35 protein-coding genes and 1 pseudogene (2 of these 36 running past the window's edge) are annotated in these 57,671 nt (G+C 72.4%); 21 read left to right on the forward strand and 15 right to left on the reverse strand.

The window, feature by feature from the left end; translation table 11 throughout:
• Window positions 1-313, forward strand: partial view of a helix-turn-helix transcriptional regulator gene (locus JGS22_RS25260; protein ID WP_211040405.1) — the 3' portion only. It extends 2,669 nt beyond the left edge of the window; only the last 313 of its 2,982 coding nucleotides appear in the window; the start codon falls outside the window, past its left edge; the stop codon is at window positions 311-313.
• Here the strand turns inward: JGS22_RS25260 and rfbB are convergent.
• The 4 genes from rfbB to JGS22_RS25280 all read right to left on the reverse strand — a co-directional run bounded on the left by rfbB (window position 270) and on the right by JGS22_RS25280 (window position 5,155).
• Window positions 270-1,238, reverse strand: a complete 969-nt coding sequence (rfbB, locus tag JGS22_RS25265) for a dTDP-glucose 4,6-dehydratase (protein WP_211040404.1) — start codon at window positions 1,236-1,238, stop codon at window positions 270-272. The genes JGS22_RS25260 and rfbB overlap by 44 nt on opposite strands.
• Window positions 1,235-2,299, reverse strand: a complete 1,065-nt coding sequence (locus JGS22_RS25270) for a glucose-1-phosphate thymidylyltransferase (RefSeq protein WP_211040403.1) — start codon at window positions 2,297-2,299, stop codon at window positions 1,235-1,237. The genes rfbB and JGS22_RS25270 overlap by 4 nt, the downstream gene beginning before the upstream one ends.
• A 286-nt stretch (window positions 2,300-2,585) precedes the next feature.
• Window positions 2,586-3,857 carry a cytochrome P450 gene (locus JGS22_RS25275; RefSeq protein ID WP_236074342.1) on the reverse strand — a complete coding sequence of 424 codons (1,272 nt, stop codon included), beginning with the start codon at window positions 3,855-3,857 and terminating at the stop codon, window positions 2,586-2,588.
• Window positions 3,854-5,155, reverse strand: coding sequence for a glycosyltransferase (locus JGS22_RS25280; protein ID WP_211040424.1), 1,302 nt, complete (start codon window positions 5,153-5,155; stop codon window positions 3,854-3,856). Before JGS22_RS25280 ends, JGS22_RS25275 begins: the two co-directional genes overlap by 4 nt.
• A gap of 373 nt (window positions 5,156-5,528) precedes the next feature.
• Here JGS22_RS25280 and JGS22_RS25285 point away from each other — a divergent pair, with 373 nt between their 5' ends.
• The 10 genes from JGS22_RS25285 to JGS22_RS25330 all read left to right on the forward strand — a co-directional run bounded on the left by JGS22_RS25285 (window position 5,529) and on the right by JGS22_RS25330 (window position 20,033).
• Entirely contained in the window at window positions 5,529-7,040 is a 1,512-nt protein-coding gene (locus JGS22_RS25285) for a flavin monoamine oxidase family protein (protein ID WP_211040402.1), read from the forward strand.
• Window positions 7,037-10,402 (forward strand): ferritin-like domain-containing protein, encoded by a 3,366-nt coding sequence (locus JGS22_RS25290; RefSeq protein ID WP_216815165.1) that lies wholly within the window; start codon window positions 7,037-7,039, stop codon window positions 10,400-10,402. The genes JGS22_RS25285 and JGS22_RS25290 overlap by 4 nt, the downstream gene beginning before the upstream one ends.
• Window positions 10,403-10,485: 83 nt before the next feature.
• Window positions 10,486-11,754: a cytochrome P450 gene (locus JGS22_RS25295; protein ID WP_216815166.1), complete on the forward strand. Its 1,269-nt coding sequence runs from the start codon at window positions 10,486-10,488 to the stop codon at window positions 11,752-11,754.
• Between the two features lie 91 nt (window positions 11,755-11,845).
• A complete protein-coding gene (locus tag JGS22_RS25300) occupies window positions 11,846-12,679 on the forward strand; it encodes a class I SAM-dependent methyltransferase (RefSeq protein WP_211042949.1) in 834 nt (277 codons plus the stop codon).
• Window positions 12,680-12,812: 133 nt separating this feature from the next.
• The gene (locus tag JGS22_RS25305; protein ID WP_211042947.1) at window positions 12,813-14,297 is read left to right on the forward strand and encodes an NDP-hexose 2,3-dehydratase family protein; all 1,485 of its coding nucleotides are present in this window, start codon (window positions 12,813-12,815) and stop codon (window positions 14,295-14,297) included.
• Window position 14,298: 1 nt separating this feature from the next.
• The gene (locus JGS22_RS25310; protein ID WP_211042945.1) at window positions 14,299-15,288 is read left to right on the forward strand and encodes an NAD-dependent epimerase/dehydratase family protein; all 990 of its coding nucleotides are present in this window, start codon (window positions 14,299-14,301) and stop codon (window positions 15,286-15,288) included.
• A gap of 97 nt (window positions 15,289-15,385) precedes the next feature.
• Entirely contained in the window at window positions 15,386-16,495 is a 1,110-nt protein-coding gene (locus JGS22_RS25315) for a DegT/DnrJ/EryC1/StrS family aminotransferase (RefSeq protein ID WP_211042943.1), read from the forward strand.
• A gap of 101 nt (window positions 16,496-16,596) precedes the next feature.
• Window positions 16,597-17,205, forward strand: a complete 609-nt coding sequence (locus JGS22_RS25320) for a dTDP-4-dehydrorhamnose 3,5-epimerase family protein (protein WP_211042942.1) — start codon at window positions 16,597-16,599, stop codon at window positions 17,203-17,205.
• A gap of 104 nt (window positions 17,206-17,309) precedes the next feature.
• Complete coding sequence (locus JGS22_RS25325) at window positions 17,310-18,158, forward strand: SAM-dependent methyltransferase (protein ID WP_211042939.1); 849 nt, start codon at window positions 17,310-17,312, stop codon at window positions 18,156-18,158.
• A gap of 171 nt (window positions 18,159-18,329) precedes the next feature.
• Window positions 18,330-20,033 (forward strand): FAD-dependent monooxygenase, encoded by a 1,704-nt coding sequence (locus JGS22_RS25330; protein ID WP_211042937.1) that lies wholly within the window; start codon window positions 18,330-18,332, stop codon window positions 20,031-20,033.
• 398 nt (window positions 20,034-20,431) lie between these two features.
• Here JGS22_RS25330 and JGS22_RS25335 read toward each other — a convergent pair whose 3' ends face one another.
• Complete coding sequence (locus JGS22_RS25335) at window positions 20,432-21,577, reverse strand: PQQ-dependent sugar dehydrogenase (protein ID WP_308405888.1); 1,146 nt, start codon at window positions 21,575-21,577, stop codon at window positions 20,432-20,434.
• A gap of 429 nt (window positions 21,578-22,006) precedes the next feature.
• On the opposite strand from JGS22_RS25335, the gene JGS22_RS25340 reads away from it, so the two are divergent.
• Window positions 22,007-22,534 carry a hypothetical protein gene (locus JGS22_RS25340; protein ID WP_211042933.1) on the forward strand — a complete coding sequence of 176 codons (528 nt, stop codon included), beginning with the start codon at window positions 22,007-22,009 and terminating at the stop codon, window positions 22,532-22,534.
• Window positions 22,535-22,975: 441 nt separating this feature from the next.
• Window positions 22,976-23,182: a DUF6011 domain-containing protein gene (locus JGS22_RS25345; RefSeq protein WP_211042931.1), complete on the forward strand. Its 207-nt coding sequence runs from the start codon at window positions 22,976-22,978 to the stop codon at window positions 23,180-23,182.
• A gap of 191 nt (window positions 23,183-23,373) precedes the next feature.
• Here the strand turns inward: JGS22_RS25345 and JGS22_RS25350 are convergent, their stop codons facing one another.
• From JGS22_RS25350 to JGS22_RS25390, 7 genes and pseudogenes are all read right to left on the reverse strand, one after another.
• Entirely contained in the window at window positions 23,374-24,966 is a 1,593-nt protein-coding gene (locus JGS22_RS25350) for a serine hydrolase domain-containing protein (RefSeq protein ID WP_216815167.1), read from the reverse strand.
• 292 nt (window positions 24,967-25,258) lie between these two features.
• On the reverse strand, window positions 25,259-26,545 hold the full coding sequence (locus JGS22_RS25355; protein WP_211043426.1) for an exo-beta-N-acetylmuramidase NamZ family protein: 1,287 nt from the start codon (window positions 26,543-26,545) through the stop codon (window positions 25,259-25,261).
• Window positions 26,546-26,603: 58 nt separating this feature from the next.
• Window positions 26,604-28,430, reverse strand: coding sequence for a glycoside hydrolase family 3 protein (locus JGS22_RS25360; RefSeq protein WP_308405889.1), 1,827 nt, complete (start codon window positions 28,428-28,430; stop codon window positions 26,604-26,606).
• Window positions 28,431-28,956: 526 nt separating this feature from the next.
• Window positions 28,957-38,727: a non-ribosomal peptide synthetase/type I polyketide synthase gene (locus JGS22_RS26675; RefSeq protein ID WP_236074345.1), complete on the reverse strand. Its 9,771-nt coding sequence runs from the start codon at window positions 38,725-38,727 to the stop codon at window positions 28,957-28,959.
• Window positions 38,658-41,006 carry a non-ribosomal peptide synthetase gene (locus JGS22_RS25380; protein ID WP_236074346.1) on the reverse strand — a complete coding sequence of 783 codons (2,349 nt, stop codon included), beginning with the start codon at window positions 41,004-41,006 and terminating at the stop codon, window positions 38,658-38,660. The genes JGS22_RS26675 and JGS22_RS25380 overlap by 70 nt, the downstream gene beginning before the upstream one ends.
• Window positions 40,942-42,276: an MFS transporter gene (locus JGS22_RS25385; protein WP_211039588.1), complete on the reverse strand. Its 1,335-nt coding sequence runs from the start codon at window positions 42,274-42,276 to the stop codon at window positions 40,942-40,944. Before JGS22_RS25385 ends, JGS22_RS25380 begins: the two co-directional genes overlap by 65 nt.
• 261 nt (window positions 42,277-42,537) lie before the next feature.
• Window positions 42,538-43,602, reverse strand: a pseudogene (locus JGS22_RS25390) (chitinase); the annotation flags it as partial.
• 449 nt (window positions 43,603-44,051) lie between these two features.
• Between JGS22_RS25390 and JGS22_RS25395 the strand changes: the two are divergent.
• The 3 genes from JGS22_RS25395 to JGS22_RS25405 all read left to right on the forward strand — a co-directional run bounded on the left by JGS22_RS25395 (window position 44,052) and on the right by JGS22_RS25405 (window position 48,184).
• The gene (locus tag JGS22_RS25395; RefSeq protein WP_211039587.1) at window positions 44,052-45,773 is read left to right on the forward strand and encodes an acyl-CoA dehydrogenase family protein; all 1,722 of its coding nucleotides are present in this window, start codon (window positions 44,052-44,054) and stop codon (window positions 45,771-45,773) included.
• A gap of 211 nt (window positions 45,774-45,984) precedes the next feature.
• Entirely contained in the window at window positions 45,985-46,674 is a 690-nt protein-coding gene (locus JGS22_RS25400; protein ID WP_211039586.1) for a response regulator transcription factor, read from the forward strand.
• Window positions 46,675-46,681: 7 nt separating this feature from the next.
• A complete protein-coding gene (locus JGS22_RS25405; RefSeq protein WP_211039585.1) occupies window positions 46,682-48,184 on the forward strand; it encodes a HAMP domain-containing sensor histidine kinase in 1,503 nt (500 codons plus the stop codon).
• Window positions 48,185-48,190: 6 nt separating this feature from the next.
• On the opposite strand, the gene JGS22_RS25410 is transcribed toward JGS22_RS25405, so the two are convergent.
• A complete protein-coding gene (locus JGS22_RS25410) occupies window positions 48,191-49,117 on the reverse strand; it encodes a TAXI family TRAP transporter solute-binding subunit (protein WP_211039584.1) in 927 nt (308 codons plus the stop codon).
• A gap of 104 nt (window positions 49,118-49,221) precedes the next feature.
• Between JGS22_RS25410 and dctA the strand changes: the two genes are divergently transcribed.
• From dctA to JGS22_RS25430, 4 genes are all read left to right on the forward strand, one after another.
• Window positions 49,222-50,709: a C4-dicarboxylate transporter DctA gene (gene dctA, locus JGS22_RS25415; protein ID WP_211039583.1), complete on the forward strand. Its 1,488-nt coding sequence runs from the start codon at window positions 49,222-49,224 to the stop codon at window positions 50,707-50,709.
• Window positions 50,710-51,051: 342 nt separating this feature from the next.
• Complete coding sequence (locus tag JGS22_RS25420) at window positions 51,052-52,059, forward strand: DUF5954 family protein (RefSeq protein WP_211039582.1); 1,008 nt, start codon at window positions 51,052-51,054, stop codon at window positions 52,057-52,059.
• 121 nt (window positions 52,060-52,180) lie between these two features.
• A complete protein-coding gene (locus JGS22_RS25425) occupies window positions 52,181-53,818 on the forward strand; it encodes an AMP-binding protein (protein WP_308405890.1) in 1,638 nt (545 codons plus the stop codon).
• 174 nt (window positions 53,819-53,992) lie between these two features.
• Window positions 53,993-54,907 carry an RNA polymerase sigma-70 factor gene (locus tag JGS22_RS25430; RefSeq protein WP_211039580.1) on the forward strand — a complete coding sequence of 305 codons (915 nt, stop codon included), beginning with the start codon at window positions 53,993-53,995 and terminating at the stop codon, window positions 54,905-54,907.
• Between the two features lie 18 nt (window positions 54,908-54,925).
• Here the strand turns inward: JGS22_RS25430 and JGS22_RS25435 are convergent, their stop codons facing one another.
• Complete coding sequence (locus JGS22_RS25435; protein WP_211039579.1) at window positions 54,926-55,675, reverse strand: SDR family oxidoreductase; 750 nt, start codon at window positions 55,673-55,675, stop codon at window positions 54,926-54,928.
• 201 nt (window positions 55,676-55,876) lie between these two features.
• Here JGS22_RS25435 and JGS22_RS25440 point away from each other — a divergent pair, with 201 nt between their 5' ends.
• The gene (locus tag JGS22_RS25440) at window positions 55,877-56,593 is read left to right on the forward strand and encodes a GntR family transcriptional regulator (protein ID WP_211039578.1); all 717 of its coding nucleotides are present in this window, start codon (window positions 55,877-55,879) and stop codon (window positions 56,591-56,593) included.
• A 114-nt stretch (window positions 56,594-56,707) separates the two neighbouring features.
• Here the strand turns inward: JGS22_RS25440 and JGS22_RS25445 are convergent, their stop codons facing one another.
• On the reverse strand, window positions 56,708-57,671 hold the 3' portion of the coding sequence (locus JGS22_RS25445) for an ROK family transcriptional regulator (RefSeq protein WP_211039577.1). 182 nt of this gene lie beyond the right edge of the window; the window shows 964 of its 1,146 coding nt (coding positions 183-1,146); its start codon lies beyond the right edge, outside the window; it ends in the stop codon at window positions 56,708-56,710.

A 57,671-nucleotide genomic window follows, 5' to 3' on the forward strand; every position in this document is an offset into this window, starting at 1 on the left:
CCTGGGAGTGCGCCGCCGCCACTGGACCCATGTCAAACGCCCGGTGTCCGGCTGGGAGAGCCTGACCAAGACCGAGCGCAAGGTGGCGGAGCTGGTGGCCGAGGGCCTCACCAACCGTCAGGCGGCGCGCCGTCTGTTCGTCTCGCCGCACACGGTCGGCTTCCACCTGCGGCAGATCTACCGCAAGCTCGGCATCCAGTCCCGTACGGCGCTGGTCCGGTCCAGGGCGGAGCTGGAGCCCCGGACCGAAGCAGCACCGCCGAGGAAGGTCATTGCGAGCGCTTCAGCAGCGGTTCCCACCAGTCGCGGTTAGCGGTGTACCACGCGACCGTCTCGGCCAGGCCCTCGGCGAAACCGACCCGAGGGCGGTAGCCGAGCGCGCGCAGCCTGCTGTCGTCCAGGGAGTAGCGGCGGTCGTGGCCCTTTCGGTCGGTGACGCGCTCCACCCGCTCCCAGGTCGATCCGGTCGCCGCAAGCAGGCGCTCGGTGAGCTCCAGATTGGTCAACTCGGCGGTTCCGGCGATGTGGTGGACCTCGCCGGGCTCACCGAGTTCGGCCGTCAGCCGGATGGCCCGGCAGTGGTCGTCGACGTGGATCCAGTCGCGCACATTGCCCCCGTCGCCGTAGAGCGGCACCTTCCGACCGTCGGTGAGCCGGGTGACGAAGAGCGGGATGACCTTCTCCGGGTACTGGTGCGGCCCGTAGTTGTTGCCGCAGCGGGTCAGCAGCACCGGCAGCCCGTGGGTGCGCGCGTAGGAGAGCGCCAACACGTCGCCGCCCGCCTTGGACGCCGCGTACGGCGAGTTGGGGCTGAGCGGAGCGCTCTCGTCCCAGGAACCGGTCTCGATGCTGCCGTACACCTCGTCGGTGGAGACGTGGACGATCCGCGGGGTGCCCGCGGCCAGGCACGCCTCCATCAGGGTCTGCACCCCCAGGACGTTGCTGTGCACGAAGTCCGCGGCGCCCTCGATGGAGCGGTCGACGTGCGACTCGGCGGCGAAGTTGACCACCAGATCGTGTCCGGGAACGACCGTGCGCAGCAGTTCGGCGTCGCACAGATCGCCGTGGACGAAGGTGTAACCCCCCTCCACGGACTGGAGGTTGGCGAGGTTGCCGGCATAGGTCAGCCTGTCCAGCACGGTGACCCGCGCGGCGGGGTCCCGGTCCGCGCCGGAGAGCAGTGAGCGCACGAAGTGTGAGCCGATGAACCCGGCGCCGCCGGTGACCAGGATCCTCACGAGGTCACCTGCATCGTGCTGTGGTCGCCCAGTACGAGCCGGTGCGCGCGCAGCGCCCCGGCCGAGGCGGTGACGTCCACCTCGCGGCCGATCAGCGAGCGCTCCACCCGCCGTACGCCGGTCATCGACGCCCCGCGCAGCACGATCGAGTACTCCACCTCGCTGTCGACGATCGAGCAGTTGCGGTCGATGGAGGTGAACGGCCCGATGTAGGAGTCGCGGATGTGCGTGCCGGAGGCGATGACGGCCGGCCCGACGATGCGCGATCCGGTGACGGTGGCGCCCTCCTCGACGACCACGCGCCCGACCAGTTCACTGGAGTCGACCCGGCCCTCGCAGCGCCCGGGCACGCTGTCCAGCACCAGGCGGTTGACCTCCAGCATGTCCGCCACGTTCCCGGTGTCCTTCCAGTAGCCGGACACCTGGGTCGCCTCGACCCGGCAGCCCGAGTCGATCAGCTCCTGGATGGCGTCGGTGATCTCCAACTCGCCGCGCCAGGACGGCTTGAGCTCGGCGACCGCCTCGTGCACCCGGGAGGTGAAGAGATAGACGCCGACCAGGGCGAGGTCGCTCCTGGGGTGCTCGGGCTTCTCCTCCAGGCCGATCACCGCCCCCCGGTCGTCGAGCTCGACGACGCCGAAGGCGCGCGGGTCGGAGACCTGGGTGAGCATGATCTGCGCGTCGGGCCTGCGCTCGCGGAAGCGCTGCACGAGGTCGCTGACGCCGCCGACGATGAAGTTGTCGCCGAGGTACATCACGAAGTCGTCCTCGCCCAGGTAGTCGCGGGCGATGTGGACCGCGTGCGCGAGGCCCAGCGGCGCCTCCTGCGGGAGGTAGGTGACGTCGAGGCCGAACTGCGAGCCGTCGCCGACCGCGGCCTCGATCTCCGACGCCGTCTCACCGACGACGACGCCCACCTCCCGGATGCCCGCCTGCGCGATCGACTCCAACCCGTAGAAGAGCACGGGCTTGTTGGCGACGGGGACCAGCTGCTTCGCGGAGGTGTGGGTGATCGGCCGCAGCCTTGAGCCGGACCCGCCGGCGAGTACGAGAGCCTTCATCTGCGCCCCTGGAGGTCGAAGGAAGCTGCCCGTACGGAGTGTCCGGCCGGGAGCGAGGGGGATCCGCCGGTGATGACCGTGGAGCGTGGTGCGGCGGAGCTGTGTGCGTGCGGTGGGGAGGGCAACGAGCGAGGGGTGGCGCGGCCGGGGAACGGCGACGGCGCGGGGCTGCCGCTCACAGGTTCGGGAAGCGCCGTGCGCGAGGACCGAAGCGCCCCGGCGCCTCCCCGGAGCCGCCTGGGCGTCCGGGGAGGCGGGGGAGCGGCGGGGTGGTGCGGCCGGTGGATCAGCCGAGCGTCGCGGGCAGCACCGCCATGCGGCGGATCATCCACTCCGACTCCCACTGGACCGAACCCTCGTCCGTCAGACGGGCGTTGGGGAAGCGGCGCAGGAAGCCGCTCAGCGCGATCTGCGCCTCGAGCCGGGCCAGCGAGGCACCGATGCAGTAGTGCATGCCGAGGCCGAAGGTCAGATGGCCCTGGCCGCCGCGGGCCGGATCGAAGCAGTCCGCGCCCTCGTCCTCGTCCCGGTTGGCGGCGGCCAGATTGACCTGCACCGGCTCGCCCTTGGGAATGAGGTAGCCGCCCAGAACGACGTCCTCCAGCGGGAAGCGCCAGGTCGGGTGCGGGAACGGCGGGTGCACCCGCAGCGTCTCCTCCACCCAGGCGTTGATCTCGGCGTCGGTCTTCGGCCGCTCCTCGACGGGGCGGCGGATCGCCTCGTAGATCGAGGCCGAGATGAGGCTGCCGGTGGTCTCGTACCCGGTGATGATCATCGCCAGCGCCCAGACGACGACCTCGCCCTCGGTCACCTTGGCTTCCGGGCCGTCGGAGGCGGCCAACAGGCCGGTGATGACGCCCTCCTCCAGCGGCTCGGGGTTGTGCACCCAGCCCTCGACGGCCTCGTAGAGCGCGCGGACGGAGGCGGTGCGCGCCGGATAGTCCGAGGAGTAGAGGATGACGTCGGTGATGTCGCGCAGCTGCTTGCGCGCCTCGGGCGGCAGGCCGAGCATCTCGGAGATGAACGCCAGCGGGATGTGGTGGGTGTAGTCGGTCACCACGTTGACCTCGGCGGAATCCCCGGTGGCGGACGCCTCCAGGATGTCCAGGAAGCCGTCGACCTTCTCGCCGACCCGCTCGCCCCACCTCTCGGTGTTGCGGGGGCTCAGCACACCGGAGTGCAGGCGGCGGATACGGGCGTGGTGCTCGCCGTCGCTCATGATCATGGTGCGGGCGTACTCGGGGTCGGGCTGCGAACCGAGCATCAGCCCCGGCTTGCGCATCCACTCCGGTACGAGGGTGATGTCCTTGGCGAGCATGGGGTGGGTCAGCGCCTCACGGACGAGCTTCTCCTCGCAGACCACCCACGCCTGCTTGTCCAGGTAGGGGATCCTGATGACCGGTGCCACCTTGGCGGCGACCAGAAGCGCCGGCATGACGTCGAAGGGGCCCGGGTCCACCGGCATGTCGGTGATCGGAGGCTCCATCGGATCCGTCGCCCCCGAGTGGTCGACGGGGCAGCCCGAGGCCTGCTTCTCGGTCGGGGTCCTGGCGTTCAATGTGTGACACCTCCGGTGGGAATCTGGCCCTGTGAATCGGCCATTGACTCGATGAGATCGGCGGCCCTGCGCGGGGCGTCGCTGTTGCGGAACTCCTGCGCCAGCTCCTGGGCGCGGCGGCGGTAGCTTTCGTCGGTCAGCACGGTCCGTACGGCCTTGTTCAGGCTCTCCTCGGACACAGCGGCCTTCTTCACCACGACCCCGACGCCGGCCCACTGCGCGCGCGCCGCGACGTCGGGCTTCTCCTCGGAGCTGGGGGTCACCACGAGCGGAACGCCGTGGGCCAGTGCGGCGTTGACGCCGTTGTAGCCGCCGTTGGTGAGCAACACGTCCACGTGCGGCAGCAGGTGGTGGTAGGGGACGAAGCGCTCCAGGCGGACGTTGTCCGGCAGCGGGCTCAGCTTGTCCACGTCCAGATCGGTTCCGGTGGTGACGACGACCAGCGCGTCCTGGTCGGCGAGCGCCCGCACGGCCGAGGCCAGCAGCCACTCCACGTCGTTGGCGGTGGTGCCCTGGGTGATGAGGACGACCGGGCGGTCCTCCTCCAACTCCCCCCACCACGCGGGCGGTTCGAACTCCTCCGGCGGCAGGCCGATCAGCCCGCCCACGAAGTGGGTCCCGGGGTGCAGATCGCTGCGCGGGTACTCGAAGGAGGGGACGGTACCGACCAGATAGAGCGCCGGCGGACGTGCGATGTTCTCCATGGCGCTGGTGCCGAGTCTGGGCAGACCCACCGAATCACGGGTGAGATCGGCCTCCCTGCGCATGTCCCGCATCGCGATCCGGTCGCTGACGAAGGTCATCAGGGCGTTGCGCAGCCGGCCCAGCGGCGTCGAACTCGGCGGCACCCCGCGGCCGATGGGGGCGGTGTCCCGACTGCCCAGGATGTAGATGGAGTTGGCCAGCCAGCCCAGCGGCAAGCCGGAGCGCTCGCTGGCGAACGCGGCGCCGTAGCACATGTCGTCGCCCAGGATGCAGTCCGCGGGGAAGCGCTCCAGGATCGCCAACAGTTCCTCCATCTGGGCCGGAGCCGTGCGGTAGAAGATGTCCCGCACACCGATCTTGAAGTTCTTCAACCCGCTCAGGCCGGCGTGGCTGGGGAAGGCCTCCTCACGGCTCCTGCCGCCGAAGTCCAACTCCTCGCTCATCGGCTCGAAGCCGGCGCCGGTCTGCTCCACCTGCCGCCGGAAGGCCCGGCCGGTGTACCAGCGCACCTCGTGACCGCGACGGGTCAGCTCGTGCGCCACCTCCAGCATGCTGACGACGTGTCCCTGTGCCGGTGTGGTCGCGATCAACACTCGCGTCAACGTCGCCTCCGTCGGGTCCGTGGGTCACCTTCACCGTGCCGGTTCGGCAGCGGCGCCCTGCGGGGGCGCGTCCGTCCGGCCTCGGCCGCCAGCATCACCCCCGAACAGGTGCTACCGGCGCGTCCGCGGAAAATCCCGCACGATCGCGCAGGGTGGGGCCGTTCGATTGCCCGGTGTGCAGGTTCGAGGGGTCGGTCAAACCATGCGTCCGCGGGCCCGCTGGGGGATATGGGAGCGCTCTCCCCGCGAAACCATGACGACCAGGCATTCCCGGCAGCGCCCGAACCGTCGCAGGCCCAGATGGGCTCCGCCGGCACCCAGGACATGCTCCCGGCCTTAGGACACCGCGTACTGGAGGACACCTGTGACGGCATCCCTGCAGGAGATCGACGGGCTGAACAGCGCGTTCGACGGCCCGAAGCGGGTCACCGTCGTCGGCGCCGGTGTCGCCGGACTTGTCGCGGCCTACGAGCTGGAGCGCCTCGGCCACCAGGTGGAGGTGATCGAGGGCAGCCACGACATCGGTGGCAGGGTGCACACCCACCGCTTCTCCCACCGCGGACGCAGCGGTCCGGCCGCGGAACTCGGCGCGATGCGCATCCCCGCCGGCCACCGGCTGACCATGCACTACATCGCCGAGCTCGGCCTGCAGAACCAGGTGCGCGAGTTCCGCACCCTCTTCTCCGACGACGCGGCCTATCTGCCGAGTTCGGACGGGTACCTGCGCGTGCGGGACGCCCACAAGCCGCTGATCGAGGAGTTCGCGGCCGGGCTGCCCCGCCGCGACTACGGCGAGCGCACCCTGCTCTTCGGCGCGTGGCTGGACGCCAGCATCCGCGCCATCGCACCGCGCCAGTTCTACGCCGAACTCCGGCACGAGATCGGTGTGGAGCTGCTCAACCTGATCGACCACATCGACCTGGAGCCCTACCTCTCCGGCGGCGCCGGCAACCGGATCGATCTGCACGCCTTCTTCGCCGACCACCCGCAGGTGCGCTCGTTCTGCCCGCCGCGCCTGGAGCGCTTCCTGGACGACGTGCTGGACGAGTCCTCCTCCACGATCGTGCGGCTGGGCAACGGCATGGACGCGCTGCCCCGTCGCCTGGCCTCCCGCATCCGGGGAAATGTGATGACCGGCCAGGAGGTCGTCGGCATCGACGTCGGCGAGGACGGTGTCGACCTGCGCATCCGCCGGGGCATCAGGACCGTGGTGCGCAAATGCGACTACGTCGTGTGCACCGTGCCGTTCTCCGTGCTCAGGGGAATGCGGCTGACCGGCTTCGACCAGGAGAAGCTGGACATCGTCAACGAGACGAAGTACTGGCCGGGCACGAAGATCGCCTTCCACTGCCGCGAGCCGTTCTGGGAGAAGGACGGCATCACCGGCGGCGCCTCGTTCACCGGCGGCCACGTGCGGCAGACGTACTACCCGCCGGTGGAGAGCGAGCCGGAGCAGGGCGCCGTACTGCTGGCCAGCTACACCCTCGGCCCGGACGCCGACGCACTCAGCGAGCTCAGCGACACCGAGCGGGACGCGCTGATCGTCAAGGAACTGAGCGTCATGCACCCGGAGTTGCGCCGCCCCGGCATGGTGCTGGCGATCAGCGGCCGGGCCTGGGGCACGCACCGCTGGTCGCGCGGCGCGGCCACCGTGCGCTGGCGGCAGGAGGCGTCGCTGCGCGAAGCAGAGCAGCGCGAGGCCGCCCGGCCGCAGCGCGGGCTCTTCTTCGCCGGCGAGCACTGCTCCTCCAAGCCCGCCTGGATCGAGGGCGCCATCGAGTCGGCCATCGACGTGGCGCACCAGATCGAGTGGTACGAGCCGCGCACCAGCCGAGTGTTCGCCATGCGGGCGACGGGAACGGAGAAGCGCCCGTGAGCCTCTTCGACCTGCCGCGGCTGCACTTCCGCGGGACGGCGACGACGCATCTGCCCACCGGTCTCCGCAGCGGCCTCGTCGACCTCGCGACGAACACCGCTCTGACCGAGGACGGACAGCCCTTCCCCGCCGACCGGCCCCCGACCGAGTACCACGACCACCTCGACCGCATCGGAGCGCGCTACGACGCCACCGGACGCCCCGCTCCCGAGGGCGGGTTCAACGCGGCCAAGGGCGAGGACTTCGCCGGCAACGGCCACTTCGCCGTCGACGCCCGTATCGCGGCGGTCGAGGGCAGTGCGGGCGCGCTCGACACCGAGGACGCCGCCGTCGGCCGCGCGGTCGACATGTGGGGGCACTACAACGAGTACCTGGCCACCACCGTGAACCGGGCGCGGGTCTTCGACCTCGACCCCGCGTCCCCCTGGACCACCACGCTGATGGTCGGACAGTTCTCCTTCGGCCGCTCCGGCCGCTCGCACGACGTCGGCTACATGGCCGGCGGCGCCGTACGCGGCTTCCACCCGCCGCGCTGGCACCACACCGGACATGTGCGCACCGGTCCGCAGAGCGAGGGGCACTGGCTCGCCGACAGGCTGAACCGTTCGGTGGTCCACCAATTCGTGGTCGACCGCGAGGACGAACTGCGCTGGCTCCAGGAGGCCGACGCCTCCCCGGTGGTGGCCCGGCTGCGCGACCTCGTCGAGGGCGGCGAGGCGGACGGACTGGTCGTCCAGTTCGCCCTCAGCCACCTCGCCGCCCCGCGGGTGCCCGACACGCCGGGCCGCTGGCAGCTGCGCGGCACGATCGCGCCCTGGCACCGGAGCGAACCGCGCACCCACCCCGCGGGCCGGCTCCTGGTCCCGGGGCGCCGCGAGCAGCGGCCCGCCGGCGGACCGCACAACCTCACCGTCGAGGTGACCGACGACCTGGTCACCCTGAACATGGTCACCGCGCTGCCCACCGAGCCGCTGCCGGCGGCTGCCCCGCCCGCTCCCGGCGCGCAGCCCGCACCCGCTCCCGTACCCGCGCGGGTCGACCTCGGCGACCTCGAACTGCGCACCGCGGGCGGCGAGTTGGTCGCCCGCATCCCCCGGGCGGCGTACCTGGGGCAGGAGTACGACCGCGCGTCAGGCGTCGTGTCGGTGCCCGCCCTGCTTCCGGGCGCCGCCGTCGCCGACCAGGCTCTCTGCCTGGTCGGCGACGGCCCGCAGGGCCCGGTGACGCTGCTGCGCGAACGCGAGGTCAACCTCCAGGCCGACGAGGCCGCCCTCATCCTGGAACACCCCAGAGACCCCAGAGACCCCAGAGGCGTGGCCACCGACGCCGAGCACGACGTCGAGGTGGAGCTGCGGGCCTTCGTCCGCGGACGCCCCGCCCCGGTGAACGGGATCGCGGTGCGCCAGTTCTTCAACCCCCGCGCCCTGCCCCGCGATCCGGCCGCGCGCTCGGCCGCGGCGCGGAGCACCGATGTCGAGATCGTCCGGATGCGCGCCGGCGGCCGGGACACCGACGGCGACTGGGCCGACGGCTGCACCCTGGACACCGACCGGCAGGGTCGCGCTCTGTTCACCCTGCGCGGCGCGCGGGCCGGTACGTCGCGGCTGCTGTTCTCCGTCCGGGGCCAGCAGCTGCCGTGCGACCCGGCAGCGGAGGGATCGGCGCGACTGGCCTTCGACCACGACGACGCGCTCGGCTACTGGTCGGGCGCGGGCCACCTCTCGCTGCGGGTTCTGCCCGACGACTGGCACCTGGACGGAATCGGCCCCGAGCAGGCCGACTTCGGCCTGGTCTACCGCGAGGTCTTCGCGTACTACGAGCACCTCTACTCGTTCATGAAGGCCGAGGTCTTCAGCCTCGCGGACCGCTGCAAGGTGGAGACCTACGCCAAGCTCATCTGGCAGATGTGCGACCCGCGCAACAAGGCCACCACGTACTACATGCCGCCCACGCGCGACCTGTCGGCGCCCAAGTCCCGGTTGCTGCTCGCCTTCCTGCGGGCCCAGCAGGCGCCCGAGGAGCTGCTGACCACCGAGCCCGCGACCCAGCCGGCCGCCGAACGGATCACCACCCGCGAGCAGTTGGTGCGGGTGCTGCGCGAGGCCGCCGCCATCGAGCTGGCAGTGATGGTCCAGTACCTCTACGCCGCCTACTCGGTGCCCACCCACGGCGCGGGCGCGGAGTACGTCCGCAGGGGGATCTGGACGCCCGAACAGCTGCGGCTGGCCTGCGGCGACGGCGGCGAGACCCTCGACGAGGGCGTACGCAGCATGCTGATGGGCATCGCCCGGGAGGAGATGATCCACTTTCTCCTGGTCAACAACATCCTGACCGCCGTGGGGGAGCCCTTCCACATCCCCCGGATCGACTTCGGCACCGTCAACGGGGAGATTCCGGTCCCGCTGGACTTCTGCCTGGAGCGCCTGGGGCCGGGGAGCGTCGAGCGGTTCCTCCAGATCGAGCGCCCCGAGGAGCTGGTCGGGGACGTACGCCGCGGCGGGCCGGACGAGGGGCGTACCTCCGCCGCCGAGCCGGCTTCGGAGGGCGAACAGGGCGAGCGGCTGCGGTACGCCTCGCTCAGCGAGCTGTACGCGGAGATCCGGGAGGGGCTGCGGCGGGTGCCCGGCCTGTTCCTGGTCGAGCGGGGCCGGGGAGGCGGCGAACACCACCTCTTCCTGCGGGAGTCGGTCAACCGCGACCACCCCGACTACCAGCTCGAGGTCGACGACCTGTCCAGCGCGCTGTTCGCCATCGACGTCATCACCGAGCAGGGCGAGGGCGGCGTCCTCGGACCGCAGGACGAGGCGGCGCCCGAGCAGTCGCACTACGTCTCCTTCCTGCGCATCGCGGCGCTGCTGCGCGAGGCGAAGACCGAAGGACGGCTGCGCGAACCCTGGAACCCGGCGTACCCGGTCCTCCGCAACCCGACGCTGGAGCGCGGCAACCCGGCCAAGGAGACGGTGACCGACCCCGACGCCCGTGCGGTGATGGAGCTGTTCAACCGGGCGTACTTCATGGCGCTCCAACTGATGGTCCAGCACTTCGGCGAGCAGCCGGACGCCAGCCTGCGGCGGTCGGACCTGATGAACGGCGCGATCGACATGATGACCGGTCTGATGCGGCCACTGGCCGAACTGCTGGTGACCATGCCCTCCGGCCGCAGGGGCCGTACGGCAGGGCCCTCCTTCGAGCTGACGGAGGTGCCGGTACCCCTCGCCCGGCCCGACGTGGCACGCCGCAGCATCGCCGCGCGTTTGGACCAACTCGCCGCCGACTGCGCCAAGTTGCCCGTGGTGCCGGCCCGGGTCGGCGAGATGAGCGCCTTCTGGGCCGACCACTTCCGACGGGCGGCCGGCCCTTAGCGGCGCCTCGGCCCGGCGCCCCGGCCCGTCCGCCCCCACCAATCCGCCCGTCCACCCGAGACGTTGCCCGAAGGAGAGATCACATGCCACCACCCGGGACGCTGCCCCGGTTCGGCCTGAAGGGCTGGAGCGGCGAGGACCTCGCGAACCCGTACCCGGTCTACCGGCGCTACCTCGACAGTGCGCCGGTGCACCGCACGGAGTCGGAGCCGGGGCAGCCGGACACCTACTACCTCTTCGGCTACGACGAGTGCGTCCGGGTGCTCACCCACCGCCGGTTCGGCCGCGACGCCCGCGTCGCCTCCGGCAACCCCGAGGCGGCGCCCGTACCCGTGCCCGCGGAGTTCCGCGCGCTGCGCACCATCGTCGAGAACTGGCTGGTCTTCCTCGACCCGCCGAAGCACACCCGGCTGCGTTCGCTCCTCAACCGCGAGTTCTCGCCCTCGGTCGTCGCCGGGCTGCGCCCGCGCATCGCCGAGATCGCCCAGTCGCTGCTGGAGCCGATCGCCCGCGCCCGCGGGCCGGTCGACTTCGTGGAGAGCTTCGCCGCGCCGCTGCCGATCCTGGTCGTCACCGAACTGCTGGGCATCGCCCGGGAGGACCGCGACTGGCTGCGCGACCGCGCGGTGGCGCTCCAGGAGGCCAGCTCCAGCCGGCTCGCCGAGGGCGGACGTGAGCGCGCCGAGTCCGCAGCCGCCGAGTTCGACCTCTACTTCCGCCGGGAGATCGGCCGCCGCCGCCAGTCCGAGAGCGACGACCTGCTCACACTGCTCGTAAGTGCCGGGGACGGCGGCGCCCCGGTGAGCGAGGAGGGGATCGTCGGGACCTGCGTCCACCTCCTGACCGCCGGGCACGAGACCACCACCAACTTCCTCGGCAAGGCCGTACTCGCGCTGCGCGCCCGACCCGGGGTGCGCGAGGCGCTCCTCGCCGACCGGGCTGCCACCGGCCCCGCCGTCGAGGAGATCCTGCGCTGGGACGCCCCGGTGCAGGCGGTGACCCGGTGGGTCTACGAGGACACCGTGCTCGGCGGCGTCGAGGTGCCGCGCGGCAGCCGTGTCGTGGCGATGCTCGGCTCGGCCAACCGCGACGCCTCGCGCTTCCCCGACCCCGACGCACTGGACATCACACGCCCCGCGGACCGGCATCTGACCTTCGGCCTGGGCGTCCACTACTGCCTGGGCGCCACCCTCGCCAGGGTCGAGGCCGAGATCGGACTGCGCGCGGTTCTCGAGGGCCTGCCGGGGCTCTGCGAAGGAACGGCAGAGGTCGAGTACGCCGACGACATGATCTTCCACGGCCCCTCCCGGCTGGTCCTGGACCCCAACGCCCCACCGGGGGCGGCCGGTTGATCCGGCCGCACCGCCGGTGACCGGCAACCGCCCCAGCACTCCCCGAGACAGCGCCACACCCCGGCCCGCGGGCCCACGAGAGGAACCGACCATGAGCCAGCAGTCCGACGCCCCGGCAGGGGCGGTCAGCGAGACCTACGACGTGTTCGCCGACGCGGGCGCGACCACCGCACTCGGCGGCAACATCCACGTGGGCTACTGGACGGACGAGACCCGGGACCTGACCCTGATCGAGGCCACCGACCGGCTCACCGACCTCGTCGCCGCCCGGACGGCACCGGCCGCGGGAGACCACCTGCTGGACGTGGGCTGCGGCAACGGCCACCCCGCGCTGCGCGTCGCCGAGGCGCACGACGTCCGGGTCACCGGCATCAACGTCAACGCCCAGCAGGTGGCGGGCGCCACGGACCTGGCCAAGAAGTCACCGGCTGCCGACCGGCTGGACTTCCGCCTCGCCGACGTGCGCGAACTGCCTTTCGAGGAGGGCGGGTTCGCCTCGGCGATGGCCATCGAGACCCTGCTCCACCTCGCCGACCAGACCCCCGCACTGCGGGAGCTGCACCGTGTCGTACGCCCCGGCGGCCGACTGGTGATCGCGGACCTGTGCCTGCGGGAGCCGTTCACCGGAGCCGATCGGGAGCTGCTGGAGGGAATGCTCGACGTCTACGAGATCGCCCGCATCAGCACCGTCGAGGAGCACCGCGAACAGCTGGAGGCCGCCGGCTGGGAGGTGCTGGAACTCACCGACATCGGCGAGCAGGTCCGGCCCAGCTTCGGGCACGCCGCCGAGGCGTTCCGCGGGCTGTCCGGGCAGTTGCCCGACCCGCAGGGAGCGGCCCAACTCGCTTCCGCCGCCGACCTGATGGAGACCTTCGGCGCCCATCCGCAGGCCGGCTATGCGCTGATCACCGCCAGGCGCCGCTGAGCCGACCGCCCGGGCGCCGGTCCCGCGCCCGGCGGCCACCGCGCGACGCCCCGCGCCACGGCCGACGGTCCGCCGCCGCTCCTCCCGCACCGCACCCCGTGCGGTCACCGAACCGCAGACAGGGAGCTTCCCGATGACACTCCGCCACAGTCCGCCGCCCGCAGAGCCGGACGCGCCGCCGCACGGCACGTCCCCCGTCGCCGTGCTCGAGGGCGGTGCCGCGACCCTGCGTCCGCGGCACCACCGCGAACTCGCCGCACGTCTGGCGCTGTCGGCGGCGACCACCGAGGGCGCGCACATGCGGACCGAGGACGTGCAGCCCTGGCTCGAGGAGCGGCGCGCGGCGGGCGACTTCCACGTGGACCGGATCGCCTTCGACGAACTGGACCAGTGGCGCTTCGAGGAGACCACCGGCAACGTCGTGCACCGCAGCGGACGCTTCTTCACCGTGGAGGGCATGGACGTCGTCGAGCGCGACGGCCCCTACGGCGACGGGCCGAGCCGGCGGTGGCAGCAGCCCGTCATCCGTCAGCCCGAGGTCGGCATCCTCGGCATTCTGGCGAAGGAGTTCGACGGGGTCCTGCACTTCCTGATGCAGGCCAAGATGGAGCCCGGCAACCCGAACGTCCTCCAGCTCTCCCCGACGGTGCAGGCCACCCGGAGCAACTACACCCGCGCCCACCGCGGCACCGACGTCAAGCTGATCGACCACTTCTTCCAGCCCGATCCCGACCGGGTCGTCGTCGACGTCCTCCAGTCCGAGCAGGGTTCCTGGTTCTACCGCAAGACCAACCGCAACATGTGCGTCGAGACCGTCGAGGAGGTCGAGGTCCCGGAGGACTACTGCTGGCTGACGCTCGGTCAGATCGCGGACCTCCTGCACGCGGACGAGACCGTCAACATGAACGCCAGGACCGTACTGTCCTGCCTGCCCACCGAGGACCCCGACGGGCGCGCGCTGCACTCCGACACCCAGCTGCTCTCGTGGTTCACCGGTGAGCGCTCCCGCCACGACATCCAGGTGCGACGGCTGCCGCTCGCCTCGGTCGAGGGGTGGAAGCAGGGCGCGGAGACGATCGAGCACGAGGAGGGGCGCTACTTCAGGGTCGTCGCCGTCGCGGTGCGCGGCAGCAACCGCGAGCGGGTCAGCTGGACGCAGCCGCTGATCGAGCCGGTGGGCCTCGGCGTCACCGCCTTCCTCACCCGGGAGATCGCCGGGGTGCGGCACGTACTGGTACGGGCCGTGGCCGAGGGCGGGTTCCTCGACACCGTCGAGTTCGCACCGACCGTGCAGGCCACGCCCGGCAACCACGCCCATCTGCCCGCTGCCGACCAACCACTCTTCCTGGACCACGTGTTGGACGCACCCGACTCGCGCGTCCTCTACCGGGCGGTGCACTCCGAGGAGGGCGGCCGGTTCCTCAACGCCCGCAGCCGCTATCTCGTCGTCGACGCGGGCGAGCATCCGGCAGCCCTCGACCCGCCCCCCGGCTTCCTGTGGGCCACCCCCGCACAGCTCAGCACCCTCACCGGCCACGGCCACTACGTCAACGTCGAAGCCCGCACCCTCCTGGCCTGCCTGCACGCGATGGCGGCCGGGACCCGAGGAAGGAAGTGACATGCCGCGCACACCCGGCCCCGCACCCCTGATCACCGTGCTCGGCGCCTCCGGTTTCGTCGGCTCGACCGTCCTGCGCGCACTGGCGCAGCGGCCGATCCGGCTGCGGGCGGTCGCCCGACGGCAGTGCGCCCTGCCCGAAGGTCCGGCCGAGTCGACCGCGGTCACCGCGGACCTGACCGACCGCGACGCCCTCGCCGGGGCCGTGGCGGGATCCGACGCCGTCGTCCATCTGCTGCTGGGCGAGGGCGGCTGGCGCGCCGCCGAGAACGATCCGGGCGTGGAACGGGTCAACGTCGGTGTCATGCGCGATCTGGTGCAGGTGCTGCGGCCCGCGCGGGCCGACGGCCGCCCGCCGCTGGTCGTCTGGGCCGGCGCCGCCTCACAGGTCGGCGTCCCGCCCAGGGAGCCGCTCGACGGCGAGGAGCCAGACCGTCCCGAAACCGCCTACGACAAGCAGAAGTTGGCCGCCGAGGAGCTGCTCAAGAAAGCGACCGCCGAGGGGCTGGTGCGCGGTGTCGCACTGCGACTGCCCACGATCTTCGGCGAGAGCGCCGGCGGCGGCGACCGCGGCGTCATCTCCGGAATGGCCCGGCGGGCGGTCGCCGACCAGACCCTGACCATGTGGCACGACGGCACCGTACGGCGCGACCTGGTGCACGTGGAGGACGTCGCGGCGGCGTTCCTCGCCGCCCTCGATCACCCGGAGGCGCTGATCGGCGGCCACCACCTCATCGGCGCCGGCCGAGGCGACCGACTCGGTGATGCCTTCCGGCTGATCGCCACCGCCGTCGCCGAGGAGACCGGCCGCCCGCCCGTCGCGGTGGAGGCGGTGGAGCCGCCCGGGCACGCCCCCGCGACGGACTTCGCCAGCGTGACGCTGGACTCCACGGCCTTCCGGACGGCGACCGGATGGCAGCCCCGGATCCCGCTCGACGAAGGAATCCGCCGCACCGTGCGTGCACTGGTGCGGCAGCAGGACCACCGGTGAGCGACCCGCAGCACCCCCTCGGACAGACCCCGCGCGGCCACGGCCGGCGCAGGGCCCCACGCGCAGGCATTCACCACAGCTCAGGAAAGGCGGAGAGATGACGACCCAGGTTTGGGAATACCTGACGGAGTACGAGAACGAGCGCGAGGACATCCTCGACGCCGTGCAGCAGGTGTTCGGCTCCGGCCGCCTCGTGCTCGGCGAGAGCGTGCTCGGCTTCGAGCGCGAGTTCGCCGCGTACCACGGCGTCGACCACTGCGTCGGCGTCGACAACGGGACCAACGCCATCAAGCTCGGCCTCCAGGCCCTGGGTGTCGGCCCCGGCGACGAGGTCATCACCGTCTCCAACACGGCCGCGCCCACCGTGGTCGCCATCGACTCCACCGGCGCCAGGACCGTCTTCGTCGACGTCCGCGAGGACGACTTCCTCATGGACACCGACCAGTTGGAAGCGGCCATCACCGACCGCACCCGCTGCATCCTGCCGGTGCACCTGTACGGGCAGTGCGTGAACATGTCCGCCGTCAAGGAGATCGCCGACCGGCACGGCCTGGCGGTGCTGGAGGACTGCGCCCAGGCGCACGGCGCCCGGCAGAGCGGCGTCGTCGCCGGTTCCACCGGAGACGCGGCGGCCTTCTCCTTCTACCCCACCAAGGTGCTGGGCGCCTACGGCGACGGCGGCGCCACCCTCACCTCCGACCCCGAGGTCGAGGCCCGGATGCGCAGGCTGCGCTACTACGGCATGGACAAGCAGTACTACACAGTCAGCACCCCGGCCCACAACAGCCGCCTGGACGAGGTGCAGGCCGAGATCCTGCGACGCAAGCTCACCCGCCTGGACAGCTACGTCGAGGGACGCCGGGACGTCGCGAGGCGCTACGCCGAGGGCCTGGGCGACACCGCCCTCCAACTGCCCCGCATCGTCCCCGGCAACGAGCACGTCTACTACGTCTACGTCGTCCGCCATCCCCGCCGCGACGACATCATCGAGCGGCTGAAGACGTACGACATCAACCTCAACATCAGCTACCCGTGGCCGATCCACACCATGAGCGGCTTCGCGCACCTCGACTGCAAGGCCGGCTCACTGCCCGTCACCGAGGCGCTGGCCGGCGAGATCTTCTCGCTGCCGATGTACCCGGCCCTCGACCCCGACCGCCAGGACAAGGTCGTCCACGCGGTGCGCGAAGTCCTGGAGACCCTCTGAACCACCCGGCCGGCGACCGCAGTCGGGTCGCGGGTCCGGTCCACCGCAGCAGTCCAGCCCACCGCAGCAGTCCAGTCCCACACCGAGTCACGGGAGCAGTGATGGAAGCACGGCCACTCGCGGTCGAAGGCGCGATCGAGTTCACTCCGCGCGTCTTCCCCGACGCACGCGGGCAGTTCCTCTCGCCGTACCAGGAGGAGGCGTTCACCCGCGCGCACGGGAGCCCGCTCTTCCCCGTCGCGCAGACCAACCACAGCGTGTCCCGGCAGGGCGTGGTGCGCGGTGTCCACTACACCCTCACGCCTCCCGGCACCGCGAAGTACGTCTACTGCGCCCGCGGCAGCGCGCTCGACATCGTGGTCGACATACGGGTCGGCTCGCCCACCTTCGGCAGGTGCGACTCGGTCCTGATGGACCAGCAGCACCACCGCGCCAGCTACATCCCGGTCGGCTTCGGCCACGCCTTCGTGGCGCTGGAGGACGACACCGTCATGTCGTACATGCTCTCCGACAGCTATGTGCCGGCCAACGAACTCGCCCTGGACTTCCTGGACCCCGCGCTGAACCTGCCGCTGCCCAGCGGCGTCGAGCCGGTGCTCTCGGACCGGGACCGCGCCGCTCCCACCCTGGAGGAGGCCCGCGAGCGCGGGCTGCTCCCGGAGTACGACCACTGCCTGCGCATCGAGAAGAGCCGGCACTCCGGCTCCTAGCACCGGCTCCCGGCACCTGCTCCGCCGGTCGGCACCCGCCGGGCCGGCGGCACCGAACCCCCACCCTTCGCACCGCACCACCCGAACCGAGAGAGGCCCAACCCATGAGCGAGACCGCCCAGAAGCTGCCCGTGCCCGGAGACGTCGGCAAGCTCTACGACCGGCTGACCGTGAGCGCGATGAGCGACGGCACCTTCAACACCAACGTCCACATCGGCTACTGGGACACCCCCGACTCCACCGCCACCATCGAGGAGGCGATGGACCGGCTCACCGACGTCTTCATCGAGCGGCTGAAGGTCGACGAGAACTCCCACGTCCTGGACCTCGGTTGCGGCGTCGGCGGGCCCGGACTGCGGCTGGTCGAGCGCACCGGCGCGCGGCTGACCGGCATCAGCATCAGCCAGGAGCAGATCAAGGCCGCCAACCGGCTCGCCGCCGAGGCCGGAGCCTCCGAGCGCGCCGTCTTCCAGCACGCCGACGCGATGAAGCTGGACTTCCCCGACGACTCCTTCGACGCCGTGATGGCGCTGGAGTCGCTGTGCCACATGCCCGACCGCGAGCAGGTGCTCCGCGAGGTGCGGCGGGTCCTGCGTCCGGGCGGCCGGCTGGTCCTCACCGACATCTTCGAGCGCTTCCCGCGCAAGGAGGTCCGCCACGAGGGCATCGACAAGTTCTGCGAGGGCCTGATGTCCACCACGGCCGACCTCGAGGACTACATCCCGATGCTGCACCGCGCCGGGCTGCGCTCGCTGGCCGTGGTCGACGTCACCGAGGAGACCACGCTGCGCCTGGCCGACGAGGTCGCCAAGCTCGGCGCGGTCGAGGACCGCCCGGTGGCCCTGGACGAGGGCAACTTCTTCGACGACGGCACCTTCAAGCCGTCCGACCTGGAGGGAGTCGACGACTTCGGCTGCCTGCTGGTCACCGCAGAGCGTCCGAAGACCGCGTGAGGCCCACGCCCCACCCGGCGTAGCGGGCGGCGGCCGGTGTGCCGGGAGGGATGGGCTCTCCCGGCACACCGGCCGCCCCGGGTGCGCCGACCACCCGGCGCGCGCGGCGAGTTTGCCGCGGCTGCCGGGCCCGCAGGAGCTGGACGGAAGCAGGAGAGAGGAAGAGAGCAGATGACGCGTTCCGATGAGTGGACCGACGTGCTGATCGTGGGCGGAGGCCCGGTCGGGATGGCGTTGGCGCTCGACCTGAAGTACCGGGGGATCGACTGCGTGATCGCCGACGCCGGCAACGGCGAGGTCAGGCACCCCAAAGTCAGTACGATCGGCCCCCGTTCGATGGAGCTGTTCCGCAGGTGGGGAGTGGCCGACGCCGTGCGCAACGCCGGCTGGCCGGCCGACCACCCGCTGGACATCGCCTGGGTGACCCAGGTCGGCGGGCACGAGGTGTTCCGCTACCGCCGCGGCACCGCCGCCGACCGCCCCGCCTTCGCGCACACCCCCGAGCCGGACCAGATCTGCCCGGCCCACTGGCTCAACCCGGTGCTCACCAAGGCCGTCGGCGTCCATCCGAACGGGCCGCTGCGGCTGCGCACCACCGTCGACGACGTGACCGACGGCGAGGACCGTGTGACGGCCACCGTCACCGACCACGCGAGCGGCACCACCCACACCCTGCACGCCCGCTACCTGGTCGCCTGCGACGGCGCGTCCTCCCCGATCCGCCGCTCCTGCGGCATCGACGCCCCCGCCCGGCACCGCAAGCAGATCTTCCGCAACATCCTCTTCCGCGCCCCGGAACTGGCCCAACAGCTCGGCGACCGTGCCGCGTTGGTGTACTTCCTGATGCTCTCCACCACGCTGCGCTTCCCGCTGCGCTCGCTCAACGGCAGCGACCTGTTCAACCTGGTGGTCGGAGTCGACCCGGACACCATCGACGACGAGAACTCCGCCGGCCGGGCCGACGCCCTGTCCCTGGTCAAGGACGCGCTCGCGGTCGACACACCGGTCGAGCTGCTGAGCGACGGCGAGTGGCATCTGACCCACCGTGTCGCCGACCGCTACCGTGCCGGTCGCGTCTTCCTCTCCGGCGACGCCGCCCACACCCTCTCGCCCTCCGGCGGTTTCGGTCTCAACACCGGCATCGCGGACGCGGCCGACCTCGGCTGGAAGCTCGCCGCCACCCTCCGGGGCTGGGGCGGCGACCACCTGCTCGACACCTACGACGCCGACCGCAGGCCGATCGCGGTTCAGAGCCTGGAGGAGGCCAACGCCAACCTGGAGCGCACCATGCGCCGCGAGGTTCCCCCGGAGATCCACCTCGACGGGCCCGAGGGCGAGCAGGCGCGCGCCGCGATGGCCGACCGTCTGCGGAACAGCGGTGCACCGAGGGAGTTCGACGCCCCGCAGATCCACTTCGGACTGCGTTACCGCTCCTCGGCGATCGTCGAGGACCCCCGGGTACCGGTCCGCGAGGGCAAGCCCGACGAGGACTGGCGGCCCGGCAGCGAGCCCGGCTACCGCGCCGCCCACGCCTGGTGGGACGACTCCACCTCCACCCTCGACCTCTTCGGCCGCGGCTACGTCCTGCTCGGATTCGGCCCGGACGGAGCCGGCGGCGGCGCCGGCGGTGCGGACGGCGGCGGCACCGCCGGACTGGAGCGTGCCTTTGCCGAGCGCGGCGTCCCGCTGGCGGTGCACCGGAGCCGGGCGGCCGGCACCACCGGCGGCACCGACCGCGACGTGCTCGCCTCGCTCTACGAGAGGCGTTGGGTGCTGGTGCGTCCCGACGGCCACGTCGCCTGGCGCGGTGACGAACTGCCCGACGAGCCGGGCGAGTTCGCCGACACCGTACGGGGGCACCTGCCCGTGGCGTGAGCCGTCGCGGGAGGTGTGGTGCATCCGGCTCGGGCCGCACGCACCCCCATCGGCGAGGCGAGCGGCCCGCGACCACCGGCGTCGAGCCGGCGGTCGCGGGCCGCTCGCGGTCGCAGCCGCCCGCCGCCCCGGGGCGGCGGGCGAGGGTGCGCGCCCAGCGGCCGGCCGTGTACGGCGTACGCCGACGCATCGGTCCGCGTACGCCGCGCATCGGCTCGTACTCGCTGCTGCCGGGGCGCCCGCCGGTGCCGGGCCGACTTCGCCTGCGCGGGCCGCCCGCGGCGTCGTCAACGCGCAGGCGCGCGGCCGCAGTTGTCTGCGACCGCGCGCCCGAGCAGCGTGTCCGTCCCCCTGTCCGCCGCGCGCCCGTCGCTGTCCGCGACGGGCTCGCGAGGCCGTCAGGCGGGGGTGATGCGGCTGATGGTGCCGCCGATGGCCAGCAGGTACAGCTCGCCGTCACCGTCCTGGACGATCGAGATGACCTCGCCGCCGTTGACGCCGAGATCGCCCTCCTCGGTGACCTCGCCGTTCTCGATCCTCAGCGTGCGGGCGGTGCCGTCGCAGTAGTCGCTGTAGACGTACTGGCCCACCAGATCCGGGATGGCCGAACCGTTGTAGACGAAGCCGCCGGTCACCGAGCAGCCGAGGCCGCTGCGGTCGTACTCGAACACCGGGGGCACGTGGTTCTCGGGCTCGGTGCCGCCGCGGAAGGGGTGGGTGCCCTCCATCTCCGACCAGCCGTAGTTCTCCCCGCCCTTGCTGTCCGCGGGGGCCCAGTCGATCTCCTCCCAGTCGGTCTGGCCGACGTCGCCGATCAGCATGTCGCCGGTCGCGGAGTCGAAGGAGAACCGCCAGGGGTTGCGCAGGCCGTAGGACCAGATCTCGTCCTTCGCCTCGGCGTTGTCGACGAAGGGGTTGTCCTCCGGTATGGAGTACGGGTCGCCGCCGCTGGGGTCGATGCGCAGGATCTTGCCGAGCAGGGTGTCCAGGCTCTGGCCGTGGCCGTGCGGGTCGCCGCCCGAGCCGCCGTCGCCGAAGGCGATGTAGAGGTAGCCGTCCGGCCCGAATTTGATGTCACCGCCGTTGTGGTTGCTGTACGGCTGCTCCTGGGTGAGGACGGTGCGTCGCGACTCCTGGTCCAGCGCGCCGTCGACGACTGCGAACTCGTCGATGGTGCTGGTGCCCTCGAGGTCGGTGTAGGAGATGTAGAAGTGCGCGAGGTCGTGGTCGAAGGCGATGCCGAGCAGGCCGCGCTCGGCATCGATGGTGGTCTCCTCGCTGATGTCGAGCACCGGCTCGCCGAGACCGCCGTCGCTCAGCACCCGTACGGTGCCCGCGCGTTCGGCGATCCACAGCGAGTCGTCGGGGCCCGGGGCGCCGGCGGTGGGGCTCTCGGCGTCCGCCACTTCCTCCAGCGCCACCTGCGCGGCCCGGGCGGCCTGCGGCGGGGAGGCGGGCTCGTCGGCGTACGCGGACGCTGTCCCGAGGGAGGCGACCAGACAGGCGGCGGCCAGAACCGCCGAACTCTTCTTGCCGAACTTCACTGTGTTCCTCTCTGACCGGCGGCGGTGGGGGCGAGTGGGGAGAGGAGAAACCGCCGGGCTGCCGGCAGCGGCACATCCGGCAGGGGTGGGCGCGTGGCGGGTTCGGGTGGGGCCGTCGGCCGTTGTCGACAGTACCGAGGACCACCTGCTTGGCATAGACCAATGCAGGCGCTTTCCTCCACCCGGTGCCGCGCTCCGTCCCGGCACCGGTCCGTAGTGTGAGATAGGTGCCAACTCCCTTTAATTCAAAGGGAGTTGAATGCACAAACTGATGCGGTGAGACGTCTTGGCGACCGCTCCCGGCGCCGGTACTGTGCGGTCCGATCCAACAACGGGTAGCAGTTCGGGCCCGGCTCGTGCGATGTCGTCCAGGGCCCGAACCATCGCGGACGATGTCCTCCCCCCACTAGTCGAGGAGACGTCGACACCATGTCGAAACTGGTTCGAAGACTCGTCACCCCCTTCCTCGCGGTCGCGATGGCGTTCGCCTTCGCCGGCACCGCAAGTGCCGTGGCGCCGGGCAGCACCGCCCACGCCACGATCGTGTCCGACGCCGGCGACGGCTTCGCCACCGGCAACCTCACCGACGCCGCCCCTCCGGCCAAGGGTGAGGCCAAGAAGACCAAGGCAGCCTGGAGCTACCACATCACCGCCTCCTGCGCCGGCATGGAGGCCCCGATCCGTCAGGGCGCCAACTTCTGGGGCGAGGCCAACGAGACGCCCTCCAGCGGCACTCCGGTCGAGTGCACCGGCGGTTACGTCCAGGGCTGCGGCGATGCCACCAACGTGGTCGGCTGCAACTGGGGCCAGGGCCAGCGCATCATGCTCTCCACCATGGTGAGCGACTTCGCGCTGCTGGCGGCGCACGAGTTCGGTCACAACTGGTACGGCCACTCCGACCCGGGCTGCGCCAACTGGGGCAGCGCCTACGAGGTCATGCGCCCGACCATGTGCTGACCAGGTTTTCCAGCTGATTCGGCCGCTCTCGGCCTCGTCCCACCGAGGCGAACCGAGGGCGGCCGGAAGCTGTTTCGGACCGCCAGGGAGTTCTCGGGGAGCAGCAGGCGCTTCACACCACCTCCGCATCGTCTGCCGTCGGCGATCGTCCGCCACGAGCCGCATGTGCCCGCACACGCGTCCGCGACGGGCCGCACGTGCCGCACACTCAGCCTGATGCGCGCGTCCGCGTGCCCCGAGCCGCTTCGACACTGCGACCGGCTCGCCCGGGAGCGGGGTTGCACGCTCGCGAAGGTGCGCCGAGTCAGAGGGAAGCCGTCCGCCCGCGAGTCGACGTACCTCGCGACGGTGCGCTTCCTCCTCCCTCCGGTACGGACGCCCCTCTCCGTTCCGAGACGGTGGGGGCTTTGCCGGGCGGGGGTGATCGGTCATCCTGGGCGGATGTCCTCAGCCGCCGAACTGCCCGTCGAGGTCCCGAAGGTGACCGGAACCGCCCCGGTGCCGTGCCGGATGTGCGGCCAGCCGCTGCGCGACCCGATGTCGCGCCGGTGGGGGCTGGGCAGGGACTGCCGGCGGAAGCTGCGGATGCGCCTGGCGCCCGCCCCGGAGCAGCACGAGGTCGAGCAGGACGCGCTGCCCGGCCTGTGACGAGGCGTCGCCGCAGGCGCGTACGTCCCCGTGTCGTACGCCTGCCCGCCGGTGCCTGCCGGTGCCTGCCGGTGCCTGCCGGTGCCCGCCGGTGAGCGTCCGCGATCTCCCGAGCCCGCTTCGGCGTCGCGCAGTCGACCGCCGCCCGCTCCCGCACGCGACGGCCGCGCCCAACTCCCGTACGGGGCCCCTCAGTCGGTGGAGCGGCGCCAGCGGTCGGCCTCCAGCAGCGAGGCGTCGGCGGGGCGGGCCTCGTCGAAGACCGGCCGGCCGGCGACGCTCACCCGCATCCCGTCGACGTACACGCCCCGCCCCTGGTTGTCGCCGTCGGTGGTGTATGTCCAGCGCAGATGGGTGGTGGTGGCCGGCAGCTCCGCGGCGGCGACCAGCCACCGCCGACCGGACCAGCCGGCGAACCCGCCCTCGCTGCGCCAGCGGTGGGCCCCGCCGCGCAGGGTGAACGCCACCGGCGTCCAGCTGCGCCCGCCGTCCTCGGACCGCTCGAACGTGCCCCGGTCCACCTCGGGTTCGGTGTCGTACCAGAGCCGGAAGTACGCGCGTGCCGGGCCCCGCAGTGCGGGCAGCGGTGCGGTCAGGGTCGCTGCGGCCTCCGCCGTCGGCTCCGCGCGCCAGGAGGTGCGGCCGGAGACCGGACGGACGGGGACGGCGCGGGCGAAGGCCCGGGCGGGCAGCCGCCGGTAGCCGCTCTCGGTGCCGCGTTCGCGGGTGGGGTGGACGCGGTTGGTCAGCAGGACGAAGACGGTGCCCGCGACAGGGTCGACGACCAGGCAGGTGCCGGTGTAGCCGGTGTGGCCCGTGGTGACCGCTGTGGTCAGGGCGTCCATGTAGAAACGCTGGTCCACCTGCCAGCCCAGGCCGCGCGGCGAGGCGCCCAGCGGTGCGCTGTGGTCGGTGAGCACCTCCCGCACCGACTCCTCCGAGAGGATTCTGGTGCGGCCGTAACGCCCGCCGTTGGCCATGAGTTGACCGAAGGCGGCCAGATCGCGGGCGGTGGAGAACAGCCCGGCGTGGCCCGCGACGCCGCCCAGTGCCCAGGCGTTCTCGTCATGCACGGTGCCGCGCACCATGCCGCGGTCCGTGCCCGGCTGCCACTCGGTGGCGGCGACCCGCGCGTGCAGCGCCTCGGGCGGGTTGAAGCAGGTGTCGCGCATCCCGAGCGGACCGGTCAGGCGCTCGGCGACCAGGGTGTCCAGCGTGCGCCCGGTGACGCGTTCCATCAGTCGGCCGAGGGAGATCATGTTGAGATCGGAGTAGGTGTGGGCGGTGCCCGGCGGCGTCTCCAACTCGGAGGCGTAGATCGCCGCGTACCGTGCCTCGTTGTCCGGCAGCGCGTACAGGTCGATCCAGGACACCATCCCCGACTGGTGCGTCAGCAACTGCCGTACGGTGATCGCCGATTTGGCGCTGTCGGTGGCGGCGAACTCGGGCAGATGGCGGGCGGCCGGATCGTCCAGCGAGATCAGCCGCTGCTCGGCGAGCTGCACGGCGAGCAGGGAGGTGAAGAGCTTGGTCACCGACGCCAGGTCGAAGATCGTGTCCTCGGCCATCGGGACCCGGCTGCCGGGCGGAAGCTCGACGGCCTCCTCGCGCTCCTCGTCCCAGCGTTCGTAACGCACCGCGTGACCCAGCGCGCGATGGGCCACGATGACGCCGTCCTTCGCCGCGAGCAGCACACACCCCGGGAAGGAGGGGGCGGGCCGCCCCGGGCCGGCGCTCAGGAAGGTCTCTGCCTCCTCGGCGATGCGTGCGATGTGCCCCGGCACCAGTCCGACCTGCTGCGGTCTGCCGCGGCGCAACCGCCGTGCGACGCGCGGAAACCGGACGTCCTCGGGGGTGAGCACCGGCGGCCGGGCCGGTCGTCGCGAGCAGCCCGGCGAGCCCAGCGCCCAGCGCCCCGGCGCCGTACAGGAAACGTCGCCGCCCCACTGCGTCCGTACGCGAACTCGACGGATCCTGCTGACCGTTCATGGGCGACGACCGTTCTCTCGGCGGGGCGGGCGAGCGGGGGCTCGCGGTGGCGGCAGGGCGGATCGGCGGGGGCGCCGGTCCGGGGGATCAGCGGTAGAGCAGGTGCGCCTCCCGCAGTCGGCGGAAGGCGCGCAGATCGCGCTGCCAGATCGCGGTGACGTCGTCGACGTCCGCGCCCTGCTCGATCGCCAGCCGCACCTTGGCGTTGCCGCTGAGCTTGTCCAGCCAGTACGCGCCGTCGCCGTCCTGGCTGCGCCATCCGTAGTCGGGGAAGATCCGCCGCTGGTCCACCAGCAGCGCCACCGCGGTGCGGATCGGGTCCAGCGCGGTGTCGTCGGTGATCTGCACCTCCACGCCGCCGCAGGACTTGTCCGCCCACTTGGAGAAGGTGGGCTTGAAGTACGCCTCCCGGAAGGCGACTCCGGGCAGCTTGCGGGCGGAGAGCGCCTCCTGCCAGCGGTGGTCGACGTCCGGGGCGCCCAGCAGCTGGAACGGCTGGGTGGTCCCGCGCCCCTCGGACAGTGCGGACGCCTCGAACCAGCCGGTGCCCGGGTAGATGCGCGCGGTGGCCGGCGTCGGCATGTTCGGCGAGGGTGCGACCCACGGCAGGCCGGTGTCCTCCCAGCGGTCCCGGCGGCGCCAGCCCGTGAGCCGTTCGACGTGCAGCTCCGCCTTCTTGCCCCCGGTGTCCTCGGGCACGAACGTCTCGTTGAAGAGCGTCGCCAGCTCGCCGACCGTCATCCCGTGCTGCTGGGCGATGGGCTTGAGCCCGACGAAGGAGGAGTGCTTCGGGTCGAGCACGGGGCCGGTGGCCTCCCGCCCGGAGAGCGGGTTGGGCCGGTCCAGCACCACGAAGCGCAGCCCCAGTTCGGCGGCGGCCTCCAGCGCGAGGCACATCGTCCAGATGTAGGTGTAGAAACGCGAACCCACGTCCTGGATGTCGAACACCACGGCGTCCAGGCGCAGTTCGGCGAAGAGCTCGCGCATCGTGGAGGTGTCGTTGTACGCGTTGTAGACCGGCAGGCCGGTCTTCTCGTCGACGAAGTAGTCCTCGCCCTCGCCCGCCTGCGAGGTGCCGCGGAAGCCGTGCTCGGGACCGAAGACGGCGACCAGGTCCACCTTCCCGTCGCCGGTCATCACGTCCACCACGTGCCGCAGTCGCTCGTCGACCCCGGTGGGGTTGGAGATGATGCCCACCCGGCGTCCGCGCAGCGAGGCGTAGCCGCTGCGGCGCAGCGCGTCGAACCCCGTGCGCACCCGGCGCCCGGAGGCGTGCGCCGCCTCCGGGCCGGCCGCCAGGGCACTCGCTCCCGGCACCAGCGCCCCGGCGGCGGCCAGCCCCACCGAACCCGTCAACAGACTTCTGCGTCGCACCCTTGCTCCTCAGCTTCGGTCGTCCTCGTTCCGCTTCGAACCCTGCCGGTTCCGCGGTTCATCGTCGATAGCGCAGACCGTGCCCGAAACGGAACATCGGCTTCTGCGGATCCTGTGCGCTCGGCACCGTCACCGGCAGCCTGCCGCGCGGAGCGCTCTCGCCGAGCAGCACCCGCACCGCGGACTCCACCGCCACCGGGCTGCGCGAGTAGGTCGCCAGATGGGTTCCGGCGTCCGGGTAGTGGGCGATGTCGTACGGCGTGCCGACGGCCACCGTCACCACTGCCGCGCCGGCGGCCTCCAACTCCTGCACCAGCCGCGCCTGTCCGGGCGACTTGCCGGTGCCGTTGGTGAGCACCACCACGGTGTCGTGGTCCTTCGCCTCGCGCACGGTCTCGGCCACCGCGTCGGCGGAAGGGTTGTCGCCCGGCCAGTGGTGTGCGGCGGTGGCGCCGTGCTCCTTCAGCCGGTCGGCGAACTGCTCGGTGGCGGCTTCGCCCCACCCCGTGACCAGCAGCCGGTCCCGGGCGCCGCCGTCCAGCGGCAGCAGCCCGTCCTCGTTGCGGATCAACGTGGTCGTACGGTCGCTGAGCCGCTGGGCGGCCCCGAGGTTCCCCGGTGTGCCCACCCGTCGGTCCACCTCGGACGGGTCGACGAGGGGCCGCTGCACGATGCCGCGGTCGTGCTTGAGCTTGAGTATCCGGCGCACCGAGGTGTCGATGCGCTCCTCCGTGAGCTCGCCGGACTTCACGGCCTCGAGCACGGCGCGATGGGCGCCCGGCAGGTCCGGCGGCATCAGCAGGACGTCCACCCCGGCCTTGAGCGCCCGCACCGGCACCTCCTCGTCCGGGTAGGTCTCCCGTACGCCCTCCATCGCCAGCGAGTCGGTGACCACGACGCCGTCGTAGCCCAGTTCCTCGCGCAGCAGCCCGGTCATGATCGGTTCGGAGAGGGTGGCGGGGTCACCGGTCGGGTCGAGCTCGGGGAACTGGATGTGCGCGCTCATGATCGAGTCGACGCCGGCGCGTATCGCCTGGCGGAACGGAGGCGCGTCCAGCTTCCGCCACTCCGGGAGGGTGTGGTGGATGACCGGCAGGGCGGTGTGGCTGTCCACGTCCGTGTCGCCGTGCCCGGGGAAGTGTTTGGCGGTCGCCACGACACTCCCGCGGCCCGACTGGAAGCCGCGCACCTGGGCCGCCGCGAGCGCTGCGGTGAGCCGCGGATCGCTGCTGAACGCCCGGGTGCCGATGACCGGGTTGGCCGGATTGACGTTGACGTCCGCGACCGGCGCGTAGTTCTGGTTGATGCCGACGGCCCGCAGCTCGCTGCCCGAGATCCGGGCGGCCCGCCGGGCGTCGGCCGGCCGATGGGTGGCGCCCAGCGCCATCGCCCCGGGCAGCCTGGTGGCCGGGGTGCTGAGCCTGCTCACGTCGCCGTGCTCCTGGTCGGTGGAGACCAGCAGCGGGACGCCCGACTTCCGCTCGCCCAGGGCGGCTTGCTGGAGGCCGTTGGAGAGGCCGGCGACCTGCGCGGGCTGCGCCAGGTTGTCCGACCAGGCGAAGTAGATGACGCCGCCGAGGTGGTACTTCTCGACCGCCTCGCGGCCGTTGTCCACGCCGAGCCACTCCTGGTTGCGCGCGACGTCCTCGGGGTCGGTGGTGTCGGCGCTCTCGCCGTAGACGTAGGTGTTGAAGAGTTGTCCGACCTTCTGCTCCAACGACATCGTGCGCAGCTGCCGTTCGGCCCAGCGCGAGGCCTCGCCCCGACGCTCGGCGGCCGGTGCGTCCGCGCTCGCGGTACCGGCGGCGCTCACGGTGCCGGCGGCGGGCGGATGCGTCGGCGGGGCGGCCTGGGCCGGTGAGGCGGTCAGCAGCAGTGCGCCCACTGCGCAGCCGGTGATCAGCCGTCGGCGGGGCGGCCCGGAAGGGGAGTCGGCCGGCGGTTCCCGTGGTGCTCGGCACGGAACCGCGGGTGCGGGCGGGGGCGGGGGAGCGGTCTCGCCGGAACGGGCGGAGCCGTGTCCGACAGGACCGCCGATCGGGGCGGCCGGGGTTGGGCATGAGTAACGCAGGCGCGAGTACCACTCGTAAAGACCACGGGCGCACCCCCGGTGGTCTACACCAGTTGAGCAAGTGCTGACCTGGTGTTGTGCCGTTGAGTGGCGGAAACTTTCAGTCCGAGGCGCCGCTGCCGTCAACTCCCGCCCGCCCGCGGTCCGATGCCTGTCGGTGTCTTCAGCGGTGCAGGTGGCGGTGACGGCGTCGGGCTCGGGCGTGGGGCGCGGTGCGCCTGGGCGTGAGCGAGCGGTGGGGCGGCCTGTTGTGGCGCCCCACCGCACGCCGTGGCCGCGGCCGAGCCCGCAGGCTCGACGCAGACCGATCTCCCGGCGCCGAGCCGACGGACGGCGAGCGCTACCGCTGGTCGTACTCCGTGGCTGGACGCAGCAGTTCGGACAGTGGCAGCTCCGGGTCGGCGGCGACCCGGCGCAGCAGCGCGATCAGTTCGGCGGACCAGGACTCGACGGTCGCCGACGAGAAGAGGTCGGTGGAGTACTCGAACGTCACCGTGAGCCCCTGTTCGTGCGGTGCGAGGACGACGTAGAGCTCGGTGCGTGCGACACCAGCGGTCGGCAGCGTACGCACCGTGGAGGACAGCCCTGCCAGCTCGACGCTCTGCGGCGGTGCGGTGACCACGGTGAAGAGCACGTTCGGCACCAGCGCGGCGGGCAGCCCCGGCTCCAGGAGATCGACGATCTCCCCGAGCGGGAGGTCCTGGTGGTCCAGCACCGAGAAGAGCGTCCCGCCCAACTGCCGTACCAGCTCCGCGAATCCCTCGACCCCGCCGAACCCGGCCCGCAGCGGCACCGCGTCGCCGACCAGGCCGACGACCTGCTCGCGGTCCCGGCCCAGCCGGTTGGCGTTGGAGACGGTGAGGACCAGGTCCTCGCCGGGCGTACGGCCGGTCGCCTCCGAGCGCCGGCGTGCCGCCCACACCGCGAAGGCACCGGCCAGCACGGAGTACGGCGTGGCACCGAGCGACCGTGCGGCCTGCGCGAGCTGCGCGCCGAAGTCCCCGTCCAGCTCCCCGACACACAGCGCTCCACGACCGGAGAGCACCGGGGGCCTCGGCCGGTCGCAGGGCAGCGCGAGTACGGTCGTCGTCCCCTTCAGCTCGGCACGCCAGAACTCCTCCAGCTCCGCCCCGCGCGCCGCGTCCCGCTCGCTCTCGGCCCGGGCGACCTCGGTGAACCGGCCCGCGGGGACGGCGAACCGGGGAGCGTCGCCCTGCACACGGGCCCGGTAGAGCTCACCCAGGTCGCGCCACAGCACACCGAAGGACCACCCGTCGCAGATGGCGTGGTGCCAGACGGTCAGCAGGGTCCAACTCTCGGGGCCGCGACGGGCCAGCCGGAAGCGGAAGAGCGGCGCCCGGTCCATCGCGATCACCTGCGCCACCTGTTCCCGGCACCAGCGCTCCACGGTGTCCAACGCGTCGTCGGCCGCCCCGTGCGCGCTCTCGTCGGCAGGCCGTGGGTACGAGCCGTCGGTCGTCTCCGGCCGTGCCGGACCGTCCGCGAGCTGCGGCCCTCCCGTCAGCTCGGTGATCGGCAGCTCCACCGGTACGTCCGCGAGCTCTTCCACCAGGAGCCGTTCCGCCCTCCGTACGGCCCGACTGCGGAGTGCGCCGTGGCGTGCGACGAGGCCGGCGAGTGCCTGCCGCAGATCCTCCGGGTCGAGCGTGCCCTCCAGATCGATCCGCTGGGCGACGTTGTAGACGCTGGCGTCCTCCCGTTGGTGGTGGCGCAGCCAGAGCCTGCGCATCGTGGCCGGCATCGGCGCCCTGTCCACCACCTCCGCCGCCCCGTCGCGATCCGCGTCGTCCCCCTCCGGCGGGTCCACCGCATCGTTCGCCGGCGTCGCGGGCTCCGGCGGTGCCACGGCTTGGTTGCGTTCCGCGGGTTCCGTAGCCGAGGCGGCGGGCTCCGCCGTGGCTTCCGGCAACCGGCCGGGAGTACCCGGCCGGGGGGACGTGCCGAACTCGCGTGCTGTCTCCCGCTGTTCCAGCATCCGCGCCAGCGCGCGGATGGTCGGTGCGCGGAAGAAGTCGGCCATGGACAGGCCCGGATTCCACAGAGCGGTAATCCGGTTCATCAACCGAACCGCGCTCAGCGAGTGGCCGCCCACCGAGAAGAACGAACGGGTCACGCCGATCCGACGCAGCTCCAACTCCTCGCACCAGACCGCGTGCAGCGCCTTCTCCCAGTCGGTCGACGGCGGTACATCATTCTGACCGCCGCCCGCGTCGCCGGCCCGGCCGGGCTCGGGCAGCCGTGCACGGTCGAGCTTGCCGGCGGCGTTCACCGGCAGCCGGTCGAGGACCACCCAGCCGCGCGGTACGAGGTGGTCGGGCAACATCTCGGCCAGCGCGGCGCGCAGCGTCTCGGCCCCGACGTCCGTGCTTCTCCCGACCACGTAGGCGACCAGCTCCCACTGTCCGTGCCGGTCGCGGCGGGGCAGCACCACGGCGTCGCGGACCCCGGAGAGCGCGGCCAACGCCGCCTGCACCTCGCCCGGCTCGACGCGGTGGCCGCGGACCTTGACCCGGTCGTCGATCCGGCCGAGGAACTGGAGAGTGCCGTCGGAGTTCCAGCGGCCCAGGTCACCGGTGCGGTACCGGCGCCCGCCCGCCACTGCGGTCGTGAACGCCGCCGCGGTCTCCCGCGGGCGCGCGTGGTAGCCATGGGCCACGGGCACACCGCCGAGGTGGATCTCCCCGGTCGAACCCACCGGCACCGGTTGCCCCGCATCGTCGAGCACTTCTACCACCGCGCCCGGGATCGGCCGCCCGATCGGCGCCCACCTCGGGCCCCGCGGGTCCACCTGCTGGGAGGTGACGATGACCGAGGCCTCCGTCGGCCCGTACTGGTTGTGAAGCGCCAGACGGGGATGAGCGGCGAGGAACTCCCGCAGGGCGGGGCCCACTTCGAGCGCCTCGCCCGCCGAGATCAGCTCCCGCACCGAGGGCAGCTCCACACCGCTGTCCACCAGGTGCTTGAGCGGGGTGTACGGCATGAACATCCTGCCCACCCCGTGCCGCCGCACCACCTCGGCCAGCGCGACGGGATCGTGGCGGTCGGAGTCGTCGACCAGCACCAGCGCCGCTCCGGAGGCGAGCGTCGTGAAGATCTCCTGCACGCTCACGTCGAAGACGGCGGAGGTCCACTGGAGGGTGCGCAGCGGCGGATGGGCCGCCAGCTGTGCGCGCACCAGATTGACCGGCCCCCGGTGCGGCACCACCACGGCCTTGGGCCGCCCGGTCGAGCCCGAGGTGTAGAGCAGATACGCGGTGTCCTCGGGCCGTACCCCACCGCCGACCGGCTCCCCGTGGTCCTCCCCGACGCCGACCGGCTCCCCGGGCCGCGCCGCATCGACGGGCCCGAAGCAGCCGTCCGCGTCGAGGTGCTGGACCGGCGTGCCGTCCCCGAGGCCCGGGTGGGCGCGCAGCAACTCCTCGGTGGCCAGGAGCAGCACGGGCTCCGAGTCCAGGAGCTGGTCCGCCAGCCGCGGCGTCGGCGCTCCGGGGTCCAGCGGTACGTACGCGGCGCCGGCCGCGAGCACCGCGGGCAGTGCGGCGATCAGGCCCGCGCTCCGTGGCAGCAGTACCGCGACGCGGCTGCCGCGCCCCGCCCCACGGGCTTGCAGCAGACGCGTCAGAGAGCCGATTCGCAGCGCCAACTCGCCGTAGGACAGACGCTGTTCGCCGTGCTCGACGGCCACGGCGTCCGGTGTCCGGCGGGCCTGTCGCAGTACCAGTGCGTGCAGCGTGGTGTCCTCGTGCGTCGTTGTCCCGGCGGGGCGCCCGAGCCCGTCCAGCACAGCGCGGTCGGCGTCCGAGACGGCGGTCAGCTCCCCGAAGGTCGCTGCCGGGGCCTCGACCGCCCGCCGCAGCACCAGCTCCACGTACGCCACCAGGCGCCGCACCGTGACGGCGTCGAAGAGCGCCGTGTCGTACTCCACCATCATCCGCACCCCGTTCCCGTGGTGTGTCAGGTAGAAGCTGAGGTCGAAGGGGGCGCGGTCGCTCGGTACGTCGATCAGGGCGGCGCGCACCGCGGGCGGGGCGAAGTCGACCGCGGACTCGCGCTCGTACTCCACCATCACCTGGAAGAGCGGGTTCCGGCCCGGGTCGCGTCGCGGGTTCAGCCGTTCCACCAGCTCTTCGAAGGGCACCTCCCGGTGCTCGTACGCGTCGGCGCCGGCCTCCCGCACCCGGAGCAGCAGTGCGGGGAAGTCCGGATCGCCGGTGAAGTCCAGCCGCAGCGGCACGGTGTCCAGGAAGAGGCCGATCAGCTGCTCCTGGCCGGCGGAGCGCGCCGAGACCGCGGTGCCGACCACCAGGTCCCGCTGCCCCGCGAAGCGTGCCAGGACCGCGCCGACCGCGGCGGTCAGCGCCATGAACGGCGTCGCACGCCGCTCGGCGGCCAGGGCGCAGACGGCGGCGACGAGCCGGCCGTCCAGCTCGTGGGTGAGGCTCGCTCCCTCGCCGGTGCGCACCGCGGGCCGCGGCCGGTCGGTCGGCAGCTCCAGATCGGGGGCGTCCGCCAGCCGACCGCGCCAGAACTCCACCGACGCCGCGACCTCCCGCTCGTCCGGCGCGACAACCGCGGGAACGGGCAACTCCGAGACGTCGACGGGGTGTTGCGGGTCCGCCGAGGTCAGGACGCGGTAGTGCGCGGCGAGTTCGCCGACCAGCACGGCGGTCGAGGAGGAGTCGAAGACGATGTGGTGGGCGAGGAGGAACAGGAGATGGCGCTCGTCGGAGAGCCGCAGCAGCCGGGCGCGCAGGAGCGGGCCCTCGGCGAGGTCGAACGTCTCTCGCCCCGCCGTCTCGAGCACCGCGCGCAGCGCCTCGTCGACGGTGGCGCCGTCGTGGTCCTCGACCGGACAGTGCGCCGCCATGTCCGCCCGCACCTCGCGGAAGGGCACGCCCTCCCGGTCGCCGAAGACGGTGCGCAGCGCCGCGTGACGTGCCACGGCCGCCAGCAGCGACTCCCGCAACGCCCCGGTGTCCAGAGCGCCTTCGAGCAGCACGGCCTTCGGCTCGTGGTACATGCTGCTGCCGGGATGCAGCTGCTCCAGGAACCAGATCCGCCGCTGCGCGGGCGTCAGCGGCAGTCCGGACGTCTGCGGCCCGGCTTCCGCCGGGCCCTCGGGCACCGGCCGGTGGCCGGCGTCACGACCCCGGTCGGAAGCCGGCTGCGGCGCCGGCCCGTCGGGCAGGGCCGCCGTTGACGGGGCCTCGGGGCCGGAGACGCCGGGCTGCGGGGCGTGGGACTGCGGGGCGTACGCGTGCGCGGCGTGGGACCGCGGCTCGTACGGCTGCGCCTGTGCGCGACGGAGCCGGTCCAGGACCGGCAGCGCGGCCATGACCTGTTCGCGGGGGACACCGAAGTCGACGAAGCAGGCGATCTCGTCCGCACCCGCCGCCACCAGGCCCTCGACGACCTCGGCGGCCTCCCGCTCGTCACCGATCAGCGCACGCGAGGAGCAGTAGCGGTCGTAGGCGCGGGAGAGCAGGAAGTCGACGTCCTCCTCCGAAGCGCCCTCCAGGTCCACGTCGAAGCCCAGGCTGTTGGTCACCTGGTCGAACAGGGAGAGCGAGGAACGCAGATAGGAGACGAACGGCCGGTACGCCTGCGCGCGTGCCCGCTCGCCGTCCTCGCCGAGGTAGGTGTGCACCAGCACCACGACCCGGCCCTGCGCCGGATCCAGCCCGTGCTCGGCGCGGGTGCGCCGGTAGAGCGCGATGTTCTCCGCCAGCTGCTCCACGGTCTGGGTCATCAGATTGGTGACCACCCCCAGCCCTTCGGCGGCGGCCCTGCGGTAGCTGTCCGGATTGCTCACCACAGCGACGTACATCGGCAGTTCACGCTGGACAGGGCGCGGATGCAGCGTCACCTCGACCGGGCTGCCGTCCCCGGCCGCGGTCGCCAGCGGGCGGCCGGACCACAGCGTCCGTACGTCCGCCAGCTGCTCGTACATCACCTCGCGGTGGCGGCCGTAGTGCTGCGGGGCGAGCGCGAAGTCCGTCGCGTGCCACCCGCCGGCGAAGCACAGCCCGGCCCGTCCGCCGGAGAGGTTGTCCACCACCGACCACTCCTCGGCGACCCGGATCGGGTGGTGCAGCGGCAGTACGACCGAACCGGCCTGAAGGCGGATCCGGCGGGTTCGGGTGGCGAGTGCGGCGGCCAGCACGGAGGGGTTGGGGAAGAGCGACCCGAAGGAGTTGAAGTGCCGTTCGGGGAACCACAGCGCGTGGAAACCGTGCCGGTCGGCGAACTCGGCGGCGTCCAGGACGAGTCCGTAGCGGTCCGCGTCCTCCTGCGTCGCCCGGTCCGAGGTGTCCTGGGGGTAGTCGCCGAAGAAGTACAGACTGAAGTCGCAGCGCGCCCCGGCGTCGAGGGGCGACCCGGCGCCGGGCTGTGGGGCGGTCGCCGGTGGGGGCGGGGGCTTCTGCGTCGCCACGGCACCGCCGTCCTGCGGGGCGCCGCCCCGAGGGCCGGTCGCGGAAGCGGCGGTGGGCGCGGCACCGGTGGGCGCGGCACCCGCTTCCGACGGAGCCTCCTGCCGCGCTTCGGCACCGGCCGCCCCGCGCAGGGGCGGCGCGGCTTCGGACCGCGAGCCGTCCGTGGACCCGGACGTCCGGCCCGCGGCCGGAGCCGTTGGCGCACCGGCCGGTCCGGGCGCGGCGCGCAGCACCTCCAGCTGACCGGTGAGCAACCCGCCCACCTGGCGCACGAGTTGCTCGGCCACCTCCAGCTGACGCCCCAGCAGTGCATGCGTCGGTGACGGATCGGCCGCGGTGACCGCTGCGGATTCCGCAGCGTCGCCGACAGATCCGGGAGCCCGCGGCGCCCGTGCTGCCGCCTCCACCTCGGACGGCTCCTGCCGCTCCTGCTGAGGCACAGGCCGCGTCACGTGCGCCGCGTCCGGCGTCGACTCACGGCGCTCCGGTACGGGCGGCAGCGACGTCGGCGCCGCAGCCGCGTCCGCCCGCGCATCCGCAGCCTCGGCGCCCGGGGCGGCAGTTTCGCCCGGCGCGACGGGGTCCGCCCCGACCGCCGGCGCCGAGACGTCGGACGCTTCCGGGCGCACGCGCTCGGCCAGCCGGCGCGGGGTGTCGACCGTGTCGAACAGTTCACGCACCGGGACGCGCACCCCGTGGAGTTCGCGCAGCCGTGCGGTCATCCCCATCAGTGACAGCGAGTCCGCGCCCAGCTCGAAGAACGAGCTGTCCGGTCCGACCTCGGCCAGCTCGCGGCCCAGCTTGTCGGCCGTCAACCGCCTTATGGAGATGAGCAGTTCGGCGTCCACATCCGGCTCCTCGGTGTAGTTCTGCGCTTCTTGCGCGGCGGCGCGGCAGCCGTCGACGGAGGCCGCCGCGGCAGGGGCCGGTCGGACGGCGGCCCCGGAACCCGTCGGTGCGCCGCGTCCGTCGCCCCGTACGTGCTCGTCCGCCGCGGGGTCGTACGGCAGGTGCCGCGTGCGCAGCGGATGGCCGGGCAGCGGCACCCGGCCGCCCGTTGCGCACAGCGCCTCCCAGCGCAGCTCGGCCCCGGCGCGGTAGAGCGAACCGAGGCCGCTGAGCAACCCGTTCACCTGCTCGTGCGCCTCGCCGGGCCCCTGCGCGGAGACCCAGCGGCTGCCGGGCAGACAGTGCCGGCCGAGGCCGGTGAGCGTCCGGTCGGCGCCCATCTCGACGAAGTCCCGGCCACCGCGTTCCCACGCCGCAGCCATCGCCAGGTCGAACCGGACCGGCTGCCGGGCCTGGCGGCAGAGGTGTTCCGCGTCCACCCGAGCGCCGACCTCCAGTACGGCCCCGTCGAGGCAGCTCACCAGCGGCACTCGCAGCGGGCCGAGGCGCACCCGCCGTGCCCGCACGCCGAACTCCGCCAGCGCTCCTTCGACGGCGGCGGAGTGGAAGGCCCGGTCGACAGGGAGCGTTCGGCATTCCAAGGACTGCTGCGCACACAGCACTCGGGCCGATTCGATCGCGGCCGGGTCGCCGGAGAGCACCACCGAAGCCGGGCCGTTGACCGCGGCCACCTCGGCGCCGCTGGCTGTCGCCAACCGCTGCGCCCGCTCCCGGTCGGTGCGTACGGCGAGCATCCCGCCGCGCGCACCGAGGCTCTCCATCAGGCCGCCGCGCCACCCCGTCATCCGCACCCCGTCCGCCAGCGTCAGCGCGTCGGCCGCGTAGAGCGCCGCGTACTCGCCGACGCTGTGACCCAGCAGCAGCGCCGGCTGCACACCCGCGCCCCGCCACACCTCGACCAGGGCGGCCTGGTGACTGAAGAGCGCGGCCTGCGCGGTGTCCGTCGGCCACAGGTCGCCCGTCGCGCCCGCCTTCGGCCCTTCCCCGCCGCCGGTTTCCCGCACCGTCGGGTCCGCGGTGAGCAGCAGCGGCAGCAGTTCACCGCCGAACTCGTTGCGGAAGAGCTCCGCACACTGCTCCAACGTCCGCCGCGCGGCCGGGAACGCGGCGTACAGCCCCGCGGACATCCCGCGCCGCTGGCTGCCCTGTCCTGCGAACGCCCACACCGGAGCCGACGAGCTCCGCCCACGCTGCCCGACGGGGCCCTGCTCCTGGCTCCCGGCCCTCCGGACGACGGCCTCCAGCGCGTCGGCGATCTCGTCCGCCGTGCGGCCGACGACGGCGTCCCGCACCGGATGGTGCGGCCGCCCCAGCGCGAGAGTGGTGGCGACATCGGCCGGGTGCAGTGGGGGACGCTGCCGCAGACGGTCGCGGAGCGCGCCCGCGACCTGTGCCAGCGCCTCGGGCGAACGCGCGGAGAGAGGAATGAGCGAGGGTTGCCCGGCGGCCGGTCCGGTCCGCCGCTCCGGCGCCTCCTCCAGCACCACGTGCGCGTTGGTACCTCCCACTCCCAGGGCGCTGACGCCGGCCCGACGGGGCACGCCGTCCGCGACCGTCCAGGCACACAGCTCCCGCACCAGGGCCAACGGGCCCTTCTCCAGACGGAGTTCGGGGTGCGGCCGGGTCAGTCCCGGCGTCGGCACCAGGGTGCGGTGGCGCAGGCTCAGGATCGTCTTGATCAGTCCGGCCATTCCGGCGCAGCTGTCGAGGTGGCCGACGTTCGGCTTGACCGAGCCGACCGCGCAGAAGCCGGTGCGGTCGGTGTGCTCGCCCAGAGCCTCGGCGAGCGCCTCCAGTTCCACCGGGTCGCCCACCGGGGTGCCGGTGCCGTGCGCCTCCACGTACGACAGGGACTCGGCCGGCACGCGTGCGCGAGCGAGCGCCCGACGCACCACTTCGACCTGACCCGGCACCCCGGGGGCGGTGAAGCCCACCTTCCCCCGGCCGTCGTTGTTGATCGCCGAGCCCAGCACGACGGCGTGCACGGTGTCTCCGTCGGCGAGCGCCCGGTCCAGGCGTTTGAGGAGTACGACGGCGACCCCGTTGCCGCCGACCGTGCCGTCGGCCTCGGCGTCGAAGGTCCGGCAGCTGCCGGTGGGGGAGAGGACCGAACCGGGGCCGGTGCGGTAGCCGCTCTCCTGGGGCAGATGCACGGCCGCGGCGCCCGCCAGCGCCAGATCGGCGTCCCCGGACAGCACCGCCTGACCCGCCAGATGGACGGCGACCAGTGAACTGGAGCACGCCGTGCGCACTCCCACCGCGGGCCCCCGCAGGCCCAGCCGGTAGGCGACCCGGGAGGCCAGGAAGTCCGACCCGCGGCCGATCGCGGTCTGCATCTCGGTGGCGGGGTCGCTCTCCTGACCGGCTCGGTGCTGCGACCGGCCCGGCGTCTGGTGGTCGTAGAGGTTCATACCGGAACCGGCGAAGACCGCGATCCGCTCCGGGCCGCCCTCCCCGGCGTACCCGCCGTCCTCCAGCGCGCGGTGGCACACCTCCAGGAAGAGCCGGTGCGCGGGATGGGTCAGCCGCGCCTCCTTCGGGGCGATCCCGAAGTGCTCCGAGTCGAACGACTCCACCTCGTCCAACACCCCTGCCACCGGTACGAGTTCGGGTGCCCGGCGCTGCTCGGCGGTCAGACCGGCGCCGGCGAGTTCGTCCTCCCCGAAACGGCGCAGGCTCACGACCCCCTCGCGCAGGTTGGCCCAGAACTCCTCGGGTGTCCGGGCACCGGGGAAGCGCAACGCCATGCCGACCACCGCCAGTCGGCGGTCCTCGCCGCCGCCCGCGCCCGCCGCCTCCTGCCGGCCCGCCGCCCGGTCGTCGTCCGATGTGAGGGCCCCGCCCGCCCTGCCGTCGACGCCCGCGGGTCGTGCCCCGCCCGCGTACGACCGTCCGGAAGCGACGGCCGCACGGCGGGCGGGGCACGACCCGCGGGCGTCGACGGAACGCCGACGCCGAGCCGTTCCTCGAGCCGTCCGCGCAGCCGCGCCAACAGCACCGAGGTGAGCCCGAGTTCGTAGAAGGGCACCCCGTCCTCGACCGGCCGTCCGACGAGCCGGGCCAGCTCCTCGCGCACGACCCGCGCCACAGCGTCCGCCTGCGGCCCGGCAGTGCGCCCCGGCCCGCCGTCCGCCTCCGCCTCTGCACTCGCCGGTACGTCCGCGACCTCCCGTCGTCCGTCGGCGTCCCGATCCGCCGGGGCGCCCGCCCCGGGCGCGTGGGCGTCCGTTCGGTCCCGCGGCGCATCGGTGTTCCGAGCCGTCAGAGGTGTCTCCGGCGCCAGCAGCCGGGACCTCAGCTCCTGGCGTCTGACCTTCCCCGCGGGAGTGCGGGGGAAGTCGGACTCGGCCACCGGCACGGTCCGGGCGACGGTCAGCCGTAACCGGCCGAAGAGCGCCGCGCGCAGCTCGCCGGCGATCCGTTCGTCCTCCCGCGCACCCCGGCTCACGAAGAGCAGGACCAGCTCCTCGGTGCCGCTGGTCGGATGCGGCACCCCGCAGGCGGCGACCTCCCCCAGCCGTACGCCCGGAACCCGCGCCGCGGTGTCCTCCACCTCGTGGCAGGAGACGTTGTGCCCGTTGAGCACCAGGATGTCCTTGCGTCTGCCGGTGACGACCACCTGGTCCTGGTCGAGGAAGGCGAGGTCCCCGGTGTCCAGCCACTCGCGGCCGTCGGGGTACGCCTCGGCATCGGCGGCGGGGTTGTTGACGTACCCGGGAGTCAGTCGTGCGGGAGCGCGCAGTTGGAGGCGGCCGATGTGCCCGGCGCCGGCGGGGGCGCCGTCCTCGCCGACGATGCGCAGGGTGGTGCCGTGGGCCGGTGAACCGGAGGCGACGAAGGTGGCGCACTCCTCCTCCGGCGTGCCCGCGTCCGCCCGGACCAGCCGGCCCGCGAGGCTGTCCCGCCGCAGCCGGTGCACGGTCCCCGGCCGGTCCAGCCTGCCCCAGGTGATCGCGGTGACGGTCTCGGCCATCCCCCACACGGGGGCGAGATGTCCCTCGCGCACGCCGTACGGGGAGGTCGCCGCGAGGAAGTCGCGCAGCACCGGGAGCGCCACCCGTTCCCCGCCGCAGACCAGGGACTTGAGCCCGCCGAGGTCCCAGCCGGTGCCCGGATCGCGCTCGGCGAGCGCCTCGGCCACCAGGCGGTAGGCGAAAGTCGGCGCCCAGCCGTGCTGCGCCCGGTGCTCGTGCAGCAGGTCGAGCCAGCGCAGCGGATCGGCCAGCACGAGGTCGGTGGCCGCGTGCACCCCCGTGCTGCCGGTGAAGACGGGCAGCAGGTGGTAGATGAGGAAGGCCCCGCTGTGGTCCAGCGGCAGCCAGTTGACCAGGGTGTCGCCCGCCCGTACGTCCAGGATGCGGCGGGTGCCGGCAGCGAAGTCCGCGAGCCCGCCGTGGGTCAGACGTACGGCTTTGGGCTCGCCGGTGCTGCCCGAGGAGAGCATCAGCAGCGCGGTGTCACCGGGCCGCGGCGTGTGGAACTCCCGGGCGGGCGCGGCCCCGAGACACTCGCGCAGCTCCAGCGTGCGCAGCGGGACCGGGCCGTCGCCGTCCGCGGACGCCGCCGCCCCGGCCGCGTCGGTCAGCACCAGCGGTGAACCCAGCAGCCGCACGGTGTGCAGCAGCCGGCTGCGGGCGGGCGTACCGGGCAGCGGGCTCTCGGCGATGGCCGCGGGCCGCGCGCCGCCGAGCACACAGGCCCAGAACGCGGTGAAGAAGTCCTCCAGCGGCAGTCCGCACAGCACCACGGGATCGCCGGGACGAACCCCGTGCGCCCGGAGCCCGCCGAGCAACTGCCGTGCGTCCTCCAGGAGTCGGTCGTATCCACGGCTGCCGCCGGTGCCGTCGCTCTCCACGGTGGCGACGCCCCCGACGCCGTCCCCTCCCGCGGGTCCCCGGGCTCCCGCGGCACGCAGCAGCGCGTCGACCGCGTCCACCGGGTCCCGCTCGTCCTGCTCCGGCTCAGGGCCCCGACACAGGTCCTGCCCTCGCACGTGCTCCATGCGCGCCTCTCTCGTCTGATCCATGGTCCGCCTCGGGGGACGGTCGTTCGGGGGTGTGCCGTCGGACGGCGTACAGCAACAGCAGGAGGGCGCCGCAGGCGGCGGTGGCGTGGAAGAGTCCGACGACGGCGAGCGCCGGCAGCGCTTCGAGCGCCCCGGCGGCGGCCACGGTGCCGAGCGCGAAACCGGACTGCTCGGCGGTGGCGGAGAGCCCGAAGAGCCTGGTGCGCTCGGGCTCGGGCGCGGCCTGCAACCGCGAGGTGTAGACGATCTCGGTCCAGCCGTCCGCGAAGCCGGCGGCTGTCGCCACCAGGACGAGCCCGATCGCGGGCAGGCCGAGGAAGGCGGCGACGAAGGCCACCGACATCGCACAGGTGCCCAGCGCGAACGCCCGTACGCTCCAGGCGGATTCGCCCCGGCGGCGGCGCAGCACCAGATGCGCCAGCACCGTGCCGACCGCCCAGGCGACCCAGAAGCGGGTCATGTGCAGCGCGGGGTTGTCCGGGGCCTCGGAGTGGGCCACCACCGGCAGCGCGACGTTGTGCGAGGAGGAGGCCAGCGCGTCGAGCCCGCGCAGAGCGACCAGGGCCAGCAGCACCGCGGGCAGTGTCGAGCCCAGCCGCCGCAGCCCGGTACGGGTCTGCCCCGGTGCGGATGCCTGCGCGCTCGGGGTGACCTGCCCGCCGGCGGTGGCCTGCCCGCCCGGGGGGACGGCCCCGCTCGGCTCCTCCTCGGTGCGCGGGCGCGCCACCAGGAGCACCGCTGCGGCCAGCGCGAAGCTCGCCGCGTTCACCGCGAAGGCCAGCGCGTAGCCGCCGAACCCGATGATGACGGCGGCGGAGGCGAATCCGAGCACCGTGGCGATCGAACGGGCCGTCACCAGCAGGCCGTTGGCCCGGCCGCGCAGTTCGGCACCGACCATCGCCGGCACCGAGCTGCGCAGGGAGACCGAGAACCAGGTGTTCGCCGCACCCAGCACCACGACCGCCACCGCGAGCAGCGCGGGCGGTGCGTCGTCGGCGCACAGTGCCAGGACGAGCAGGGTCAGACACTGCGCCAGATGCGCGCCGTACATCACGTGCGCCCGCGGGACTCGCGCGGTCAGCGCGGCCGAGGTCATCCCGGCGGCGAAGCCGGCCGACAGCCGCAGCGCCATCATCAGCCCGACGCCCAGCGCCGTACCGGTGACTTCGTAGGAGAAGAGGCTGAGTGCGATCAGGTTGAGATACGTACCGAAGGAAGAGACGGAATAGGCGGCGACGACCGCGGCGAAGCGGCGGTCCGTGTGCGCCATGGCTGCTCTCATCCCCGTCGGGGCTCGTCCGGTGTGTGCGGGCTCACCACCGTCCGCCTGCGGGGCAGCAGCCGCCGCGGCGAACTCGTCCTGAAAAGTGGGGAGTTGCGGGTGCATCGTACGCGTACTACGGCAAAAGTACGACGGCTGCGCGGACATCGCGTGGAACGCGACCGCGCAGCCGTCGTGGGGACGAGCCGTCGGAGATGAGTGGGAACGGCCTGCGGGAGGCGTTCGGAACCCGGTGCGCCGGGTCCGGGGTCAGTCCCCGTAGGCGTCGAAGTTCCGGGAGAACTCCCGGTCGTTGAACTCGTCCCAGTTGATCGACCAGGACATCAGGCCGCGCATGTCCGGCCAGGTGCCGTGCGGCTCGTAGCTGCCGCAGTCGGTCCCCTTGGTGAGGCAGTCCAGGGTCCGGGTGACCTCGGTGGGGGAGATGTGGCCGTTGCCGGCGTTGGTCGAGGCCGGCAGGCCGATGGCGACCTGGTCGGGCCGCAGCGGCTCGAAGACCGCGTCCTCGTCGCCGGCGACGGGGAAGCCGGCGAGCAGCATGTCGGTCATGGCGATCGGGAACTCGGCGGTGCCCATGGTGTGCTGCTTGCCGTCCAGGCCCATGATCGGGCCGGAGTTGTAGTTCTGGACGTGCAGCAGAGTCAGCCGGTCGCGCAGTGCGTGGATCACCGGCAGGTACGCTCCGGCGCGCGCGTCCTGGCCGCCCCATTCGCCGGAGCCGTAGAACTGGTGGCCCAGCTGCACGAAGAAGGTCTCGGGCGCCATGGTGAGGACGAAGTCGTCACCGTACTTCTCCGCCAGCGTCTCCACCGCGGAGATCAGGTTGACGATGACCGGGCTGGTGGGGTTCTTGAAGTCGGTGTCGCCCTCGTCCAGTGCGAGCGAGTTGCCCTCGAAGTCGATGTCCAGGCCGTCGAGTCCGTAGGTGTCGATGATGGAGCCGACCGAGTCGACGAAGGCGTCGCGCGCCGCCTCGGTCTCCAGCCGCACCTGGCCGTTGGCGCCGCCGATCGAGATCAGCACCTTCTTGCCGGCGGCCTGCTTGGCCTCGATGGCGGACTTGAACTCCTCCTCGCTCTCCACTTCCGGGCACTCGGCCTGCGGGCACAGCTCGAAGCGGATGTCGCCGGAGGTCGGCGAAGTGGGCTCGCCGAAGGAGAGGTTGACGATGTCCCAGGAGTCGGGCACGTCCGCCATGCGCGTGTAGCCCGAGCCGTTGGCGAAGCTGGAGTGCAGATAGCCGGCGAGTGCGCGTCCGGGCAGCTCGGCCGTGCTTCCCGCCGTCGTGGGGGCGGTGTCGGGGGCCGACTCGGCGGCCTGGGAGGTCTGGCCCATGGCGGCCAGTCCGCCGCCCGCGAGCGCCGCCGCGAGCAGTGCGGCGCCGAGCCGCCGACGTGGCCGGAAGGCGACTCCGGGCGCGCTGCGGAAACTGCTCCATCGACTCACGGCTACCTCCGGGTCACAGTTGCGACGGTCATCGGTGAATTTGGTCCAGACCAATCAAACTGTCAAGGCTTCGCGCACGCTTCGATGCCCGAACGCCCCGTGTGCGCTCCGCGTTCGCCCGCCTCCGCGAGTGCCTTCGATGCCCCGGCTTGCGGTTCCGGCCCTGGTCTCGAAAGGGTGAAGCTCGTCTCAACGCCCCCGGTCCGCCTTGTTTGTGCAACAAGTTGCAGAGAGGATTCCTGGCGGAGACGCGCATCCGCCGCAGGCGCCGCGCGGAACCACCCGTGGACGCGATCCCCACCCCGGAAGGCGAAGTCATGGCGGATTCCCTGCTGTTCAACCCGCGCACCTACGACCCCGCGCACTTCGACCAGGAGACCCGCAGGCTGCTGCGCGCCACTGTCGACTGGTTCGAGTCCCGCGGCAAGCGCAGGCTCATCGAGGACTACCGCACCCGCGCCTGGCTCGAGGACTTCCTCGCCTTCTCCGCCGAGGAGGGCCTGTTCGCCACCTTCCTCACCCCCGAGGCCGCCGCCGACGGCGCCCCGGACAAGCGGTGGGACACCGCCCGCATCGCCGCGCTCAACGAGATCTTCGGCTTCTACGGCCTCGACTACTGGTACGCCTGGCAGGTCACCATCCTCGGCCTGGGCCCGGTCTGGCAGAGCGAGAACGCCGAGGCCCGCGCCCGCGCCGCCGAACTCCTCGAACAGGGCGAGGTGTTCGCCTTCGGCCTCTCCGAGAAGAACCACGGCGCCGACATCTACTCCACCGACATGCTGCTCGAGCCCGACGGGAACGGCGGCTTCCGGGCGAGCGGCTCCAAGTACTACATCGGCAACGGCAACGCCGCCGGCCTCGTCTCCGTCTTCGGCCGCCGCACCGACATCGAGGGCCCCGACGGCTACGTCTTCTTCGCCGCCGACAGCCGCCACGACGCGTACCACCTGGTCAAGAACGTCGTCGACTCCTCCAAGTACGTCAGCGAGTTCCGACTGGAGCAGTATCCGGTCACCGCCGCCGACGTCCTGCACACCGGCCGCGAGGCGTTCGACGCCGCCCTGAACACGGTCAACGTCGGCAAGTTCAACCTGTGCACCGCCTCCATCGGCATCTGCGAGCACGCGATGTACGAGGCCGTCACCCACGCCCACAACCGTGTGCTCTACGGCCGCCCGGTCACCGCCTTCCCGCACGTACGGCGGGAGTTGACCGACGCGTACGTGCGCCTGGTCGGGATGAAGCTCTTCAGCGACCGTGCCGTCGACTACTTCCGCACCGCCGGCCCCGACGACCGCCGCTACCTCCTCTTCAACCCGATGACCAAGATGAAGGTCACCACCGAGGGCGAGAAGGTCATCGACCTCATGTGGGACGTCATCGCCGCCAAGGGGTTCGAGAAGGACACCTACTTCGCCCAGGCGTCCGCGGAGATCCGAGGTCTGCCCAAGCTGGAGGGGACAGTCCACGTCAACCTCGCGCTGATCCTGAAGTTCATGGCCAACCACCTCCTCGACCCGGCCGAGTACCCCGAGGTGGCGACCCGGCTGGAGGCCGCGGACGACTCGTTCCTCTTCAGCCAGGGTCCGGCCCGCGGCCTGGGCTCGGTGCGCTTCCACGACTGGCGCACCGCCTTCGAGGGGTACCGCGAGCTGCCCAACGTGGCCCGCCTCCGCGAACAGGCCGACGCGCTCTGCGAGTTCGTCACCACCGCCGCACCCGACAAGGAGCAGAGCCGCGACCTGGACCTGCTGCTCGCCGTCGGCCAGCTCTTCGCACTCGTCGTGCACGCCCAGCTCATCCTGGAGCAGGCCCGGCTGACCGACTGCGACACCGATGTGCTCGACGAGCTCTTCGCTGTGCTCGTGCGGGACTTCTCCACCCACTGCGTGGAGCTGTACGGCAAGGACTCGGCCACCGAGGAGCAGCAGCGGTGGGCGCTCGCGGCACTCCGCCGCCCCGTCGTCGACGAGACCCGCACGGACCGGGTCTGGCAGCGGGTGGAGAACCTCTCCGGCGCCTACGAGATGGCCCCCTGACCGGCTCCCGGCACCACGACACCACGCGGGCCCCGCCCGCACCCCGCTCCGATCCGCAGCGCCGCACCACCGGGAGCGCCCCGGCCGTCCGCTCCGGCCGCCGACCCGCCCGACCGCGGGCCGGCGGCCGGCCCCGGTCCCGAAGGCGTCGTCCGAGGTCGCACGCAGCGAGCCCGGCGGGGATCCCGGCCGCAGGCCCTAGTCTTGGCCCATGCGCGCCCTCATTGTCGAGAACGACGACAAGGTCGCCCGTGCACTGAGCCGGACGCTTCGGGCCGAGGGCTTCGAGATCGAACGGGCCGGCACCGTACGCGACGCCGTGGAGGCGATCGCCCGCTCGGAGTTCGACCTCGCACTGGTCGACCTCGGCCTGGACGACGGCGACGGCGTCGACGTCATCCGCACCCTGCGCGAGAAGGCGTCCACCGGCGTACTGGCGGTGACCGCCCGCGGCGAGGAAGCCGACCGGGTGCGCGGACTGCGCGCCGGTGCCGACGACTACCTGGTCAAACCTTTCGGCGTCGCCGAGCTGCTCGCCCGCATCGAAGCCGTCACGCGCCGGCTGCGCGTGGTGCGCAGCGTGCCGCAGACGCACGGGGTGATCGACCACGGCGGCCTCGTCATCGACCGGGACCGCCACGAGGTCCACCTCGACGGCGAACTGCTGCGGCTGACCCGCAAGGAGTTCGACGTCTTCGTGATGCTCGCCCGCAGCGTCGGCTCGGTCGTCGAACGCGACCACATCCTGGACCAGGTGTGGCACTCCACCTTCGAGGGCAGCAGCCGCTCGCTCGACACCCATATGACCTCGCTGCGGGCCAAGCTCGGCGGCGCGGCCAGAATCTCCACCGTGCGCGGCATCGGCTACCGGCTGGAGCCCGTCGAGAAGCCGGGCAGGTAGCCGCCCGGTGCGCCGCCGAATCGTCGTCGCTCTCCTTCCGGTCCTCATCCTGCTGGTGGCCGGGGTCGGACTGTCCTACGCCGTGGTGGTCGGCGAACGCTCCACCCAGCAGGTCTTCATCGACCGCAGCGGTGACGCGGTGCGCTTCGCGACCCTCGCCGAAGCCGCGATCACCTCCGGCGACTCCTCCCGGCTGGACGCCGAACTCGACGCGTACGAGGAGCTGTACGGCTCCCCGGTGTGGGTGATCGGTCTGGACGGCAGCCTCGTCCACGACCCCGGCCGACCGGTGCCCGCCGACGAGAAGATCGACAAGAAGATCCAGCGCGCCTTCGCCGGCAGCCGCGCGGTGGAGACCAGCGTGGTGTGGCCCTGGACCCGCGCACCGCTGCGCGTGGTCGAACCGGTCGGCCGCGACTCGCAGGTGACCGCCGTCGTCGTGATCGAGGCCCCCACCGACGGGCTGCGGCAGACGACCGTACGGCAGTGGACGCTGGGCGCCGCGATGCTGCTGGTCCCGGTCGGCGCGCTGCTCGCCGGTCTCTGGCCGCTCACCCGATGGATCCTGCGGCCCGTTCGCGACCTCGAACGGATCGCCGCGGACGTGCGCGGCGGCGATCTGAACGCACGGGCGGCCGTCGAGCACGGGCCGTCCGAACTGCGCGGTCTGGCCTCCTCGTTCAACGCGATGGTCGACACCGTCCAACGCTCGCTGGAGCGGCAGCGCGTCTTCGTCGCCGACGCGGCGCACCAGTTGCGCAACCCCTTGGCGAGCCTGCGGCTCTCGGTGGAGAACCTCCGCCCCTGGCTGCACGAGGCGGAGGCACGCGAGGCGGGGGAGGAGGCGGTCTCCGAAGCCGTCGAGATGGGCGAGATGTTCGAGGCGATGCTCGCCGCCACCGCAGTGGCCAGCGAGGAGCGCGTGCGCGACAGCGAGGCATGGACGCTCCGGCAGGTCTTCGCGGCCGGCCGCCCGCACTGGGAACAGGCCACCTCCGACGCCGGACTGGCCCTGCACGTCGTCGAACCCGACCCGGAACTGGTGCTGCGCCAACCACCGGGCGGCCTGGTCGCGGTGCTCAACGAACTCGTCGACAACGCCGCCCGGCTCGCCGACGCCACCGCTGTCACCGTCGCCTGGTCCGTCGACCACGGCGAACGCGAACGCGAGCGCGAGACCAGGGGCCGGGCGGGCAGGGCCGGAACCCTCGGCGACGGCAGCGGCACGGTGACCGTCACCGACGACGGCCGCGGTCTCTCGGAGAGCGAACGCCGTGCCGCCCGCGGCAGGTTCTGGCGCGCCCAGCACCACCAGAACACCCCCGGCACCGGACTGGGCCTCGCGATCATCCACGATGTCGTCGAGGATGTCGGCGGCACCGTGCGCCTGGAGGCCAACGCCCCCACCGGTCTGCGCGTACTGGTACGGCTCCCGCTCGTCTCCGAACCGCCGGGCGCCCAGCCTCCGCCGACACAGCCCCGCCCGCTGCCCCGCCGACCACCTGGCTGAGTACAACTACGGCTTCTGCGAACGGAACCAGTCGGCGGACCCGGGGTGCAGCGGGATCGGTGCGGTCGCCGCCGCCGTGCGCGGGTTGATCTGGTGCGCCTCCGGGCGCGTACGGGCCAGGGTGTCGGCCTCCTCGACGGTCGCCCGCGCGAGCACCCGCGCCACGTCGGAGGGGAAGTCCCGGGCCATCGCGATGAGCGTGGGAACCGCAACGGTGTTGGTGGTCCGCACACCGGGATAGACGGTGCTGGAGATCGTCACCGGCAGGTACTCGCCCGGGTGCGCCTTCTGCAACGTCCCCGTCTCGGCGGCCAGATCGATGAAGCGGATCGGCGGCCCGTACTCCAGCAGCCAGCTGATGGCCGGAGTGGGCATCGCGGTCAGCGACATGACCGCGTCGACCTCGCCGTCCACCAGGGCCTGGGCGGCCTCCTGTTGGCCGAGGTCGCGCGAGGCGACCTCCACCCCCGCCGCCTCCAGCAGCCGGGTGCCGGTGAAGCGGGTGCCCGAGCCGGGCAGGCCCAACGCCACCGGACGGCCGCGCAGGTCTGTCAGCGAGCGGATGCCGCTGCCGCGCAGACTCACCAGATGCACCACCGAGTCGAAGATCCGCAGCAGCGCCGCGACTTCCTCGTGCCGGCGCAGGATGTCGACGTTGGAGAAGATCAGGTCCACCTCGCCGGCACGCAGCATCCGGCTGTTGTCCACCCCGGCCTCGGTGAAAAGCGTCTCCACCACGGGGCCCGCCAGCGCCTTGTTCCAGACCCGGGCCAGTGCTGCGCCGGACTCGCGGTAGGTCGCCCCCGCCGGGCCGGTGGCGAGTGTCAGCCGGGAGACGTCGAGGTCGGGCTGCCGGTCACAGGCGGCGGCCAGCGCCGCTCCCAGAGCGGAGAGGAGAACCGTGCGTCTGGTGGGTCGTGCCGAGCGGGCCAATGTCAGATCAACCTCAAGATTTACCCGGATTCGTTGCCGCGACGCACCCTCAACCCTCAACGTGCTGTGATCTCGACCATAACAGTCACAGGGATGGGACGCCCATGACGCAGGAGACAGCAGCGGACGCTGCGGCTGCACCAAAGAAGAAGCGGATATACCAGCACCTGTACTTCTGGGTGCTGCTCGGCATCAGCGTCGGTATCGCCATCGGTCTCCTGGCGCCCGGCGTCGGGGCCGAGATGAAGTGGTTGGCCGACCTCTTCATCAAGCTCGTCAAGGTCGTGATCGCGCCGACCATCTTCGCCACCGTGGTGGTGGGCATCGCCGGAATGGGCAACCTCGCCAAGGCCGGCGGACTCGCTCTGCGGACAGTGCTCTACTTCAACATCACCACCGTCTTCGCCCTCGCCATCGGCCTGGTCGTCGTCAACGTGATCCAGCCCGGCGGCGGACTGGGCTACGACATCGCCAAGTTCGACACCTCGGCGGCCGACGACACCATCAAGTCCGCCGGCGATACGGACCAGGGCGGCCTCACCGGATTCGTCCTCGACCTGGTGCCCGAGTCGTTCGCCAGCGCCTTCGTCGAGGGCAAACTCCTCCAGGTGCTGCTGCTGGCGATCCTGGTGGCCTGCGCCATCACCATGATCGGTCGCAAGGCCGAGCCCGTGGTCCGCGCGCTGGACACCTTCGCGAAGATCATGTTCGGCGTGATCAAGCTCGTCATGTGGGTCGCCCCGCTCGGTGCCATGGGCGGGATCGCCTTCACCATCGGTGAGCACGGCAGCTCCATCCTCGGCTCGCTGGCCTCCTTCATGCTCTCCTTCTGGCTGACCTGCCTGCTGTTCATCTTCCTTGTGCTCGGGCCGATCTGTTATGCCGCCGGCTTCAGCCTCCTGAAGTACATCCGCTACATCAAGGACGAGCTGCTCATCGTCCTCGGAACCTCCTCCTCGGAGACGGTGCTGCCGCGGATGATCGGCAAGATGGAGGCCGCGGGAACGCCCAAGCACGTCGTCGGCATGACGATTCCGACCGGGTACTCCTTCAATCTGGACGGCACCGCCATCTACATGTCGATGGGTGCGCTGTTCATCGCCCAGGCCTTCGGGATCGACGTACCGATCGCCACCCAGATCGGCCTGCTGCTGTTCATGCTGATCTCCTCCAACGGCGCCGCGGGCGTCTCCGGCGCGGGACTGGTCACGTTGGCGGCCTCCCTGACCGCCTTCGACTCGGTCATCCCGGTGGCGGGCATCGCGCTGATCGTCGGCATCGACCGCTTCATGAGCGAGGGCCGCGCCCTGACCAACCTCACCGGCAACGGATTGGGGACCCTGGTCGTCGCCCGCTGGACCGGCGCCCTGGACCGCGAACGACTCAGCTACGTGCTCGACAACCCCACCACGGTGGACGTCGACGAGTGGATGAAGGAGGAGTCCGCGCCGTCCCTGGAGAAGGGCGACAGCGCCGCGAACGGCGACAGCGACGCGACCGACGCCCGGCGCTCCGACGCCGAGCCGGTGGTCGCCGCAGCCGCGGCCGGCGAGCCCCACTCCGGTGAGGGTCCCGCCGGAACCTCCCGCTGACGGCTCGCGCGGGCCGTCGGCAGCCACCGGTGGCCGACGGTCCGCGCACCGCCATCAGCGTCCCGCCCCCGGCGCCCGTGCCGAGCACACCGCTCGGCGCGGGCGCCCGGCATCCGGCCCCGCCGACCACCACCGACCGCGAGCCCCGGCACCGCCGTCACCGGGCCCCGCCCTCTCTCCGGCCGGCTCTTCGGGAGTGCGGCCGAGGCGGGACCTCACCCCGCGTCGGCGCCGCGCTCCCGCACTGCCGTCCGAACGCGGGCCCGGGCCAAGCAGCCGCAGCGGCCGACGACTTCGTGCATCGGCACCTCCACAACCCCGCAGGCGCGTCACAATATGAACATGGTTGATGACTGGAGGCGACAGCCGGGTCCCGCACGGGCGAACCCGGCCCGCGGCGGCATCCAGGCCGAGCTCGTCGCCGAGAAGGAAACCCACACCTACCCCCGACTCGCGGTGCGCGGACCGGTCTTCGGTCTCGCCGTGCACGAACCTGCGGCCGGTCCGCACTGGCGGCTGGAGACCCCGGTGATGGACGGGACACCGCAACAGGCCAGGGACGCCCTCAACTCCCTGCTGTGGTTCCGGGCTCGCGACGACGCCCGCGACCCCGCCGTACGCCGCGAACTCCTGGCCGCCGTCGCGGTCCTGGAGCACCAGCCCGTCAACGAGCTCGAAGTCCTCGGCGCCCGCTACCGAGTGGTGCGTGCCGACGAGTGGGCCCGCTTCGGCCCCGACGGGCTGGAGCCACCGCGTCCCACCGACCGTGACGCCGACGACACCTCCTGGGACGAACGGCGCGACACTCTCTCCGCCGACCCCGGCTTCCCTCTGCGCCCGGACGCCTCCGACAGCGCGCCGACCGGGCACGCCACCCGCCTGGGCCTGCGCGTCTTCGCCTACGCCGGTTCGCGCTTCCCCGCCGAGGTCCGCCGCCACTCCGTGCAGGCGGTCACGACCCACCCCGAGATCGTGCAGCTGCCCGTCGGCTTCGGGGTGACCGAATGCGAGGAGAGCGGCTGGCGCCCGCACGGCCCGCTGATGCCCACGCCCCACGACGCCAGAAGACTTCTGTACGGGATGATGACGCGCACCTGGCCCCTCATCCACGGCTACGACGAGGAGCGCGCGGCCCTGTACGGGCGGGCGGCGCAGAGCTTCCGCGAAGCCGGACACGCCAACGAGCTGACGGTCGAGGGCAGACTGCTGCGGCTGTGCCGCATCGAGCGCATGGTGCGCTGCGGACCGGACGGCCCCGAACCACCGCGCCCCAGCGACCACGAGGTGCAGGAGCCGATGAAGATGCACCCCGGGCCGGACGAGTCCGGAGCCCTCCTGCCCGCGGAGTGACCCGAGCCGGGTCAAAGGGCTGTCTCCCGGCGCTGTGGCTGGTTAGCCTCTGCCGTACTCACCCCGAGTGCCGGCCCGCGGGTGCGGGGCCGGACGCGTACGTGCGAGGCAGGGAGACAGCGTGAGCACACGCCCGAGCCAGGAAGCCGGCCCCACCACGACCCCGCTGCGGGAACACACCATCGGCGCGGACCTCCTGGCGACCGTACGGGCGCACGGAACACGGGACGCGCTCGTCGAGTGCGCCACCGGCCGCCGCTGGACCTACCGCGAGTTCCTGAGGGAGGTCGACGCCGTCGCGCTCGGCCTGTGGGCGGACGGCGTGCGCCCCGGCGACCGGGTCGCCGTCTGGGCGCCCAACTGCGCCGAGTGGGTCTTCGTCCAGTACGCCTGCGCCCGCCTCGGAGCCGTACTGGTCACCGTCAACCCCGCCTACCGCAGCCACGAACTGGTCCACGTGCTGCGGCAGTCCGGGGCGCGCACGGTGATCGCGGCGCCCTCCTTCAAGACCTCCGACTACGCGGCGATGCTCGCGCAGGCGGCGCCCGAGTGCCCCGATCTGCTCGACGTCGTCCTCATCGGTGAGGAGTCCTGGGGCGCGCTGCTGGAGTCCGGACGCTGCACCGACCCCGCCGTACTGGCCGACATCGGAGAGCGGCTGCACCCGGACGACCCCGTCAACATCCAGTACACCTCCGGCACCACGGGGTTCCCCAAGGGCGCCACCCTCTCCCACCGCAACATCCTCAACAACGGCTTCTTCGTGGGGGAGTTGCTGCACTACACCGAACGCGACCGGATCGCCGTCCCGGTGCCCTTCTACCACTGCTTCGGCATGGTCATGGGAAATCTGGCCGCCACCTCGCACGGCGCGGCCCTGGTCATCCCGGCCCCCGCCTTCGACCCGGCCGCGACCCTCGCCGCGGTCGCCGCCGAGCGCTGTACTTCTCTGTACGGCGTACCGACGATGTTCATCGCCGCCCTCGCCGTCCCCGACTTCGACGATTACGAACTGGGCAGCCTGCGCACGGGCATCATGGCGGGCTCCACCTGCCCGGTGGACACCATGCGACAGGTCATCTCCCGCATGGGCGTCGAGGAGATCTCCATCTGCTACGGCATGACCGAGACCTCGCCGGTCTCCATGCAGACCCGTACCGACGACAGCCTGGAACGCCGGGTGGCCACCGTCGGACGGCCCGGCCCGCACATCGAGGTCAGGATCGTCGACCCGGAGACCGGCGCGGTGGCGCCGCGGGGCGTCCCCGGCGAGTTCTGCACCCGCGGCTACCCGGTGATGCTCGGCTACTGGGACCAGCCCGAGAAGACCGCGGAGGCCATCGACGCCGACGGCTGGATGCACACCGGCGACCTGGCGGTGATGGACGACGACGGGTACGCGAGCATCACCGGCCGTATCAAGGACATGGTGATCAGGGGCGGCGAGAACCTCTACCCCCGCGAGATCGAGGAGTTCCTGATCACCCACCCCGACATCGTCGACGCCCAGGTCGTCGGGGTGCCGGACGAGAAGTACGGCGAGGAGCTGATGGCCTGGCTGCGGATGCGCGAGGGCGCACCCGCGCTCAATCCCGAGGCGGTGCGCGCCTTCTGCGACGGAAGCCTCCCCCGGCACAAGATTCCCAAGTACGTGCATCTGGTCGAGGACTTCCCGATGACCGTCACGGGCAAGGTGCGCAAGGTGCAGATGCGGGCGGAGGCGGTCCGACTGCTGGGCCTGCGCCCGCCGCCCGCCTGATCGGCCCGCCGGCCCCGTGCCCGTACACACCCCGGCACGGCCGACCCGCGGCCCGGCAGACCCGTGCCCGTACGCCCGTGCCCGTACGCCCGTGCCCGTACGCCCCGTGCGCGGTGCGGACGTCCGCGGCGGGCGCGGTGGACAGGCCGTCCGCCCTTGCGGTGAGATGGCCCCATGGCGACCGACCTGCACTCCACCGACGGGCTGACCCGCGAGTTCGAGGAGCACCGGGCGGTGCTCACCTCGGTCGCCTACCGGATGCTCGGCCGGGTCGTGGACGCCGAGGACACCGTCCAGGACGCGTGGCTGCGGTGGGCCTCCGCCGACCGCGGGGACGTCGCCGAGCCGCGCGCCTACCTGGTGCGGATCACCACCCGGCTCGCGCTGGACCGACTCCGCCAGGCACAGAACCGCAGAGAGAGCTACGTCGGCCCCTGGCTGCCCGAGCCCCTGGTGACCGAGTCCGGGCCGGCCGTTCAGGACTCCTCCGAGCGGTTGCTGTCCGCCGAGTCCGTGTCGATGGCGATGCTGGTCGTGCTGGAGTCGCTCTCCCCGCTGGAGCGTGCGGTGTTCGTGCTCCGCGAGGCGTTCGGCTACCCCTACGCCGAGGTCGCCCGCGTTCTGGAGCGCGGCGAGCCGGCCGTCCGGCAGCTGGGCACCCGCGCCCGTCGCCACGTCGACTCCGGCGCCCCGCGCTACACCGTCGACCCGCAGGAGCGCCGCGACCTCACCGAGCGCTTCCTGAGCGCTGCCGGCGGCGGGGACCTGCAAGCGCTGCTCTCCCTGCTTGCCCCCGACGTGAGCCTGGTCGGCGACGGCGGCGGCAACGCCAAGGCCCCGCGCCGCATCATCGAGACCGCCGACAAGGTCGGCCGGTTCATCGCCGCCGTGGCGCAGCAGACCATCGGCGACGGCGAGGTGCGGCTCGTCGAGTTCAACGGCGCGACAGCGGTCGTCTTCCTGGTGGAGGGCCGAGTGCGGCAGGCCGCGCAGATCGAGGTCGCCGACGGACTGATCCAGCGCCTCTACCTGTGGACCAACCCACAGAAGGTCGAGCCCATCAACACCCAGCTGCAGCGGGGGAGTTGAGCCGGTGGCGCGCTGCGCTCACAGGCCCCCGGCCACTCGCAGCACCGCGCCACTCGTGTACGAGGCGTCCGGCGAGAGCAGCCACGCCACCGCGCCGGCGACCTCGTCCGCCTCGCCCGGCCGCCCCATCGGCACCCGGTCGCTCTTGCGCCACGGGCGCTGCGCGTCCCCCATCGCGGCATGGATGTCGGTGAGAATCATGCCCGGCTGCACCGAGTTGACCCGCACCCCCTGCTGCGCGAGCTCCTTGGCCAGGCCCACCGTCAGCGCGTCGACCGCCGCCTTGCTCGCGGCGTAGTGCACGTACTCGTCGGGGCCGCCGAGCGTGGCCGCCGCCGAGGAGATGTTGACCATCGCTCCGCCCTGCCCGCCGCACTCGCGCGACATCTCCCGCGCCGCCCGCCGGGCGCAGTAGAGGGCGCCGAGCACATTGACCTCCACCACGCGCCGCATGGTGGACGCGGGGGTGTGGGTGAAACTCCCCAACGGACCGGTGATCCCCGCGTTGTTGACGAACCCGGTGGGCGCGCCGAGCGCGTCCACGGCCCGGTCGAAGAACGACTCGACCTCCTCCTCGCACCCGGTGTCGACCCGGAAAGCGTACGCAGAACGGCCGAGTTCCCGTACGCGCGCGACCGTGCTCTCGGCGGCGGATTCGTCGCGCTCGTACCCGATGACCAGATCGTGACCTTCGTGCCCGAGCCGGACGGCGATCGCCGCGCCGATACCCCTGCCGCCACCGGTGACCACCGTGACCTGCCGCGTCATCCTCGAACCTCCGTAGCAATCGGAGCCGCGCCGGCCCCGTCGACGCAGCGACGCTACACCGCGGCGCCCCATCGGCCGTTCCGAGGAAGGGAATTGGTCTTGACCAAGTTGACAGCCCGACCTATCGTCCTAGGCATACGCAACAACCTTTAAGAAACAAGCTCACATATCGCGGCGGCGACAGCGACAGCGGAGGCACAGGTGGCGACCACACAGCTGGAGGCACTTCCGGAGCCCAAGTACTGGCATCTGAAGACGGCGCTGAGCGAAGCGCTGGACAGCGAGTTCACGGTCGGCCAGATCCTGCCCAACGAGCGTGATCTCGCCGCGCGTTACGGCGTCGCCCGCGCGACCCTGCGCCAGGCGCTGGAGCAGTTGGAGCTGGAAGGCAGACTGCAGCGCCGCAGAGGCGTGGGCACCACCGTCTCGCCGCCCCGCGTCGGTGTCGACGTCTCGCCCGCCCCGGACCGCTGGCCCGGAGAGCCGGGGGACGCCTGGCAGACGGAGAGCGCGTCCTGCCCCGCCGCGCCCGCCCAGATTGCGCAGCTGCTCGGCCTCGCGGCCGGGGACTCCGTTCACGCCGTCCGCCGCACCCGTGCCGCACACAGCCAGCCCGTCGCCACCGAGCTGGTGTATGTGCCCACCCGCGAGCTGCCCGCGGGGCAGGAGGCGGAGGCGATCCTCGCCACCCTGCACCTCCGCGACCTCAAGGGCCAGGAGCGCACCGTGGAGCTGGGCTCCGCCAAGGCCGAGGACGCACGGCTGCTCGACCGGCTGCCGGGTGCGCCGGTCCTGGTCGTGACCACCCGCTACCTCACCGAGCAGGGCACCGCAGCGGTCACCGTCGCCACCTACCGTGCCGACACCTGCCGTCTCACCTTCGGCGACTCCGGCGCGATGCGGCTGCTCGCCGGCTGACCGCACGCAACTGCCCGCCCGAGCGCTCACCTTCGGCCGTCCACCGCCCGCGCGGTGGGCGGCCGAAGACGTACACGCGTCCGGTCGGCACCCGCACCCGGGCGCCGACCGTCCCTACGTGGACTCGACCACGAACAGCTGCTCCTCCACGAGATCCAGCGCGAGCCTGAGCGCTCCCACCGCCACCGCGTCCTCGCCCAGCGCGGAGAGCGCCACCCGCGGAGGACGCAGGCAGTAGCGCTCCAGCTCGGTCCGCAACGGATCCAGCAGGCCGTCCAGCCCCGCGGCCCACCCGCCCACGACCACCAACTCCGGGTCCAGGGCCAGCACCAGCGCCGCCACATCGTGCACCAGACGGTGGATGAAGCGTTCCACCGCCTGCTCGGCCCGCTCGTCGCCCGAGCGCGCCAGCGCGAACACCTCGGCCACCGCCGCCTCGTCCAGCGGATGCAGCGGCTCGCCCGTCGTGGACAGCAGCCGCTCGGGGAACGCCTCGCGGCCGAGCAGATGCAGCGCCCCGATCTCACCCGCCGCGCCGCCGAAGCCGCGGTGCAGCCGCCCGCCGATGAGCGAACCGGCACCCGGGCTCAGCCCGGCCAACACCATCACCACATCCGTGCAACCGGACGCCACACCCTGCCAACGCTCGGCCACCACCGCCGCATTGGCATCGTTCTCCACCAGGACCGGACAGCGAAAGGTCCGCCTCAGCCGCTCGCCGAGAGGGAGGCCCGTCCAGCCCGGCAGCGCCGTGCTGAGCCGCATGCTGCCGTCCGCCCGTACGATCCCGGGCGTTCCCACGCCCACCGCCCGCAGCGTCGAGCGCGCCACGGCGCAACTGCTCACCAGCTCCAGCGCGTTGGCGGCGGCCAGCTCCAACCGCTCCTCGGCGCCCGCCTGTTCGGAGATCGGCCGCTCCGCACGGTCCAGCCGCGCCCCGGCCAGATCGGAGAGCACCGCCGAGACCCGGTGCGGGCCGATCTCGATGCCCAGCAGATGTCCGGCCTCGGCGCAAAAGCGGTACCGGCGGGCCGGACGACCCTGCCTGCGCAGCTCACCGGGCGCGTCGGCACACTCC

The sequence above is a fragment of the Streptomyces tardus genome, assembly GCF_018101125.2.
Lineage (GTDB): Bacteria > Actinomycetota > Actinomycetes > Streptomycetales > Streptomycetaceae > Streptomyces > Streptomyces tardus.

Excerpts from the sequence above, each read along its gene's own strand:
- JGS22_RS25295 (WP_216815166.1), top strand. The coding sequence starts at position 10,486 with ATGCCACCACCCGGGACGCTGCCCCGGTTCGGCCTGAAGGGCTGGAGC.
- JGS22_RS25305 (WP_211042947.1), top strand. The coding sequence starts at position 12,813 with ATGACACTCCGCCACAGTCCGCCGCCCGCAGAGCCGGACGCGCCGCCG.
- JGS22_RS25380 (WP_236074346.1), bottom strand. The coding sequence starts at position 41,006 with ATGGATCAGACGAGAGAGGCGCGCATGGAGCACGTGCGAGGGCAGGAC.
- JGS22_RS25385 (WP_211039588.1), bottom strand. The coding sequence starts at position 42,276 with ATGGCGCACACGGACCGCCGCTTCGCCGCGGTCGTCGCCGCCTATTCC.
- JGS22_RS25315 (WP_211042943.1), top strand. The coding sequence starts at position 15,386 with ATGACGACCCAGGTTTGGGAATACCTGACGGAGTACGAGAACGAGCGC.
- JGS22_RS25320 (WP_211042942.1), top strand. The coding sequence starts at position 16,597 with ATGGAAGCACGGCCACTCGCGGTCGAAGGCGCGATCGAGTTCACTCCG.
- JGS22_RS25310 (WP_211042945.1), top strand. The coding sequence starts at position 14,299 with ATGCCGCGCACACCCGGCCCCGCACCCCTGATCACCGTGCTCGGCGCC.
- JGS22_RS26675 (WP_236074345.1), bottom strand. The coding sequence starts at position 38,727 with ATGGCGTTGCGCTTCCCCGGTGCCCGGACACCCGAGGAGTTCTGGGCC.
- JGS22_RS25340 (WP_211042933.1), top strand. The coding sequence starts at position 22,007 with ATGTCGAAACTGGTTCGAAGACTCGTCACCCCCTTCCTCGCGGTCGCG.
- JGS22_RS25270 (WP_211040403.1), bottom strand. The coding sequence starts at position 2,299 with ATGAAGGCTCTCGTACTCGCCGGCGGGTCCGGCTCAAGGCTGCGGCCG.
- JGS22_RS25435 (WP_211039579.1), bottom strand. The coding sequence starts at position 55,675 with ATGACGCGGCAGGTCACGGTGGTCACCGGTGGCGGCAGGGGTATCGGC.
- JGS22_RS25325 (WP_211042939.1), top strand. The coding sequence starts at position 17,310 with ATGAGCGAGACCGCCCAGAAGCTGCCCGTGCCCGGAGACGTCGGCAAG.
- JGS22_RS25400 (WP_211039586.1), top strand. The coding sequence starts at position 45,985 with ATGCGCGCCCTCATTGTCGAGAACGACGACAAGGTCGCCCGTGCACTG.
- JGS22_RS25395 (WP_211039587.1), top strand. The coding sequence starts at position 44,052 with ATGGCGGATTCCCTGCTGTTCAACCCGCGCACCTACGACCCCGCGCAC.
- JGS22_RS25300 (WP_211042949.1), top strand. The coding sequence starts at position 11,846 with ATGAGCCAGCAGTCCGACGCCCCGGCAGGGGCGGTCAGCGAGACCTAC.
- JGS22_RS25330 (WP_211042937.1), top strand. The coding sequence starts at position 18,330 with ATGACGCGTTCCGATGAGTGGACCGACGTGCTGATCGTGGGCGGAGGC.
- JGS22_RS25420 (WP_211039582.1), top strand. The coding sequence starts at position 51,052 with ATGGTTGATGACTGGAGGCGACAGCCGGGTCCCGCACGGGCGAACCCG.
- JGS22_RS25430 (WP_211039580.1), top strand. The coding sequence starts at position 53,993 with ATGGCGACCGACCTGCACTCCACCGACGGGCTGACCCGCGAGTTCGAG.
- dctA (WP_211039583.1), top strand. The coding sequence starts at position 49,222 with ATGACGCAGGAGACAGCAGCGGACGCTGCGGCTGCACCAAAGAAGAAG.
- JGS22_RS25345 (WP_211042931.1), top strand. The coding sequence starts at position 22,976 with ATGTCCTCAGCCGCCGAACTGCCCGTCGAGGTCCCGAAGGTGACCGGA.